Origin of the sequence: Stenotrophomonas oahuensis (genome assembly GCF_031834595.1) — a bacterium.
Lineage (GTDB): Bacteria > Pseudomonadota > Gammaproteobacteria > Xanthomonadales > Xanthomonadaceae > Stenotrophomonas > Stenotrophomonas oahuensis.
On the sequence record NZ_CP115541.1, the window covers coordinates 1,262,564 to 1,318,670 of the forward strand.

Annotated in this window: 49 protein-coding genes and 1 pseudogene (2 of these 50 cut by a window edge); 28 read left to right on the plus strand and 22 right to left on the minus strand. The window is 65.5% G+C overall.

Translation table 11 applies throughout. The features are described 5' to 3' along the window. Both hmgA and hppD read right to left on the minus strand, forming a co-directional pair. Positions 1-806, minus strand: partial view of a homogentisate 1,2-dioxygenase gene (gene hmgA, locus PDM29_RS05525; protein ID WP_311192877.1) — the 5' portion only. The gene continues 496 nt to the left of window position 1, outside the view; 806 of the gene's 1,302 nt are visible here — the first part of the coding sequence; the start codon lies at positions 804-806; the stop codon falls past the left edge of the window. Between the two features lie 13 nt (positions 807-819). Further along, positions 820-1,935 (minus strand): 4-hydroxyphenylpyruvate dioxygenase, encoded by a 1,116-nt coding sequence (gene hppD, locus PDM29_RS05530; RefSeq protein ID WP_311192878.1) that lies wholly within the window; start codon positions 1,933-1,935, stop codon positions 820-822. Between the two features lie 129 nt (positions 1,936-2,064). On the opposite strand from hppD, the gene PDM29_RS05535 reads away from it, so the two are divergent. Then, positions 2,065-2,556, plus strand: a complete 492-nt coding sequence (locus tag PDM29_RS05535) for a MarR family winged helix-turn-helix transcriptional regulator (RefSeq protein WP_125360569.1) — start codon at positions 2,065-2,067, stop codon at positions 2,554-2,556. Between the two features lie 63 nt (positions 2,557-2,619). Here the strand turns inward: PDM29_RS05535 and PDM29_RS05540 are convergent, their stop codons facing one another. After that, on the minus strand, positions 2,620-3,762 hold the full coding sequence (locus PDM29_RS05540) for a hypothetical protein (RefSeq protein ID WP_311192879.1): 1,143 nt from the start codon (positions 3,760-3,762) through the stop codon (positions 2,620-2,622). A 214-nt stretch (positions 3,763-3,976) separates the two neighbouring features. On the opposite strand from PDM29_RS05540, the gene PDM29_RS05545 reads away from it, so the two are divergent. Continuing rightward, positions 3,977-4,381 carry a DUF6795 domain-containing protein gene (locus PDM29_RS05545; RefSeq protein WP_311192880.1) on the plus strand — a complete coding sequence of 135 codons (405 nt, stop codon included), beginning with the start codon at positions 3,977-3,979 and terminating at the stop codon, positions 4,379-4,381. Positions 4,382-4,496: 115 nt separating this feature from the next. Here the strand turns inward: PDM29_RS05545 and PDM29_RS05550 are convergent, their stop codons facing one another. The 3 genes from PDM29_RS05550 to PDM29_RS05560 all read right to left on the minus strand — a co-directional run bounded on the left by PDM29_RS05550 (position 4,497) and on the right by PDM29_RS05560 (position 7,565). After that, complete coding sequence (locus PDM29_RS05550; protein ID WP_311192881.1) at positions 4,497-5,060, minus strand: thioredoxin family protein; 564 nt, start codon at positions 5,058-5,060, stop codon at positions 4,497-4,499. Between the two features lie 8 nt (positions 5,061-5,068). Further along, entirely contained in the window at positions 5,069-6,568 is a 1,500-nt protein-coding gene (locus PDM29_RS05555; RefSeq protein WP_311192882.1) for a peptide MFS transporter, read from the minus strand. Between the two features lie 121 nt (positions 6,569-6,689). Beyond that, a complete protein-coding gene (locus PDM29_RS05560) occupies positions 6,690-7,565 on the minus strand; it encodes a tryptophan 2,3-dioxygenase (protein ID WP_311192883.1) in 876 nt (291 codons plus the stop codon). Positions 7,566-7,868: 303 nt separating this feature from the next. Here PDM29_RS05560 and pdhA point away from each other — a divergent pair, with 303 nt between their 5' ends. Genes pdhA through PDM29_RS05580 form a run of 4 tightly spaced genes read left to right on the plus strand, consistent with a single transcriptional unit; the run spans position 7,869 to position 11,727 of the window. Further along, positions 7,869-8,951 (plus strand): pyruvate dehydrogenase (acetyl-transferring) E1 component subunit alpha, encoded by a 1,083-nt coding sequence (pdhA, locus tag PDM29_RS05565; protein WP_311192884.1) that lies wholly within the window; start codon positions 7,869-7,871, stop codon positions 8,949-8,951. Further along, positions 8,944-10,014, plus strand: a complete 1,071-nt coding sequence (locus PDM29_RS05570) for an alpha-ketoacid dehydrogenase subunit beta (RefSeq protein ID WP_311192885.1) — start codon at positions 8,944-8,946, stop codon at positions 10,012-10,014. The genes pdhA and PDM29_RS05570 overlap by 8 nt, the downstream gene beginning before the upstream one ends. Before the next feature lies 1 nt (position 10,015). Continuing rightward, positions 10,016-10,369, plus strand: a complete 354-nt coding sequence (locus PDM29_RS05575; protein WP_311192886.1) for an SH3 domain-containing protein — start codon at positions 10,016-10,018, stop codon at positions 10,367-10,369. Next, positions 10,366-11,727 (plus strand): dihydrolipoamide acetyltransferase family protein, encoded by a 1,362-nt coding sequence (locus PDM29_RS05580; protein WP_311192887.1) that lies wholly within the window; start codon positions 10,366-10,368, stop codon positions 11,725-11,727. Before PDM29_RS05575 ends, PDM29_RS05580 begins: the two co-directional genes overlap by 4 nt. A gap of 64 nt (positions 11,728-11,791) precedes the next feature. Here PDM29_RS05580 and PDM29_RS05585 read toward each other — a convergent pair whose 3' ends face one another. Next, the gene (locus tag PDM29_RS05585) at positions 11,792-12,424 is read right to left on the minus strand and encodes an NAD-dependent epimerase/dehydratase family protein (RefSeq protein ID WP_311192888.1); all 633 of its coding nucleotides are present in this window, start codon (positions 12,422-12,424) and stop codon (positions 11,792-11,794) included. 102 nt (positions 12,425-12,526) lie between these two features. Between PDM29_RS05585 and PDM29_RS05590 the strand changes: the two genes are divergently transcribed. After that, positions 12,527-14,080, plus strand: coding sequence for a GGDEF domain-containing protein (locus tag PDM29_RS05590; protein WP_311192889.1), 1,554 nt, complete (start codon positions 12,527-12,529; stop codon positions 14,078-14,080). Positions 14,081-14,087: 7 nt separating this feature from the next. On the opposite strand, the gene PDM29_RS05595 is transcribed toward PDM29_RS05590, so the two are convergent. After that, positions 14,088-15,026 carry a DUF808 domain-containing protein gene (locus PDM29_RS05595; protein ID WP_311192890.1) on the minus strand — a complete coding sequence of 313 codons (939 nt, stop codon included), beginning with the start codon at positions 15,024-15,026 and terminating at the stop codon, positions 14,088-14,090. Positions 15,027-15,203: 177 nt separating this feature from the next. Here PDM29_RS05595 and PDM29_RS05600 point away from each other — a divergent pair, with 177 nt between their 5' ends. The 4 genes from PDM29_RS05600 to PDM29_RS05615 all read left to right on the plus strand — a co-directional run bounded on the left by PDM29_RS05600 (position 15,204) and on the right by PDM29_RS05615 (position 24,898). Beyond that, positions 15,204-16,844, plus strand: a complete 1,641-nt coding sequence (locus PDM29_RS05600; protein ID WP_425508745.1) for an ABC1 kinase family protein — start codon at positions 15,204-15,206, stop codon at positions 16,842-16,844. A 158-nt stretch (positions 16,845-17,002) separates the two neighbouring features. Beyond that, entirely contained in the window at positions 17,003-19,108 is a 2,106-nt protein-coding gene (locus PDM29_RS05605) for a phosphoglycerol transferase I (protein ID WP_311192891.1), read from the plus strand. Positions 19,109-19,324: 216 nt separating this feature from the next. Next, positions 19,325-23,767 (plus strand): hypothetical protein, encoded by a 4,443-nt coding sequence (locus PDM29_RS05610; RefSeq protein ID WP_311192892.1) that lies wholly within the window; start codon positions 19,325-19,327, stop codon positions 23,765-23,767. Between the two features lie 45 nt (positions 23,768-23,812). After that, positions 23,813-24,898 (plus strand): hypothetical protein, encoded by a 1,086-nt coding sequence (locus tag PDM29_RS05615; RefSeq protein WP_311192893.1) that lies wholly within the window; start codon positions 23,813-23,815, stop codon positions 24,896-24,898. A gap of 27 nt (positions 24,899-24,925) precedes the next feature. Here PDM29_RS05615 and PDM29_RS05620 read toward each other — a convergent pair whose 3' ends face one another. Continuing rightward, positions 24,926-27,307, minus strand: a complete 2,382-nt coding sequence (locus PDM29_RS05620) for a DUF3772 domain-containing protein (RefSeq protein ID WP_311193726.1) — start codon at positions 27,305-27,307, stop codon at positions 24,926-24,928. A gap of 206 nt (positions 27,308-27,513) precedes the next feature. On the opposite strand from PDM29_RS05620, the gene PDM29_RS05625 reads away from it, so the two are divergent. The 3 genes from PDM29_RS05625 to PDM29_RS05635 all read left to right on the plus strand — a co-directional run bounded on the left by PDM29_RS05625 (position 27,514) and on the right by PDM29_RS05635 (position 29,850). Then, complete coding sequence (locus PDM29_RS05625) at positions 27,514-28,008, plus strand: lipocalin family protein (protein WP_311192894.1); 495 nt, start codon at positions 27,514-27,516, stop codon at positions 28,006-28,008. A 7-nt stretch (positions 28,009-28,015) separates the two neighbouring features. Next, positions 28,016-29,227 carry an NAD(P)/FAD-dependent oxidoreductase gene (locus tag PDM29_RS05630; protein ID WP_311192895.1) on the plus strand — a complete coding sequence of 404 codons (1,212 nt, stop codon included), beginning with the start codon at positions 28,016-28,018 and terminating at the stop codon, positions 29,225-29,227. Positions 29,228-29,349: 122 nt separating this feature from the next. Beyond that, entirely contained in the window at positions 29,350-29,850 is a 501-nt protein-coding gene (locus PDM29_RS05635; RefSeq protein WP_311192896.1) for a hypothetical protein, read from the plus strand. Positions 29,851-29,856: 6 nt separating this feature from the next. Here the strand turns inward: PDM29_RS05635 and PDM29_RS05640 are convergent, their stop codons facing one another. Then, positions 29,857-30,291, minus strand: a complete 435-nt coding sequence (locus PDM29_RS05640) for a PepSY domain-containing protein (RefSeq protein WP_311192897.1) — start codon at positions 30,289-30,291, stop codon at positions 29,857-29,859. Between the two features lie 141 nt (positions 30,292-30,432). Here PDM29_RS05640 and PDM29_RS05645 point away from each other — a divergent pair, with 141 nt between their 5' ends. From PDM29_RS05645 to PDM29_RS05655, 3 genes are read left to right on the plus strand one after another with little or no spacing between them, the layout of a single operon-like run. Beyond that, the gene (locus tag PDM29_RS05645; RefSeq protein ID WP_425508720.1) at positions 30,433-30,729 is read left to right on the plus strand and encodes a PepSY domain-containing protein; all 297 of its coding nucleotides are present in this window, start codon (positions 30,433-30,435) and stop codon (positions 30,727-30,729) included. Further along, a complete protein-coding gene (locus PDM29_RS05650) occupies positions 30,729-31,391 on the plus strand; it encodes a response regulator transcription factor (RefSeq protein WP_311192898.1) in 663 nt (220 codons plus the stop codon). Before PDM29_RS05645 ends, PDM29_RS05650 begins: the two co-directional genes overlap by 1 nt. Beyond that, positions 31,388-32,713 (plus strand): sensor histidine kinase, encoded by a 1,326-nt coding sequence (locus PDM29_RS05655; RefSeq protein WP_311192899.1) that lies wholly within the window; start codon positions 31,388-31,390, stop codon positions 32,711-32,713. The genes PDM29_RS05650 and PDM29_RS05655 overlap by 4 nt, the downstream gene beginning before the upstream one ends. Here the strand turns inward: PDM29_RS05655 and PDM29_RS05660 are convergent, their stop codons facing one another. Next, complete coding sequence (locus PDM29_RS05660; protein WP_311192900.1) at positions 32,714-33,037, minus strand: DUF6122 family protein; 324 nt, start codon at positions 33,035-33,037, stop codon at positions 32,714-32,716. Continuing rightward, positions 33,034-34,923, minus strand: coding sequence for an arginine decarboxylase (gene speA / locus PDM29_RS05665; RefSeq protein ID WP_311192901.1), 1,890 nt, complete (start codon positions 34,921-34,923; stop codon positions 33,034-33,036). The genes PDM29_RS05660 and speA overlap by 4 nt, the downstream gene beginning before the upstream one ends. 179 nt (positions 34,924-35,102) lie before the next feature. Here speA and speE point away from each other — a divergent pair, with 179 nt between their 5' ends. After that, the gene (speE, locus tag PDM29_RS05670; protein WP_125358411.1) at positions 35,103-35,957 is read left to right on the plus strand and encodes a polyamine aminopropyltransferase; all 855 of its coding nucleotides are present in this window, start codon (positions 35,103-35,105) and stop codon (positions 35,955-35,957) included. Between the two features lie 87 nt (positions 35,958-36,044). On the opposite strand, the gene PDM29_RS05675 is transcribed toward speE, so the two are convergent. Beyond that, positions 36,045-36,950 (minus strand): aspartyl/asparaginyl beta-hydroxylase domain-containing protein, encoded by a 906-nt coding sequence (locus tag PDM29_RS05675; RefSeq protein ID WP_311192902.1) that lies wholly within the window; start codon positions 36,948-36,950, stop codon positions 36,045-36,047. Positions 36,951-37,361: 411 nt separating this feature from the next. On the opposite strand from PDM29_RS05675, the gene PDM29_RS05680 reads away from it, so the two are divergent. After that, on the plus strand, positions 37,362-38,012 hold the full coding sequence (locus PDM29_RS05680) for an RIO1 family regulatory kinase/ATPase domain-containing protein (protein ID WP_311192903.1): 651 nt from the start codon (positions 37,362-37,364) through the stop codon (positions 38,010-38,012). Between the two features lie 3 nt (positions 38,013-38,015). Here PDM29_RS05680 and PDM29_RS05685 read toward each other — a convergent pair whose 3' ends face one another. Then, positions 38,016-38,354, minus strand: coding sequence for a P-II family nitrogen regulator (locus tag PDM29_RS05685; protein WP_125358417.1), 339 nt, complete (start codon positions 38,352-38,354; stop codon positions 38,016-38,018). 139 nt (positions 38,355-38,493) lie between these two features. Here PDM29_RS05685 and ubiK point away from each other — a divergent pair, with 139 nt between their 5' ends. Further along, complete coding sequence (gene ubiK / locus PDM29_RS05690) at positions 38,494-38,760, plus strand: ubiquinone biosynthesis accessory factor UbiK (RefSeq protein ID WP_282297869.1); 267 nt, start codon at positions 38,494-38,496, stop codon at positions 38,758-38,760. Positions 38,761-38,841: 81 nt separating this feature from the next. Here ubiK and PDM29_RS05695 read toward each other — a convergent pair whose 3' ends face one another. The 4 genes from PDM29_RS05695 to PDM29_RS05710 form a co-directional block, all read right to left on the minus strand. After that, entirely contained in the window at positions 38,842-39,747 is a 906-nt protein-coding gene (locus PDM29_RS05695) for an Abi family protein (protein ID WP_311192904.1), read from the minus strand. A 188-nt stretch (positions 39,748-39,935) separates the two neighbouring features. Next, positions 39,936-40,805 carry a carbon-nitrogen hydrolase family protein gene (locus PDM29_RS05700; protein ID WP_311192905.1) on the minus strand — a complete coding sequence of 290 codons (870 nt, stop codon included), beginning with the start codon at positions 40,803-40,805 and terminating at the stop codon, positions 39,936-39,938. After that, positions 40,802-41,413: a GNAT family N-acetyltransferase gene (locus PDM29_RS05705; protein WP_311192906.1), complete on the minus strand. Its 612-nt coding sequence runs from the start codon at positions 41,411-41,413 to the stop codon at positions 40,802-40,804. Before PDM29_RS05705 ends, PDM29_RS05700 begins: the two co-directional genes overlap by 4 nt. Position 41,414: 1 nt before the next feature. Continuing rightward, a complete protein-coding gene (locus PDM29_RS05710; protein ID WP_311192907.1) occupies positions 41,415-41,828 on the minus strand; it encodes a ketosteroid isomerase-related protein in 414 nt (137 codons plus the stop codon). A gap of 118 nt (positions 41,829-41,946) precedes the next feature. On the opposite strand from PDM29_RS05710, the gene PDM29_RS05715 reads away from it, so the two are divergent. Both PDM29_RS05715 and PDM29_RS05720 read left to right on the plus strand, forming a co-directional pair. Then, on the plus strand, positions 41,947-43,926 hold the full coding sequence (locus tag PDM29_RS05715) for a PEP/pyruvate-binding domain-containing protein (RefSeq protein WP_311192908.1): 1,980 nt from the start codon (positions 41,947-41,949) through the stop codon (positions 43,924-43,926). Between the two features lie 71 nt (positions 43,927-43,997). Beyond that, a complete protein-coding gene (locus tag PDM29_RS05720) occupies positions 43,998-45,095 on the plus strand; it encodes a hypothetical protein (protein WP_311192909.1) in 1,098 nt (365 codons plus the stop codon). Between the two features lie 91 nt (positions 45,096-45,186). Here the strand turns inward: PDM29_RS05720 and PDM29_RS05725 are convergent, their stop codons facing one another. Next, positions 45,187-45,615, minus strand: a complete 429-nt coding sequence (locus PDM29_RS05725; RefSeq protein WP_311192910.1) for an H-NS histone family protein — start codon at positions 45,613-45,615, stop codon at positions 45,187-45,189. 310 nt (positions 45,616-45,925) lie between these two features. On the opposite strand from PDM29_RS05725, the gene PDM29_RS05730 reads away from it, so the two are divergent. Both PDM29_RS05730 and PDM29_RS05735 read left to right on the plus strand, forming a co-directional pair. Then, positions 45,926-46,297, plus strand: a complete 372-nt coding sequence (locus PDM29_RS05730; protein WP_311192911.1) for a DNA-binding protein — start codon at positions 45,926-45,928, stop codon at positions 46,295-46,297. Then, positions 46,297-46,809 (plus strand): annotated as a pseudogene (locus PDM29_RS05735) (RES family NAD+ phosphorylase); the annotation flags it as partial. The gene PDM29_RS05730 and the pseudogene PDM29_RS05735, both read left to right, overlap by 1 nt. Before the next feature lie 148 nt (positions 46,810-46,957). Here the strand turns inward: PDM29_RS05735 and PDM29_RS05740 are convergent. Then, entirely contained in the window at positions 46,958-47,266 is a 309-nt protein-coding gene (locus tag PDM29_RS05740) for a hypothetical protein (protein ID WP_311193867.1), read from the minus strand. Between the two features lie 582 nt (positions 47,267-47,848). Here PDM29_RS05740 and PDM29_RS05745 point away from each other — a divergent pair. Both PDM29_RS05745 and PDM29_RS05750 read left to right on the plus strand, forming a co-directional pair. After that, positions 47,849-48,331 carry a MarR family winged helix-turn-helix transcriptional regulator gene (locus PDM29_RS05745; protein WP_311192912.1) on the plus strand — a complete coding sequence of 161 codons (483 nt, stop codon included), beginning with the start codon at positions 47,849-47,851 and terminating at the stop codon, positions 48,329-48,331. Positions 48,332-48,356: 25 nt separating this feature from the next. Then, positions 48,357-49,277, plus strand: a complete 921-nt coding sequence (locus PDM29_RS05750) for a CPBP family intramembrane glutamic endopeptidase (RefSeq protein WP_311192913.1) — start codon at positions 48,357-48,359, stop codon at positions 49,275-49,277. A gap of 43 nt (positions 49,278-49,320) precedes the next feature. On the opposite strand, the gene PDM29_RS05755 is transcribed toward PDM29_RS05750, so the two are convergent. After that, a complete protein-coding gene (locus tag PDM29_RS05755; protein ID WP_311192914.1) occupies positions 49,321-52,068 on the minus strand; it encodes a TonB-dependent receptor plug domain-containing protein in 2,748 nt (915 codons plus the stop codon). A 232-nt stretch (positions 52,069-52,300) separates the two neighbouring features. On the opposite strand from PDM29_RS05755, the gene PDM29_RS05760 reads away from it, so the two are divergent. After that, a complete protein-coding gene (locus PDM29_RS05760) occupies positions 52,301-52,990 on the plus strand; it encodes a basic secretory protein-like protein (RefSeq protein ID WP_311192915.1) in 690 nt (229 codons plus the stop codon). 109 nt (positions 52,991-53,099) lie between these two features. Beyond that, a complete protein-coding gene (locus PDM29_RS05765) occupies positions 53,100-54,602 on the plus strand; it encodes a YifB family Mg chelatase-like AAA ATPase (RefSeq protein ID WP_311192916.1) in 1,503 nt (500 codons plus the stop codon). Between the two features lie 18 nt (positions 54,603-54,620). Here the strand turns inward: PDM29_RS05765 and PDM29_RS05770 are convergent, their stop codons facing one another. Next, positions 54,621-56,107, minus strand: partial view of a sensor domain-containing phosphodiesterase gene (locus tag PDM29_RS05770; RefSeq protein ID WP_311192917.1) — the 3' portion only. The gene runs 109 nt beyond the window's last position; the window shows 1,487 of its 1,596 coding nt (coding positions 110-1,596); its start codon lies off the right edge, out of view; the stop codon is at positions 54,621-54,623.

Sequence of the window (56,107 nt, forward strand, 5' to 3'; positions counted from 1 at the left end):
TTGCCGTGCCAGGCGACCACGTCCAGCGGCGAATGATCGATGTCGGCACGCCACAGGTGCCCCTGGAACTTGGCGATCAGCTCGAACGCGCCTTCCACGTCTTCAAACGCCGCGTGCGGGGTCTCGAAATCACGCGGGTTGGCCAGCCCGTTGGAGCCGATCGGCCCCAGGTCGGGCAGCTTCAGCAGCGCACCGAAGTTCTCGCAGATGTAACCCCGCGCCTGCCCGTCGGGCAGCTCCACGCGGAAGCGGACGCCGCGCGGCATCACCGCGATCTGCTGCGGTTCGACCTCGATCACGCCGAACTCGCTGAGCAGGCGCAGGCGACCCAGCTGCGGCACGATGAGCAGTTCGCCATCAGCGTTGTAGAAGTAGCGTCCCTGCATATCCGCCGTGGCGGCATAAAGGTGGATACCCACGCCATGATGCGCGTCCGGCGCACCGTTGCCGCCCATGGTGTACAGCCCATCGACGAAATCGGTCGGCGTGGACGGCAGCGGCAGCGGGTCCCAGCGCAGCTGGTTCGGCGACACCGCGCCGTGCGCGAAGTCGCTGTGCAGGTGCGGCTGCGCGTAGGGGGTGAACTCACCATGGCTGACCGCCGGACGGATGCGGTAGACCCAGCTGCGCCGGTTGCTGCCACGCGGGGCGGTGAACGCGGTGCCGGACAGTTGCTCGGCATACAGTCCCCGCGCCACGCGTTGCGGTGAGTTGCGCCCGACCGGCAGGGTATCCGGCAGGGCTTCGCTCGCGAATTCGTTGCCGAAACCGGTTTGATAGCCGCGTGAAGCGATGGACGGGGACATGATCGGGCTCCGGTTACAGTACGCCGCGCTTGATCTGGTCGCGCTCGATGCTCTCGAACAGCGCGGTGAAGTTGCCTTCGCCGAAGCCTTCGTTGCCCTTGCGCTGGATGATCTCGAAGAAGATTGGACCGATGCAGTTCTGGGTGAAGATCTGCAGCAGCTTGCGCTGCTTCGTCTCCGGGTCGGCATCGATCAGGATCTTGTTCTTCGCCAGACGGGCCACGTCTTCGCCATGATTGGGAACGCGCTGGTCGATCACGTCGAAGTAGGTGTCCGGCGTGTCCAGGAACTCCACGCCCTGCGCGCGCATCGCTTCCACCGTGTCGTAGATGTTCTCGGTGAAGCAGGCGATGTGCTGGATACCCTCGCCTTTGTAGGCATCCAGGTATTCGTTGATCTGGCTCTTCGGGTCGGACGACTCGTTCAGCGGGATGCGCACGATGCCGTCCGGCGCGGTCATCGCCTTGGACACCAGGCCGGTCTTCAGGCCCTTGATGTCGAAGTAGCGGATCTCGCGGAAGTTGAACAGCCGCTCGTAGTAGTCCGACCACTGCTGCATGTTGCCGAAGTACAGGTTGTGGGTCAGGTGGTCGATGAAGGTCAGCCCGAAGCCGACCGGATGCTGATCGACACCTTCGATGGGGGTGTAGTCGGTGTCGAACATGCTGCCGTTGGCACCGTAACGGTCCACCAGGTACAGCATGCAGTCGCCGATGCCCTTGATGACCGGGGCCGGTACCGCCTTGGACTCCGGCTTGAAGTCGATCGCCTCGGCCCCGTTGCCCAGCGCCATCTGGAACACCTGCTCGCCCGGCTTCTGGAAGCGGATGGCGAAACCGCAGGCACACGGACCATGCTTGGCGGCAAAGTCAGCGGCGAACGAGTCCGGGTCCTCATTGACCAGGAAATTCACGTCGCCCTGGCGGTACACGGTGATGGCGCGCTGCTTGTGGCGCAGCACCGCGGTGAATCCCATCTTGCGGAAATAGTCGTGCAGCTCGGCACCACGTCCTGCGGGCGCTGCGAATTCGACGAACTCGAAACCGTCGATTCCCATCGGGTTTTCGAAGGTGGTCACCTGCATGCCCGGGTTGGGGGCGTGAGTGGCGGTGCTGGGCTGGCTGCTCATGACGTGGCTCCAAAACTGGCCCCACCTGAAAAAACCAGATGACGGGCGGAAGGCAGACCCGCGAGAATGCGGAGTCCGGAATGAAGGTTTATAGTTTCATATGAAACCACCATCAAGGTGCACTGCAGCATGAATCCGCCCGATCCCGCCAGCCAGCGCATCCGCGCCTCGCACGCCCTGCTCGACCTGGAGCAGTTCCTGCCTTATCGGCTCAGCGTCCTGTCCAACCGGGTCAGCGGCAACATCGCCAAGCTGTACGGCGACCGCTACGGACTGGCAATCCCGGAATGGCGGGTCATCACCATCCTGGCGTTGTACCCGGGGTCTTCGGCCAGCGAGGTGTCCGACCGCACCGCGATGGACAAGGTGGCGGTCAGCCGCGCCGTGGCCAGACTGCTGGAGCGGGGCTTCATCAAGCGTGAAACCCATGGCGACGACCGCCGTCGTTCGGTGCTGGCGCTTTCGGCCGCCGGGTTCGAGGTCTACGAGACCATCGCGCCGCTGGTGATCGAGATCACCCGCAAGCTGATGTCGGTGCTCAGCGAAGAGGAAGAGCAGTTGTTGGAGAAGCTGATCCTGCGCCTGGCCGGGGATGGCCTGCAGCGCATGGATGAGGGGTGATCAGAGCGTGCCCACCAACGGTGGGCACCTACCGGTAGGTGACGACCGTTGGTCGTCACCCCATCACCTCAGATGCTTCTTCCGCGCATGCACCCACGGCGCGGCCAGTGCCCCGATCGCACCGGCGGCCAGCCCCAGTGACGCCGCCACGGCGGCGGCCTCGACGGCGTTGGGCAGGGCCAGCGCCGCGATCACCAGGATGGCCGACGGCAGGCCGATGAACGTGGCCATGAAGTAGCGCCAGCGCGGCACCCAGGTGCTCACCTGGAGCAGGCTGACCGGGACCCACGCTTCGCCGGACGCGTCTTCGGCCACCTTGGCGGCGGTCTTGACCAGGTCCACTTCCACCGGCCCCTTGCCTTGGCGGACGGCAGCCAGCATCTGCGCTACCTCGTCCACCGGCGGATACGACGACGGCCAGAGGGTCGGCGCAGGAACGCCATACGCGGTCAGCAGCGGCACGCTCAGCCACGGGGCCAACAACGGACGCAGCTTGCGCCGGCCCAATACGCACCAGACCTGCGCAGTGCCATGCGCCACCACGCTGTACAGCGCCAGCTCGCCCGGCTCCGGATAGGGCAGCACGTGCACGCGCGCGGCCATGCTGTCGTAGCCCATCTGGCGCAGGAAGCCGGGGCGGGTGCGTCCCTCGTGTGCCCAGGCCAGACCCAGCGCGGCGACCAGATAGGCCCCGGCCGGATCCTTGGCCCCGGCGCTGGCGCGCTCGTCGCTGGCCAGGAAGAACGCCAGCGACTTGGGTTCGGCCACATCGGCATGTTCCCAGCGGCCGCTGTCGCCGATCACGTGTTTGACCGGCAAGCGCGCCGGCTGGGTGTCGGCCGTGGCGGTGTTGTGCAGATAGGGCAGCACCGACAGCACAAAGGCCTGCAGGTCCACGCCACGGTTGCCGGCACCCTGCCACTCGCCTGGCAGCAAGCCGGCCAAGGCTGGATTGCGGGCCAGCCGGTCCAGCTGCGCCTTCTGCTCCACCAGCTTCTGCACGGCGGCCTTGAGCAGCACGTTGTCCGGCAGTGAAATCAGCGGCAGGCGATAGAGCATGGAGCCCGGCGACGGCGCGTCCGCTTCGCTACCCAGCGCATCGGGCGCGGAGTGGTCGTCCAGCAGCACCTCCGCCGGCGGCAGCGCCACGCCCGCCACGGCGGAAGCGGTGGTATCGGAAACGGTGTCGCTGGTTCCAGGCTGCATGCGATGTCGGCCCTCGAAGGCGTGGCGTCAGGTCCTTGGGGGTAACGGCAGTGCGTGGACGAACTGTAGGTCCGAGCGTTGAAGATGTGACACACCGCGCTCTTTTCATGGCAGTCTGCTGCGTTATCGCAGTGAGCAGGAAGCGCGCGTGTCAAAAAGGATGTCGTGGGTGTGCTGCACCCTGTTGGCTGGACTACTTACCCCAGGATGGGCAATGGCTTTTTCAAAGACGCTGACGCTGTTTTCTGAAGTCGAAGGCACCGTGGTGATGGACGGACAACCGGTCGCCGGCGTGCAGGTCGAACAGGAGCATCACTGGCACTGGAAGGACCAGCGCGGCACCGTCACGGTGACCACCGATGCGCAGGGCCGCTTCCGATTTCCCGCAGTGACCGCCACCTCGTGGACCGCCGGGCTGCTGCCGCATGAGCCGGTGATCGGTCAGCGCATCACCCTGCGCTACCAGGGCAAGACGCATAAGGGCTGGGTGATGAGCAAGCGCAACTACGATGCGCAGGGCGAAGTGCCGGGGCGCGCGTTGCGGTTTGTCTGCGATCTGGGCGACAAGGCGGTGGCGCATCCGGAAACGGAGACGTTCGGAATCTGCCGGCTGGTGTGAGAAACCTGGCCTACCGATGACGTAGAGCCGCGCCGCAGTACGTTTGCGGCAGCCGCGAAGAAGAACGCGTCGCCACGCGTCCATTCAGTGACGTGCCGACGACGTTTTGCCGGGTTTACGGTGCCCAGGCCTGCACGAAGGCGAGGAAGCGTTCGCGGTTGTAGCCCTTGGGCTGGCCCTTGTCCGCTTCCAGTTCGCCGGTGAACTGCGAGTGCAGCAGCTTGCCGTCGGCGTCGAGCACGAACAGGTGCGGATAGCCCTTGATCGCCGGGAACTGCGACAGGAAGGCCGCGTTCTCGTTGTCTTCGCTGTAGTTGACCTTCATCCACACGTACTTGGTATCGACCAGCGTGCGGACGTCTGCATCACCTTCGATGAAGGCGTCCAGCAGGTGACACCAGGAACACCACTCGCCACCCACATCAAGCACGATGCGCTTGCCGCTGCGGCGGGCTTCGGCCTGCGCGACCGCCAGGTCGGTGGCTGGGTCGCGAGCGGGATCAAAACGACTGTTGAGCGCGGCCACGTCGGCGGCCACCGGTGCGCTGGAGACAGCGCCCGGTGGCTGCGCGGAGGCAGCAGGCGATGGCGCAGCAGCCGGGGCCGGCGGCGAAGACGGCGAGCAGGCACACAGCAGCCCGGCCATGATCAACGACGAATACCCCATCTTCATGCGCATCGCAGACCTCACTTGACGCCGTGCATCAGCTTGTTGATCGCCGGGGCCAGCAGGAACAGCACCACGCCCGAACCGATCAATGCCCAGAAACCAAAGGTGTAGCCCTTCAGCGCCGACTCCACGGTCATGCCGCCCTCGCCGCTGACCGCACCGGCAAAGATGCCGGACAGGTTGTTGCCGATGCCGGTGGACAGGAACCAGCCGCCCATGCCGAAGCCGACCAGGCGCACCGGAGCCAGCTTGGTCACCATCGACAGGCCGATCGGCGAAAGGCACAGCTCACCCACCGACTGGATCACGTAGACCATGAACAGGGTCCAGAACGGGATCTTGCCCTCCACCACCATGGTCGACAGGGCCAGCATCAGCAGCGCGAAGGCCGCACCGTTGAACAGCAGGCCCAGGCCGAACTTGCGCGGAATGGACGGATTGGCACTGCCCAGCTTGACCCAGATCCAGGCAATGATCGGAGCCAGGGTGATGATGGCCACCGAGTTCACCGACTGGAACCATGCGGTCGGGAAGGTCCAGCCACCCAGATTGCGGTTGACGATGTTGTCGGCGAGGAAGGTGAAGGAGCTGCCGGCCTGTTCGAAGAACATCCAGAACATCACGTTGAAGGTGAAGATGATCAGCATGGCGATCACGCGGTCACGCTGCACCTTGCCCTCGCGGATGCCTTCCACCAGCAGCAGCACCGCCAGCGCGACAAACAGCACGCCAAGAATCCAGGCCAGCGCGGTGGCGCCGGTGGACAGCAGGAAGTAAGCGACCGGGATGGCGACCAGCGAACCGACGAACACCATCACCACGCGGCCCATGCCCTCGGCACCGGCCGGCGGTGCACCGATACCCTTCAGGCCGGCGCGACCGACGTAGAACCACACCAGGCTCAGCAGCATGCCGATGCCCGAGGCGATGAACACCATCTTGTAGGACGGCATGGCTTCGGTACCAAAGATCTTCTCGGCCAGGAACTGGGTCAGCACCGGGGCGATCATCGCGCCGACGTTGATGCCCATGTAGAAGATGGTGAAGCCCGAATCGCGGCGCTCATCCTTCAGGCCATACAGCTTGCCGACCATGGTCGAGATGTTCGGCTTGAACAGGCCGTTGCCGATGATGATGGTGGCCAGGCCCAGTTCGAAGACTTCCTTGACCGGCATCGCCACCATGAACAGACCGGCGGCCATGATCACCGCGCCGGTCAGGATGGACCGCTGGTAACCCAGCACGCGGTCGGCCACGTAGCCGCCGAAGATCGCCGCGGCATACACCAGCGCCAGGTAGGCACCGTAGGTGCGGCTGGCCGCGCCCTGCCCGGCGGCGTCGCCGTCGAAGAACTGCGCCACGATGTACAGCACCAGGGCCCAGCGGATTCCGTAGAACGCAAAGCGTTCCCAGAACTCGGTCATGAACAGCATCCACAACGGACGCGGATGGCCGAGGGTGGTCTTGAACTCCGGCAACGCCGGTTCGGGAACGGATTTCGCGGCGTCTACGCTCATGCGGGATTCCTGGGTTCGGTGGAAGACATGCACGTCCGATGTGCGAAACAACCCGGGAGAATTCCAGAACTTGGGCGTTCACGTCAAATAAACACTTCCGTGTGTTTGCCTGAATAGGCCTTCACCCCGGCGGCAGCGGATCGTCGTTGCGGATCGTGGTGCGCACCTGGAACAGCTCCGGGAAGAAGGTCAGTTCCAGCGCCTGGCGCAGGAACCCGACCCCGCTGGAGCCGCCGGTGCCGCGCTTGAAGCCAATCACCCGCATCACCGTGCGCATATGGCGGAAGCGCCAGAGCTGGAAGGCGGTTTCCAGGTCCACCAAGTCCTCGCACAGCGAGTACTCACGCCAGTAGCGGTCGGTGTTCTCGTAGATGCGCTCGAACACCGGGTGCAGGGCGTCGTCGGCCACATGCGAGGTCTGCCAGTCGCGGTGCTGGTACACCTCGGGGATGGCATGGCCGAAGCGGGCCAGGTAGCGCAGGAACTCCTCGTACAGGCTGGGCGCGTCCAGCACCTGCTGCAGCTGGGCCTGCCCGGCCGGGTCGTGCGAGAACACCTGCAGCATCTGCGCGTTCTTGTTGCCCAGCAGGAACTCGATGTAGCGGTACTGCAGCGACTGGAAGCCCGAAGAAGGCCCCAGCACGTCGCGGAAGCCCATGTACTCCGAAGGGGTGAGGGTTTCCAGCACCGACCACTGCTCGGTCAGCTGGCGCAGCACCTGTTTGCTGCGCGCCAGCACCTTGCGGCACTGCCAGACCTCGTCGCGCTGCAGGAAGCCGATCGCCGCGCGCAGCTCATGGGCCAGCAGCTTCAGCCACAGCTCGGAGGTCTGGTGCTGGATGATGAACAGCATCTCGTCGTGGTGCGGCGGGTTGGACAGCGGCTGCTGGGCGCTCAGCAACTGGTCCAGGCGCAGATAGCCCCCGTAGGTCAGGCGGCCCTCCAGGTCAGTGTGGATGCCGGCTTCCAGATCGCGTTGGTTCTTGTCGACAGACATGGCGGTGACCGCATGAGGGGGTGCAAGCGTAGCGCAGCGGCCGCCCTACGGTGGCGTGTGGTCGGCCCGTTCAGCGCGGCAGCGGCTGCGACCCATTGCCGCGGACGCCCCGATGAAAGAGCGCTCATGCGCCGTTGCGGCAACTGAATACGTTGATGTTATTGGCCTTTCCGCTCTGACAACGGTATACCCGAAGGCGGCCAGGCGGTTTCCTTGTTGCGCCGCAGGACGGCTTTTTCGTACGCCTTCCTTAACATGGCAATTCATATCATTTGTAACTTCCTGTCGAAGGTGCAGTACGCAATGACGGTTGCCGCTGAGTTCAAGATCGAATACCTGCAGTACCTGGACACGGACGGTAACCTCGTCCGCGATGACCTGCCCGAGGCCTTGCGCGACCCGAAGGCGCTGCTGCCGATGTTCAAGCAGATGCTGTTCGTGCGCGTGTTCGACGGCAAGTCGATCGCGCTGCAGCGCACCGGCAAGCTGGGCACCTACGCGGCCTGCCTGGGCCATGAGGCCGCGCACGTGGGCATTGGTGCTGCGATGCAGAAAGACGACGTGTTCGCACCGTCCTACCGCGAGTACGGCGCGATGTTCATGCGCGGCGTGCGTCCGCGTGACGTGCTGATGTACTGGGGCGGCGACGAGCGCGGCAACGACTACGGCGGCAATGCGGCCAAGGACTTCCCGTTCTGCGTGCCGATCTCCACCCAGTGCCTGCATGCGGCCGGCGCGGCGCTGAAGTTCAAGCTCAACAACGAAAAGCAGATCGCCGTGGCGGTGTGTGGTGACGGCGGCAGCTCCAAGACCGACTTCTACGCCGCGCTCAACTCGGCCGGTGCCTACAAGCTCCCGCTGATTCTGTGCATCGTCAACAACGGCTGGGCCATCTCGGTTCCGCGCTCGGCCCAGACCGGTGCCGAAACCCTGGCCCAGAAGGGCCTGGCCGGCGGCCTGCATTGCCTGCAGGTGGACGGCAACGACCTGATCGCGGTGATGGCCGCCATGCTGCAGGCGCGCGAGCGCGCCCTCGCCGGCGACGGTGGCACCGTACTGGAACTGATGACCTACCGCCTGTCCGACCACACCACCGCCGACGACGCCCGCCGCTACCGCGACGACGCGGAAGTGAAGGACGCCTGGCTGCTGGAGCCGATGCTGCGCCTGCGCAAGTATCTAACCAACGCCGGTGTGTGGAGCGAGGAAGAAGAAGCGGCCTGGACCGCCGAGTGCGGCAAGCGCGTGGACGAAGAAGTGAACCTGTACCTCAACACGCCGGTGCAGCCGGTCGAGGCGATGTTCGATTATCTGTACGCCGACCCGCCGCAGGACCTGCTGGCCCAGCGCGCGCAGGCCATTGCCCTGGAGCAGCGTCATGGATGAGCTCAAGCACGTTTCCGGCACCACCGCGCAGACCCACGCCGCCGACAGCGCCGCCCTTGCGCGCGGAGAACAGACCATGACCAGCACGCCCATCACCCTTATTGAAGCCATCACCCAGGCCCTGGCCTGGGAGCTGGAACACGACAAGTCGGTGCTGGTGCTGGGCGAGGACGTGGGCGTGAACGGCGGCGTTTTCCGCGCCACCGCCGGCCTGCAGCAGCGCTTCGGCGCGGACCGCGTGCTGGACACCCCGCTGGATGAAACCACCATCGCCGGCCTGACCATCGGTCTGGCCGCGCAGGGCATGAAGCCGGTCGCCGAAGCCCAGTTCGACGGCTTCATGTACCCGATGGTCGACCACATCGTCTGCCATGCCGCGCGCCTGCGTTACCGCACCCGTGGCCGCCTGAACTGCCCGATGGTGCTGCGCGTGCCGTGGGGCGGTGGCATCCGCGCGCCGGAACACCACAGCGAGGCCAACGAGGCCATCTTCACCAACGTGCCGGGCCTGCGCGTGGTGCTGCCGTCCTCGCCGCAGCGCGCCTACGGCCTGCTGTTGGCTGCGATCCGCGAACCGGATCCGGTCATCTACATGGAACCCAAGCGCATCTACCGCCAGTACAAGGAAGTGGTGGTCAACGACGGCGAAGCGCTGCCGCTGGATGTCTGCTTCGTGCTGCGCGATGGCACCGACGTGACCCTGGTGACCTGGGGCGCGCAGGTGAAGGAAGCGCTGGAAGCCGCCGACAAGCTGGCCGGCGAAGGCATCAGTGCCGAAGTCATCGACGTGGCCACGCTGCGCCCCCTGGACTTCGCCACCATCGCCGAATCTGTGGCCAAGACCGGCCGCTGCGTGATCGTGCAGGAAGCCCCGAAGACTGCCGGCTTCGGCGCGGAAATCGCTGCGCGCCTGGCCGAGGAATCGCTGTACGACCTGCTGGCTCCGGTCGAGCGCGTCACCGGCTACGACACTCACATTCCGCTGTTCCGCCTGGAAATGAAGTACCTGCCCAGCGTGGACCGCATTGTGAGCGCGGCCAAGCGCGCGGTGGCGGCAGGCTGACATGCGGGCCCGTCTTCTAGGCCCGTACCGCAGCCAGTACCCCAACCCGCTCCGGTTCCGCACCGGCCAGATCGTCGAACTGGGTGTTCGTGACGAGGAATGGCCGGCGTTTGCCTGGGTGCGCACCGATGACGGGCGCGCCGGCTGGGCTCCGGTGGCATGGTTGCAGGTGCTGGATGATGGTCGCGCGGAAGCCCTGCGCGACTACGACGCCCGCGAACTGGACGTTGAAAGCGGTGAACTGGTCAAACTGCATCATGAACACGGCGGCTGGTGGTGGTCCGAACGCGCGAATGGCGCGACGGGCTGGCTGCCGGCCCGCGATCTCGAACTGCTTGAAGAGAACTGCACATGAGTGAGAACAAGAACTTCAACCTGCCCGACCTGGGCGAGGGCCTGCCCGACGCCACCATCGTCGAGTGGTTCGTCAAGGAAGGCGACGTGATCCGGCTCGACGAGCCGCTGGTGTCGATGGAAACCGCCAAGGCCGTGGTCGAAGTGCCCTCGCCGTTCTCGGGCAAGGTGCTGAAGCTGTCCGGCGGCCCCGGCGACATCATTCCCACCGGCAGCGTGCTGGCCCAGTTCGAACTGGACCCGAACCTGCCGCAGCGCGCCGACGGTCAGGACACCGGTCACAGCCACGGCCATGCCGCGCCGGCACCGGCCGCTGCACCGGCTCCGGCTCCGGCCGTTGCCGAAGCGCCCAAGCCGGCCGCCGCCGAGCGCGACGACGCCGGCACCGTGGTGGGTGCTATGCAGAGCTCCAACGCCGTCCACACCGAACAGGCGGTGGCGGTGGGAGGGGTCAAGGCCGTGCCCGCCGTGCGCGCCACCGCGCGCAAGCTGGGCGTGGATCTGAGCCTGGTTCGCGCCACCGGCGCGGACGGCGCGGTAACCATGGCCGACGTCAAACAAGCGGCTGCCGCAGGCAGCGCGAAGATCGGCAGCGCGCCGGCTCCTGCGGCGGCACCGGTTGCCGCGGCTGCACCAGCCCCGGCGCGTCAGGCCGAAGCCCGCACACCGTTGTCCGCCGCCGGCAAGCCGATGCGTACCCAGCCCCCGGGCGTGGTCGCCAAGGGGCAGCCAGAACCGCTCAAGGGCGTGCGCCGCAACATGGCGCGGGTCATGGCCGACGCCCACAGCAAGGTGGTGCCGACCACGCTCAATGACGACGCTGACATCCATGCCTGGCTGCCCGGCAACGATGTCACCGCCCGTCTGGTACGCGCCATCGTGGTCGCCAGCCAGAAGGTACCAGCAATGAACGCCTGGTTCGACGGCGACGCACTGACCCGAACCCTGCATGCCCAGGTCGATATCGGCATTGCCGTGGACACCGACGACGGTCTGTTCGTGCCGGCGCTGCGCAATGCCGACATGCTCGATGCACGCGGCATCCGCGAAGGCGTGAACCGTCTGCGCGAGCAGGTCGAATCGCGCTCGATCGCACCGTCCGAGCTGAGCGGCTACACCATCTCGCTGTCCAACTTCGGCATGTTCGCCGGCCGCTATGCCACTCCGGTGGTCGTGCCGCCGTGCGTGGCCATCGTCGGTGCCGGCCGTGCCCGTCACCAGATGACCCCGGTCATGGGCGGCGTGGAAGCGCACAAGGTCATTCCGTTGTCGGTGACCTTCGACCACCGTGCCGCCACCGGCGGTGAGGCGGCGCGGTTCCTGCGCGCGATGATGGACGACCTGGCCCTGGCCAGCTGAGGCATCGGTGGCCGGACGACCAACGGTCGTCCGCTACCGGCGGCACCGCGCCCCCCTGCGTGGGTCACACCAACCGGTCCGCCTCGATCACCTGCACGCCCGGGGCGGGCTGTAATGCCGCCTCCACCATGGCCGCCGCGATCTTCTCCGCGGGATTGATCCGCCACGACCGCGGCAGCACCGGGGCCAATGCCCCCAGCACCACGCTGGCAGCACGTTCGCCCGCACGGTGCTCCTTGCGGTCGCCGCCAATCAACCCCGGCCGCACCAGCGTCAGCGACGGATATCCCAGCTTCCGCAGGTCCTGCTCCAGCGCGCCCTTGACCCGGTTGTAGAAGAACCGCGACTGCGGATCCGCCCCCTTGGCCGAGTTCAGCACGAAGGCCGCCGCGCCGTGCGCACGGGCCAGACGGGCCACCTGCAGCGGGTACTGGTGATCCACCTGGGCAAAGGCTTCACGACTGCCGGCCTGCTTCAAGGTCGTCCCCAGCGCGCAGATCACCGCATCCACGGCCCACCAGTCGGCCGCTTCCGGCAGCTGGGCGAAGTCCACCACCGGATTGATCAGATGGGTGTCGGCCAGCGCCAGCGACCGACGCGTGGGAGCGACCACGGTCTGGCAGCGGGGATCGTCCAGCAGCAGCTGCAGCACCTGGGTGCCGACCAGGCCGGTGGCACCGACCAGCATCACCTTCATGGGGCGGTCCGTTGTTGTGTAGAGGATGTCTTCAAGCCAGCCGGTCCAGCGCCGATACTGTTCCCACCTACCCTACTCCATCTTCGCCCCAGGACCCGCCGCATGACGGACCATCCCGACGCCCCCTCCAGCCCCGGCACGGCCGTGGGACGGTTGCTGGCGCGCCGCGCCGGGATAACGCCGGTACGGGTCGAGGCCACAGCATCCAGCGCCGTGACCAGCAGCGGCAGCGGCAGTGCCGTCCTGCAGCGCCTGTTTGCCGGGGCGGAGCAGCCCGAGCCGCTGCTGGCCGCTTTTGCCAATGGCATGGCCACCCTGCCGGGTGAACTCGGCGACATGGGCCTGCGCCTGCAGTCGGCGCTGCGCAGCGCCGACTGGGTCAGCTACGGCCGCGCCATGCGCCAGCTGATCGACAAGTACATCCGCACCATTGAGCAGGACAGCGCCGACGGCCCGCCCGACAGCCTGCGTCTGCGCGAACTGCTGCGTCATACCCTGGGTGTCACCGTGGCCAGCCTGCTGCAGAACATGCCCGAGCTGAAGGACGAACCGGTGCAGCTGGCTGCTGAACTGAGGCAGTGGCACCCCGGCATTCCGCTGCAGCCGCTGGAAGTGCGCCTGCGCGAGCTGACCCACCAGATCGGCGTACGCAGCGACGGCTGGCAGGAGCAGCAGGAACTGCTGCTGAGCCTGTTCGACCTGCTGCTGGAGAACATCAGCGAACTGCTCGACGACAGCAGCTGGCTGCAGGGCCAGCTGCACGCCGTGCGCGCCCTGATCGGCGGTCCGCTGGACCGCGACTCGGTGGAACAGGCGCGCAACAATCTGCGCGAGGTCATCTACAAGCAGAGCCTGCTCAAACAGGGCATCGTGGAAAGCAAGGCCGCCATGCGCGGGCTGATGGGCGAGTTCATCGAACAGCTCGATGGCATGGCCGCGCACACCAGCGACTACCACGACCGGATCAGCAGCTACGCGATGGCGTTGAAGGAAGCGCGCAGCATCGCCGACCTCAACCAGCTGCTGCAGGACGTGCTGCGCGACACCGGCAAGGTGCAGGAACAGGCGCTACAGGCGCGCGACCACCTGGGCAATGCACGCCGCGAAGTGGAACAGGCCGAGGCCCGCATTGCCGAGCTCGAGCTTGAACTCAGCGACATGTCCGGACAGATCCGCACCGACCCGCTCACCGGCGCACTCAACCGCCGTGGCTTTGATGAATTGCTGGAAAAGGAGATCGCGCGTGCTGCCCGGCATGCGCATCCACTGGCGATCGCGCTGCTGGACCTGGATGACTTCCACCAGACCAACAGCGAACACGGCCACCCGGGCGGTGACGCGGTGCTGCGCCACCTGGTCACGGTGTGTCAGCTGCTGCTGCGCAATTCGGATGTGGTCAGCCGCATCGGCGGCGATGAATTCGTCATCGTGATGCCGGAAACACCGGCCGCCGACAGCATGTCGACCCTGCTGCGGTTGCAGCGCTCGTTGGCGCAGCGGCCGCTGCATCTGGATGAGCAGCGGGTACCCGTGCATTTCAGTGCCGGGGTAACGCAGTGGCAGGCGGGGGATAGTGCGGAAATCGTGCTGAAGCGCGCGGACGCGGCCCTGTACGCGGCCAAGCGCGTGGGCAAGAACCGCGTACAGGCAGGTTGACCGCGAATCAATGCGCGGCGGCTTTGCCGCGCGCTTTCTGGATGCCGGTGACCGCCAGCAGCACCACTGCGCCCGCAATGACGCCCACGATCAGATTGCCCAGCGCTTCCACCAGCCAGCCCACGCTGGTCTGACCGGCCAGGCCCAGCACGAAGTGATGCAGCGCCGGTACGTTGTGCACCAGGATGCCGCCACCGACCAGGAACATCGCCAGCGTGCCGGCCACCGACAGGAACTTCATCAGCCACGGGGCCGATGCCACCAGCCCGCGGCCGAAGGCGGCCACCGCGCCGCCCTTTCGCGACAGGTACAGGCCGGCGTCATCCAGCTTCACGATGCCCGCCACCAGGCCATAGACGAACACGGTCATGCCCAGCGCGATCACCACCAGTGCGGTCACCTGGTTGATGAACGGCTGCCCGGACACCACGCCCAGCGACAGCACGATGATCTCGGCCGACAGGATGAAGTCGGTGCGGATCGCACCTTTCACCTTGTCCTTCTCCCAGGCCACCATGTCGACCTTCTCATCGGCCAGCGCCTTGGCACGCTCGGCCTTGTGCTGCGCGTCTTCTTCCTTGGAATGCAGGAAGCGGTGCGCCAGCTTTTCCACGCCCTCGTAGCAGAGGAAGGCACCACCGATCATCATCAGCGGCACAACGATCGGGATCGGGAAGCCCTTGGTTTTCAGCCAGGCTTCCAGCGCGCTGATCGCCAGTGCCGCCGGCACCAGGATCGCCTTGTTGACCAGCGAGCCCTTCGCCACCGCCCACACCACCGGCAGTTCGCGATTGGCGCTGACCCCGGTGACCTGCTGGGCATTCAATGCCAGATCGTCGCCGAGCACGCCGGCGGTCTTCTTGGCCGCGACCTTGGTCAGGATCGAGACGTCGTCGAGCAGCGTCGCAATATCGTCGAGCAGGGCAAACAGGCTGGCACCGGCCATGGCAATCCAAGGTTCATTCAGGTGCGCCGATTCTGACCGATCCGGGCACGTTCGTGGAAGATGCCCGGATTCACTGCTCCACCACCTGCTGGCGGCGACACTGCGGGCTCCCCCGTCGCGGAGCCCTGCTTGAGCACCCTGCCCACCCCACCCGAATCGCCGTCGCTGGTCAAAGGCATGAACCGTCGCAGCCAGATCCTGCGCCTGCTGCTGCGCTACCGGCATTCCGGGGTGTTCTCGGGCATGAACCTGGATGCCCGTGCGGTCCACGAGGTGCCGCCGGAAGGCAACCCCGAACAATTCGTCACCGACCTGGAGTCACTGGGCCCCACCTTCGTCAAACTCGGCCAGATGCTCTCCACCCGCCCGGACATGGTGCCGGTGGAGTTCGCCACCGCGCTCGAACGGATGCAGGAGAAAGTCGCACCGATTCCGGTCGAACGCATCTACGCCATCATCGAACAGGAGCTGGGCGCGTCGGTGTCCAAGCTGTTTGCCCGCTTCGACCCCGCCCCGCTGGGCTGCGCGTCCATCGCCCAGGTGCATCGCGCGCAGCTGCACGACGGGCGCGAAGTCGCGGTCAAAGTACAGAAGCCGGAAGTGGCCGCACAGCTGCGCTCGGACCTGGAAGTACTGCGCAGCTTCGCGCTGGCTGCCGATCACCTGACCCAGGTCGGTCGCCGCGTGCGCCTGCGTGACTGGCTCAATGAATTTGCCAAGACGCTGATGCAGGAACTGGACTACCAGGCCGAAGCAGAAAACCTGCAGCGCTTCGGCCAGCACCTGCGCCCATTCAAGCGGCTGTGGGTGCCGCAGCCGATCTGGGACTACTGCAGCCACCGCGTGCTGACCATGGAGCTGGCCCAGGGCGTGCGCGTGGACATGATTCCGGATGTGCGCCGTACCGAGGAGCCGATGGCCCCCCTCGCCGCCGCGCTGATCCGCGGCTATCTGGACCAGATCTTCGTGCACGGTGAGATCCACGCCGACCCGCACCCCGGCAATCTCCGCGTCACGCCGCAGGGGCGACTGGCGATCTTTGACCTCGGCATGGTCGCGCACATGCCGCCGCGCCTGCGCGAGCGCCTGCTGAAGGTGTTGTTCGCTGCCGTGGATGGGCGTGGCGAGGAAGTGGCCGATGAGATCATCGGCATGAGCACGCGGCTGGAAGCGTTCGATGAAGAGCGCTACCTGCGCGAGACCGGCCAGCTGATCGCACGCTATGCAGCCAACAACAGCTTCTCCGAAGGCCGCGTGGTGCTCGACCTGGTCCGCATTGCCACCGCCAGTGGCCTGCGCACGCCGCCCGAACTCAGCCTGCTCGGCAAGGCGCTGCTCAATCTGGAAACCGTGTGCCGGCTGTTGGCACCGGATCTGGACACGCGCCGCATCGTCGAGAAACAGTTGCAGCACGTGATGCGTGCGCGCCTGCGCAAGTCCTTGTCAGCTGCCAATCTCGCCAGCGAGGCCATGGAAGTGCAGCAGCTGCTGCGCGACGGCCCACGCAAGATGTCGGACATTCTGGCGCTGCTGGCCGAGAACCGCCTGCAGATGAAGGTGACCGGGCTGGAAGAATCGCGCCTGATGGAGAACCTGCAGAAGATCGCCAACCGGGTCTCCGCAGGCATCGTGACAGCCGCATTGATTCTGGCGGCCGCACTGATGATGAAGGTCAACACCGGCTGGCATCTGTTCGGCTACCCGGCCATCGCGATGATGCTGATGATGATCGGCGTGGTGCTCGGGCTTGGCATCATTCTCAGCGCGTTGATCTTTGATCGGCGTGCGCGTTCAAAGGAAGAACGCGGCCATCGGTGAACGCGGATTCATGCGTTCACGCCGGTTTTACACCTGCGCGAGCGAAGCGTAGTAAGCGCTGAATAGGTCGCTTCAACAAACATTTCAGTCAGGTTCGCGCAGGCATGATCCGGTCATCAGCCTGTCATGCAGGCGTGCTTGGAAGCGAAACACCGCCTATGACCTGGATCCTGTTGCTGTCGCTGCTGCTGCTCACCGTACTGTTGCTGGCCTCGCGTCGCTGGGTGTGGTGGAAGGTGTCACTGATGTCGGTGCTGCTGCTGGCATTGAGTGCGTGGTGGCTGATCAACAAGCTGTCCGGTGATGGCCTGAATGCGGCCACCCTGTATCACCTGGGTGCCGACATGGAAGGCGCAGGCGTTGCTGACTTCAAGGGTTATATCGCCGGCTTCATCGCACTGGCCCTGGCCTCGCTGCTGCTGCCCCTGCTGCTGGTGCGCCGCCGCAAGTGGAAGGAATCGCGCCATGGCGGTGCCGTGTTCGCCGGCTTTGCGGCAATGTGGCTGGTCGCCATCGCAGTCAGCCCGCTGTATCGCGATGGCCATCGTCTGTACCAGCAGACCCGTCCGGTCGATTACACCGTCATCGCGCCGGAGTACCATGTGCCGCAGCAGCCGTTGCGCAAGCCGCGCAACATCGTCTGGATCTACGGCGAAAGCCTGGAGCGCACCTATCTGGACGAAGCCACGTTCCCGGGGCTGATGCCCAATCTCAACCGTCTGGCCGCGCAGTCGCTGGACGTGCGTGGTCTGGCCCAGGCCGAGGGCGGTGGCTGGACCATCGCCGGGCTGGTGTCGTCGATGTGCGGCGTGCCGCTGACCACGGCGCAGGGCGATGAAAACAGCATGGACCGCATGGGCAGCTTCCTGCCGGAAGCGGTGTGCCTGGGTGACTATCTGAAGCAGCAGGGCTACACCAACCATTATCTGGGCGGTGCCAACGGGCTGTTTGCCGGCAAGGGCCAGTTCCTGGCCACGCATGGGTTCGATGAAGTGCATGACCTGGCCTGGTTCAAGCAGCAGAAGATCGCCCGCTCGCACTTCTCGACCTGGGGCGTGCACGACGACGTGCTGCTGGACAAGGCCTATGACCGCTTCATGCAGCTGTCCAAGGCCGGTCAGCCGTTCATGCTGACCACGCTGACCATGGACACGCATCATCCGGCAGGCCACCTGCCGGTGGCCTGCAAGCGCACCCGCTACCAGAGTGACTACGGCAACATTGGCCTGCTCAATGCGCTCAAGTGCACCGACGGACTGATCTCAAAGCTGGTCGACCGCATCCAGGCCAGTCCGTATGGCGAGGACACCCTGATCGTCATCGCGTCGGATCACCTGGCCATGCCGAATGATCTCAGCCATGTGCTGGCCAAGCAGAAACGCGAGAACCTGCTGCTGTTCCTGGGCAAGGACATCGAACCGCGCCAGCTGGCCACCACCGCTGGGTCCACGCTGGACTCCGGTGCCACGCTGCTGAGCCTGGTCGACCCGGACATCAAGGCCATCGGCTTCGGTCGTTCGCTGCTCGACCCGCAGCGTGCCGACAGCGCCAGCGTTGCCGCACTGCGTGAGGGCGGCAAGGACTTCCCGCGTTACCTCGCGTTCTCACGTTCGCTGTGGCTGGGTGACACCACCCGCCAGCTGCGCATCGATGACGAAAACCAGGTGGTGGTCGGCCTGCAGCACGTGCAGCCGCCGGTACTGCTGGAGTATGACAAGCAGTGGGACCTGAAATCGGTGTATCTGGAGAACACCTCCAAACAGTTCGAGCAAGCCGATCCCGCCAATACGCTGGCTTACGTGGACCGCTGCACTGCCTTCGAGGACGGCTCGGCTGATGGCGACTGGTGCGCCATGCTGGTCCACCGCGACAAGGGCATCAAGCTGTACCGCGATGATCAGCTGCGCCAGGGCTTTGCGGTGGATGCCCCGCTGGATGCCTTCAACGGGCCGGTGCCCAGCATCCGCCAGGCGCACATGATCACCGAGAAGGGCCGTCGCACCCGGGCCGGCCAGTACATCCTGCAGCTGGTCGCCAAGCAGGCCCCGAACCGCGGGTTCTGGATCGAAGCGGTGTCGTCCAAGCGCAAGGTGGTGGTAGCCCAGCAGTGGGTGGAGCCGGACGCGGAGGGTCGTATCACGGTGCCGTTCGGCCTGGACCATGAGGTGGACGATCTGGAGATCCGCGCGTGGCTGAATCATGCCGAGAAGCTCGCCGTGGATACCTTCGCGCTGGTGCCCTCGCGTCGCGGCGGGCGCGGATGACGTTTCCGCCGCTGGACGCGGCAATGCAGACAACGACACTGATCAGGCGATTCCTGCAGGAGTGTCGTCCTGATTTCGTCTTGCCTGACCGAGGGCTGCGGCGTACGTCCGCCCCCAGCCGCGGAAACCACCGCCGCGACTTCCGCCAAGCCTCGTACACTCCGCAACGCGCCTGCGCCGCGCGACGCTGACACCCCGCCAGGAGAACTGCATCCGGTGCTGGATCGCGTCCTGCGCCGGTGTCCACTCACGCCGGCGGAGGTGGCCTGCATCGAGCACGCGTTGCCTCCACTGATGGAGGGGTCTTCGCCCGCCACCCTGACGCCGCTGTTCCTCGCAGCGCTCCAACATCGTCCTGCCGCACAGCGCGCGCAGGTTCAAGCCGTGCTGCAGGATCTGCCACGGGACGACCTTGCCTGGTCAATGGAGTGCCGACGCGTGCTGGAGGCGCTGCTGGACGGGCTGCACCGTCTTCAGGGCCAGCGTGCGCTCGGTGCAGCGCTGTATGCCGTCAGCAACCGGCTGCTGGGCGTGCAGGGCACGCAGGCCGTGCAATGGGCACGGCAGATGCAGGCACTGGTGAGTCTGCTGGATCAGCCCGCGTGGGGACCATGGCTGCGTTGGCTGAGTGAGCTGCCGCTGCCTTCGCTGCGGGAAGGTGTCTGGCTTGAGCCGCTGATCGCGGCCCTGCCGGCCGGCCTGCACGCCCCCCTGGGTGGCGTTGAGCAGGCTCACGACGCACTGGGCAGGACATTGGCGCTGTCCACCTCATCGCTGCGGCTGGCCCTGCTGGGTACCGTGTGGGTGTTGTGGCGGTGTCGGCCAGATCCCGCCGCTGCCCCGGCGACGAGTATCGGACGCCGCATCGCCCAGCTGCCGGCCCGAGTGGACGATCTGGACACCGCAGGGCGGGCCGCGCGAAGGCTGTTTGCTGCTCCCTCGGGGGCAGCCTCGCCGCTCCTGCCCGTTGCCACGGCGGCGGCGGCGTCGATCTGGAGTTCGTCGCAGCAGGGCGGCCGCAGCGCCGGCGTGCTGGCCGGGGCAGGCTGCGCCCTGGCCAGCCTGCCTTCGGCACGGGCCGAGCCGCAGGCTGCAGGTGATGGAGACGACGCGGTGGCCGTGATCGACGCGCTCTGGTCGGTGTGGGACGTCTCGCGCGGCAATGCCAGCATCGATCTGGCGGAGACCAAATGCATCGCCCCGGCGACTGCGCGGAACCACGACGGTCGGCAGGCCGTCCGCGCCGCGCTGGTGTCGCTGTACCACCAGGACGACTTTCTGGGCCGTCTTTACCTTGAACGGGTACCGCCGGGGAGCCTTCGGCTGCGCAACGGCACCCTGACCGGTGCGCGCGTGCAATCACGCACACCGGTCCAGCTTCACCCCCCGCCGGACCCTGCCACACCCCCCGCCTGGTCAGCCGCCACCCGGACGCTGCTCGGGCAACTGCAACAGGCGGTGGACAATGTCGGCGGCTGCCATGACACCGCTGGCCGGCGCCTGGATTGCGCGTTGCAGGTCCAACTTGGTACGCCCCTGCCGACGTCTCACGTGACCACTCATGCCGTGTCCGGGCTCATCGGGCGCGTCGAACAGCACCTGCGTGCGGATGCCGCGCTCACAGCAAAGCATGAGCATGCCACCCTGGCCTGGCTGCTCGGCGAGGTGCAGGCCGCCAAAGCACTGCCGGTACGAGGACTGGAACCCGCCTGGAACAGCCTGCGCCCGGACCCGCGCTCGCACCTGGGCAGCAGTCTCGCTCTGGCGCGGCGGGTGCTGCGCATGCTCTCGGACCACCCCGCGTTGATCGCGCGGTGTGCGGAACGTCAAGCCGACCCGCTGCGTCTGGTGGTGCCGCTGGAGGGCGACGTAAGCGCCGACGCGCTCATATCGGGCCACGCAGTTCACGTGTTCGCGCTCGATGCGCCCCCCCCCGGGTTGGCGGTCCTGGTCGGGATGCTGCGCGGCCTCACCGCCATGCTGCGGGCTCCGGTGCGTGCCAGCGGCCATCTGCGGGTGCCGGAAATGCTGGCGTACTACGGCATTCCCTTTCCGGACGTTCCGCAGGACGACGTACCCTTCGACCGCTGTCTGGCTGCGTTGACGAGGCGGAAGAATGAGGTCTTCGCGGCCAGCCCGCCTGACCCTGCGGCCCCCGCACCGCCTCTTGTGCCCCGCCCGATGCAGCAGGTCGTGGCGGACCAGCTGTGGCACCAGTTCGATCGGCTGCCAGCCAATGCCAGCGTGGTCCTTTCGGAGACCGGGTTGAGTGGTCGTCCAACGGCACCGGTGCAGGTCGCGTGGCAGGATGCCCGCGAACAGCTGCTGGCGTTGTTCGAAGGCGAACCGCTGTGGCGGGTGATGCGGGCTGCGAACGTGTCGTTCCATAGCCTCCGGGTCAGCCCGGACGGCGTGATCGCAGGCGATCGCATCGATGGCCGCATGCTGCATCTGAACGTCACCTCGGTTCACGCGGCGGGCCCGGCGCTGGCGGCACTGCAGCACCTTGCCACGCGTCTGGGGTGCGTGACACCCGCCGCACAGGCACCGCTCTCCAGCGTGCTGCTGTGGCACGGCGTCACGCCGGTCCCCGCCCGCACAGCCTGTCAGGCGGTCCGCGTGACCACACCTGCGGAGCGGCTGCGGTTGCTGCACGCGCTCTACGTGCGATGGTCGCCGCCACCGGGTGGCAGCTCCGATCACCAGCGCGACACAGCAGACCTGGGTGATCTGCAACAATCACTTTCCACTCTGCAGCTGGATGCGAACGGCCACTACCGGCCTTCACTGGGCACGGCGGCGGCCGCGGTCACTTATGGTGCGCTCGGGCCGTTCGCACTGCTGCTGGAGCATCCCGACGTGCAGGTCGCGCTGGACGCGATCGGGTCGTTCCCGCACCTGCTGTCGGTGGACGCCGCCGGACTGCTGGTGGCCCATCTGCACAACGGCGAGACCCATGCGCTGGCGCTGCAGCAGAACCAGACCGCCGCCGGTGCGCTCGCCCCCCTCGTGACGCTGCTGGCCGGCCAGGCCACGCAGCTGGGCGGCCGCGTTCGTTCGGATGGTCGCGTCAACCTCGCCGCACTGCTGTCCGCACACGGTGGTTGCGGCGCGCAGGACGGCGGCGATTCCGACGCAATGCAGCGCTGCACCGAGCGTATCCACGGCGAACTTCGACTGGGCATGCGTCCGCATCTGGTACACGCGCGCGACCTGCTTGACGACGCGGACATGCACACGCTGAGGGCGACCATCGCCACGTTCCTGGCCGGCCACGCGCCGGAAGACACGACCCTGCTCCACTACCTCGGCATGCCACTGGTGAGCGCTGGCCGGTTCAGGTGGACCGAGCTGCATCGCGCGCGTGCTTTCCTGGCCGACATCGCGGAGTCGCCGCAGGCGCGTCCGCTCCAGAAGGCACTGCTGACGGCGTTGGGCTGGCATGGAAGCACTGACCCCGCAACGACCTCACCGACGTTACGTGCCAGCCTGACGAGCGCTGCCCTCGTGGCCGACCTGGGGCCGCCGTCGAACCGTGAGGCGCGCATCGTGCTGGGCTATCGTCTGCACAAGCAGGCCAACGTCGGTCGCACGTTCGCCGCCATCCGGACTGACCTGGAAGCTTACCTGTGCAGTCTTGGTCGCCTGCCTTTCGACCTGTGTCCGATGGCAGCCGCGCTGGTGCTGCACGAAGAAGCTCCCGAGCTGCTGGCTCCGGATGTCCCACCGACGCTCATGTTTGGCAGCGCCATCAGCGCCGTGAACTATGTCAGCGGCGTCCATCTGGCTGAGCGCATCCGGCGCGGCCTCTCGCAGCAGATGACTTTCAACGAGCTGGTCTCGCTGTCAGCCGAGCTGTGCGGGCACCCCGATGTGCCCATCAACGTCCGCACCATGGCGTTGGACGCGCGCGGCCTAGCGACGCTGGACTGGCAGTACTTCCGTGCGCAGGATACATCCCTCGCGGGCAATGTGACCCACGCGGCACGCATCCGCGCGGCGATGGAGGCCTTCGACGCACGCGTGGCCCGGGTCGAGTCGGCGATCACCGGTCTGCTTGCGCCCCTTCCCTATCGCATGCCGCGCGTCGAGGCCGAGATCCGGCGCGTTTTTCCCGCGTTTCCCGGCGTGTTCGCCGGGCTGGCGTGGAACGACACGCAACTGCGCCTGTGCAACGACCAGGAATGGCTGCGCTACAGCTTTCCGTTCTTCGAGCTGGTCGCCGCAGGTGTCCTGCGCAACGCACCGCGTGCGTGGTATCTCTGCCCGGTACCGGAACCCGTCGTCGCCCGTGCGCAGGAGCAACAGCGGATCGAGGCGCTTCGACAGGCCGACTTCGCGACGATGCAGGCGCGGTTTCCGCGCCTCGGCGACATCAACGCCGCATTCCAGGCGGCATTCGACGACTACTTCGCGAAGGCGTGCGAGGGCTACGGCGACCTGATTGAAGAGGCGCTCTACGCGCGCCCTGCCGCGGAACGCGCTGCGATCGCCGGTGGCGAGGTCGAGCTGTTCACCGTGCGCACCTTCGAGCCGGACCTTGAAGCCGGCCAGGAAACCGCTGCAGACACTGATCCCTACCGCGGCCGGTTCGGGTTGATCTACTGCGTGGGGCGCAACCACAGCGGGGGATGCTTCCAGCTGTTCCCGCTGCTGTGACGGATCGAACCTCTGCGGCTTGATGGCGCACTCCACCTCGGCGGTGTGCTGGAGAAGCGGAAGGTGCGCCTGAGGCACGGCGGCCATACGACCATCCAGGTAAGACGCGGCCGCTTCGAAAACCTGGACTGGGACGCATTCGCCAACTACCGCGTACCGGCTGCAGGGAAACGTTCGAAAGTGATCATCGAGCGGCTGTCCTCCAACAGATCCCGGGCGGGCACGGTGATTGATCCGGAACGCTCGCCATTTCATGCGCTGGTGGAACCCATCCAGCAGGACTTCTTCTGGCTCGACCCGGAGGCTTTCTTCCACGAGGGCCGTGGCCCTTCGTCGTTCGAGGCGCATCTCAAGGCGCCGCCATTGTGGCTGAGAACGGTCGACTTCATCGTCCCCTTCGTCGAGAACCTGCGACGACTCGGCTCCACCGACCGCAACGAACTGGCGATGGCGGTCTTCGGCCTCTATCTGGAAGGCGTGCTGACCCTGGGTCCGGTCGTGGGCGGTGTGGCCAAGGTGGTCATACGACCGGGCATGAAAGCGCTGCCACGTTTCGCAGCGCTGTCCAGCGTACTGGGCCGCAACACCCTCGACGCGCTGAATCCGCTCGCCGGCAGCCTGGCGATTGCCCGCATGGGCATCGGGGTGGCCCAGCGCGGCATCCAGGGCGGACTGCGGTTCGCGTGGGGCCGCGCGCGCCACGGGTCACTGCATGGCGCGGAGTGGCACTGGGCGATGCGCGAGGGCATGGCCGTCCTGCAGGATGGAGCGGCTCCGGTGGGCAGCTCGATGCAGGTGGGCATGCGCACCGTGCAGGGGGTTCATGACGTGCTGGTCGCCTCGCATGTGACCGGCGACGGGAGAACGGCGGCGCACCTGTTCGACCCCGCCACGCTGACGCCCTACGGGCCGTTGCTGCAGGAACGGCTGGATTCCGGTGCAGCCGGCGTGTTGTTCAAGGTGAGCGAGGGTTTGCGCCCTCCGCGCCCTTCACCGCAGAAGGTGTTGAAGCCGATCAAGCAGGGGACCAAGGCGTCGCAGGAGGAATCAGGCGAGCGTCCTGGGGTTCTGGCACCGCCTGATCTGGACAGGCAGCTGCGCAATCATGGAATGCAGGTTGTGGACGGGTAGAACAAAGGCAGCCGGGCAAGCCCGGCGCTACGGTTCTGCGGGATCGCGGACAAGATGGATGTCGGTGGGCGAAGACAGCGCGACGCCAGCCTCTGCCAACCGCTGCAGCAGGGTGAAATACAGGTCGCTGCGGACCCCATACACCGCACGCGGGCCGGAGGTGTAGGCGAAGCTGTTGATCGAGATCTGGCCGTTGTTGATCGAGTCGATGAACACCGACGGGGCCGGCTCATCCAGCACCGCCACGTGTTCGGCGTAGGTGTCCAGCAGGATCTGCCGCAGCGCCACAACGTCGGTGTTCAAGGGCACGGTGAACTGGATCTGGATGCGGCCCTGTGCACTGCCCAGGGTCATGTTGCGGATGGTCTTGGTGATCAGCTCGGAGTTGGGCACGATCAGGGTGGAGCGGTCGCCCACCTGGATCTCGGTCGAACGCACGTTGATGCGGCGGATATCGCCTTCCTGGTCGCCCAGCTTGACCCAGTCGCCGATCTTCACCGGACGCTCGGCCAGCAGGATCAGGCCGGAGACGAAGTTCTGGGTGATCGCCTGCAGGCCGAAGCCGATACCCACTGACAGCGCACTGACCACCAGCGCCAGCTTCTCGAAGCCGATGCCCAGTGCGGTGAGCCCCCACAGCACTGCGGCGATGATGCCCAGGTAGCGGGTGACGGTGCTGATCGAATTGCGCGCACCGGCATCCAGTTCGGTCTTGGGCAGGTAGGTATCGGACAGCCAGCGCTGGAACGCCTGCATCACCGCCCACACCAGCACGAACGCCAGCACTGCATTGACCACGTCGCGCGGACGCAGGGTGGTGTTGCCAATGGTGATGCCCTTGGACAGCGTGTCCAGCCCACCCAGCAGCGCATTGGTGTTGCCAAACGCCGCGGTCAGCATCAGCACCGCCAGCAGCACCACGCCAATGCGCAGCAGCGCCGACAGCAGCACCCCGCCCTGTTCCAGCCGTGCCGCGCTGAGCCCGGTGGTCAGCACCACGGTCTGGCCGATGCGCCCACCTGGCGACAACAGCCAGATCGCCAGGTCGTTGACGAACTTCAGCAGTACTGACGTGGCCATCAGCACCATTGCGCCCCAGATCAGCTGTTGGCCGACGAACATGGCGAAGTTGAGATACCCGAGCAGGCTGGCGATGACCGCTGCGGTCACCACCAGATTGCCGGCCACGCGGGCTAGTACGATCCAGCCGCTGCGGCGGGTACTGGTCTTGGGCTTGGTGGGCTGGTCGCCCTGCGCCTCGAGCTTGGCCTGCGCTTCCTCCGCCTGTCGGCGGTGCATGCGCGCGAGCGAGACCAGTATGGCCACGATCAAGGCCATGTAGGTCAGCGCCATCAGCCCGTCCACGGCCACCGTGGTGACCTGTCCGGTGCGCGCGGCCTTGTTCAGTGCCACCAGCATGATGCTCACCCAGGTCAGCGCCGCCGCGCACCAGGCGTATTTGCGCAGCCGCCAGGCCAGATCGTCGTCCAGGGTCATCAACCGCCATGACGGGCGCTTGGGCATCAGCACGGCCGCGCTGACGGCCGCCATGAACGCGGCGACGAAGGTCGCCACCTGGAAATTGAACGCGGTGGTCTCAAGGCGCGGTGGAATCGCGCCTATGGCCTCCAGTGAGCCGATCAGCACCACTGCAGCGAAGCCCGGCAGCAGCGTGCCGACCGTCATCAGCCACACCGCCAGCCCGGAGCGGCGCAGGCGCCCGTCCGGGGCACGCTCGGAGGCCGCCAGCTTCCGCCCGAGCGCGCGCAGCCACAGCCGCAGCGGGAAAAACATCAGCAAGGCCAGCACCGCACCGGTCAGCGGCGTGCTCCAGCCGTGCTTGGCCACGGCATCGCGCAACGCGCTTTCGCCCTGTCGATACAGAATGACCAGCCGCTGCAGATCGGTGGGCACGTCGGTGGCGAACTGCCGCCACAGTGACGGCGACAACGGCGAACTGACCTTGCGCACCAGCTCTTCGCTCAGCTGGCTGGCACGCATCTTCTCGATGTCGGCGCTGAGTTGCTTGGCATCCACCGACAGCAGCTTGGCGCGGGCGATGGCTCCGGCGACGTCGGCGCGCTCCTTGTTCAAGCCCTTGCGCTGCTGCGCCAGCTCGCGCGCCTCCACCTCGCCGTCGGCAACCGCGCCCAGCTGCGATATACGGAAGTCCAGCTGTTCCAGCCGCGGCTGCAGCGCGGCCTGCGCAGCATCGGCCTCACGCTGCACCTCCAGCGCACGGTCGGACAGGGTCTTGAGGGTATCGCGGGTTTCGGCGTCGTCCAGCGCGGTACGGATCGCCTTCAGGTCCTTGTCGGCCTGCGCCAGCTGGGTGACCGGGTCGGCGGCCGCGTCGTCGCTGGCCTGCGCCCAGGCACCGGTGGCCATGCCCAGCCACGCGCACATCATCAACGCGGCCAGCGAACGGATCAGATTGAAACGGAGACGGGAAGACAAACCGGGGGCACCTGCAGGTTGCGCGGATCACCACGCGTGCGCGGACTATAAACCGCTTCAGGTTCAGACCGGGTGTGTGCGCGCCACGTGGGTCCGGCTTCACTCCGCCATGGCATTGGCCCCGGCATGGTGGCGTCCACCTTGCCACAGCGCCTGCGATGACCACCTACGCCGACCTGAAGACCGTCCCCGACCTGAACCTGCCCCGCTATCTGGGCACCTGGTATGAAATTGCCCGGCTGCCGATGAAGCATGAGCCGGAGGACTGTACCGACGTGTCCGCGCACTACAGCCTGAAGGAAAACGGCAACGTCGCCGTGCTCAATCGCTGCCGGCTCGGGGACGACATTGAAGAAGCCGAGGGCGAGGCCTGCCCGGTGGACAACGACAGCGCGCGCCTGCAGGTGAGCTTCCTGCCGGCCGGGCTGCGTTGGCTGCCGTTCGGCAAGGGCGACTACTGGGTGATCCAGGTCGCCCCGGATTACAGCGTGGCCCTGGTCGGCAGCCCCGACCGCCGCTTCCTGTGGCTGCTGGCGCGCGAACCGCACCTGGATGCCACCACCCGTGAACACTACCTGGCGCAGGCCCGGCAGCAGGACTTTGACCTGGGCCCGCTGATCCTCACCCCACACACCGGCCATCCGACGGCCTGAGCCGCGCATGGACCTGAAAAGCGGTTATCCATACTGGGCCATCCGCAACGGGCTGATGCACGCCTTCCCGCCGTTGCAGCAGGATCGACACTGTGACGTGCTGGTGGTGGGCGGCGGGATCAGTGGTGCGCTGATCGCCAACGAACTCTGCGCGCACGGTCATGACGTGGTGTTGATTGAACAGCGCGACATCGGCTGGGGCAGCACCGCCGCCAGCACTGCGCTGCTGCAGTACGAGATCGATACCCACCTGATCGACCTGGCCGATCAGTACGGCGAGTCTGCCGCGGTACTGGCCTACCGCGCCTGCGCCGAGGCGATTCCGGCGCTGCGCGCCGTCGCCGCCGGCTTCCGCGGCGTGGACTGCCATCCGATGCACAGCCTGTACTACGCCAGCAAGCGCCGCCATGGGTCGGTGCTGGAAGCCGAATGTGCACTGCGCCGCAAACACGGGTTCGACGTGACCTGGCTGGACCGTGCCAAGCTGCAGGCGCAGTACGGCATTGATGCACCCGGCGCGATCCTGAGCGCGCTGGCGGCCCGCGTGGACCCGTACCAGCTCACCTACCGCCTGCTGATGCGGCTGGCCAAGGCCGGCTGCGCGGTACATGACCGCACCACGCTGCATACCCTGCAGACCACCGCGCGCGGGGTAAATGCCATCACCACCGAGGGAACGCAGATCCGTGCCCGGCATGTGGTGCTGGCCACGGGTTACGCTGGCCAGCACTGGTTGAAGCCGCGCGTGGCCCGCAACCGCAGCAGCTATGCCTTCATCACCGACCCGGTCGACCCGGACCAGCTCGGCGCGCTGTCCAATACGATGGTGTGGGAGTCGGCGCGGCCGTATCTGTACCTGCGCAGTACCGGCGACCACCGCCTGCTGGTGGGCGGCGAAGATGATGCGGTGGATGTGCCAGCCCGGCGCGATGCCCGGGTGCAGGGCAAGGCCCGCACGCTGCTGAAGCAGGTCAACCAGCTGTTCCCGGACCTGCCGCTGCAGCCGGCCTTTTCGTGGGGCGGCACGTTTGCCGAAACCGCCGACGGCCTGCCGTTCTTCGGCCCGCACCCGCAATGGGGGCCACGGGTGCTGTTCGCCATGGCCTACGGCGGCAACGGCATCACGTATTCCATGGTCGGGGCGGGGCTGCTGCGTGCGCGGATCGAGCGCCGCCGGCACCCGCTGCAGGCGCTGTTTGGCTTCGAGAGGCTGCGGTAGGTACCCACCGTTGGTGGGTACACGGCCAGGGCACACGACAAATCCGGCCCATGACAGGCATCATTCAAGCAGCGCCTGCTAGCGTCAGCCTGTCGGCCGCCCTGCCTGCCCCGGAGCCTCCCATGATCCGCCCGCTTTCGCTGCTGCTGTGCCTGCTTGCCCCCGGGGTTGCCCTGGCGCAGTCCGCCGCCGGTGCCACCGGCCCGCAGTCGGCCACCGACCTCAACCTGGCCGTGCCGCAGGAACCGCTGCAGTACCTCAATGACCCCACCCTGCGCGGCGACCCGCCCGGCACCTTCTACGGCGACAAGAGCGGTCGCCGCGTCGCGCGCGGGCCGGCCGGCAACGGCATTGCCGAGGTCACCGATGACAAGCTGCGGGTCAACGGCAGCTTCACGACCGGCATTGGTTATTCGGAGAACTTCGGCAATACGCACTTCAACGCCGCCGAACTGAACCTCAACAAGAATTACACCAACGACGAAGGCAAGACCCGGAACATGAATCTCAACATCCGGGTCAGCGAGGGCAAGGGGCCTGGTTTCTATGGCCCTTATGGCTACGGCGATTACGGCTATGGCGGGGGCGGCTACTGGGGCGGCCCGGGTCCTGTTGGCTGGTAAGCCGGCTCAGTCCCACCAGCCGTCGCGACGGCTGCTCAACACGCGGCCGTCGTAGCCGCTCATGCGCACGTCCACGCGCTGGTTGTTCTTGTTGTACGCATCCAGCGACCAGGTGGCCCCGTCGCGGTCCACTTCCGTGATACGGGTGTAGCCGGCCTTGGCCGCCAGATCGAGGATCCTGCCGGCATCCAGCACCGCACGGCCGTTGGCCGAATCGAAGATCTCACCCTTGGCCGGGTCGATCAGCACGTCATCGCGGCTGCCGTCGGCACGGGTGACTTCGGCTTCCCACATGCCGTCATCGCGTTCCAGCTCGTGCACCTGGGTGTAGCCGGCGGCACGCAGCTTGGCCTGCACTTCGGCTGCGCCCAGTTCGGCGGCGAAGGCCGGGGCGGCGGTCATGGTGGCGGCCAGTGCGGCGGCAATCATCAGGGTCTTCATGAGGGGGTTCCTTGTGGCAACCGGACCATTCCGGCACCGCCAGTCTGGCAAGCGTCCTTAAGCACCTCATGAGCAGCATTGTTAGGGTTTGTTTAATCGCCCCGCGTATACCGTAGGCCTTGCTCCCACGTGTGCGCCCCCATGTCGCCCTACGCCCTTGTGCTGCCCCTGCTGCTCAGTGCCACCCAGGACCCCATGCGGGTGCTGGACGGCAACGCGCGCGAACAGCAGGCGGTGCGCCAGGCCGTGCAGCAGGGCCGCTATGTCCCGCTGGAGACGGTGGTGCGCGATGCACTCAAGCGCTACCCCGGCAAGCTGCTCGAGGTGGAGCTGGACGATGACACCTATGAGATCGAGATTCTCGCCCCCAACGGCAAGGTGATGGAGCTGGACTATGATGCGCGCAACGGCCGCCTGCTGAAGATGGAAGAGGACTGATGCGCCTGCTGCTTGCCGAGGACGACACGGTACTCGCAGATCGCCTGCGCACGCTGCTGGAAGAAGCCGGCTACGTGGTGCTGCACAGTACCGACGGCAGCGACGCCGAGTACCAGGGGCAAGTGGAGGACGTGGCTGCCGCAGTGGTCGACCTTGGCCTGCCGGGCCTGGACGGTCTGAGTGTGATTGAACGCTGGCGCCAGGCCGGCCGCACCTTTCCGGTGCTGGTGCTGACCGCCCGCAGCCGCTGGCACGACAAACTGGCCGGCTTCGATGCCGGTGCGGATGATTTCCTGACCAAACCGTTCCAGCCTGAAGAGCTGCTGCTGCGTCTGCGTGCGCTGATCCGCCGCAGTGCCGGCCACGCCAGCCCGCGTCTAAGCTGTGGTCCGCTGCAGCTGGACGTCAACGCGGCGCGTTTTGAACTGGATGGAGTGCCATTGGCGCTGAGCCCGCAGGAATACCGCATTCTGAGCTACTTCATGCATCACCCGGACGTTGTGATCAGCCGCTCGCGACTGGGCGAGCATGTCTACGAGGCTGGCTTCGATCCGGACTCCAACACCCTGGACGTGCTGATCGGGCGCATCCGCCGCAAGCTGGGCAGCGAGCTCATCCATACCCATCGCGGGCAGGGTTTCCGCCTGTCAGCACAGCCATGAAGGCACGTTCACTGCGCAGCCGTCTGCTGCTGGCCGGCGGGCTGGGCATGGTGCTGGTGTCCGCGCTGGCCACCTGGTGGCTGGGCGCGTTGTTTGAAAGTTCGGCACGCACCGCGTTGGACGCCCGCCTGGGGAACGATCTGGTATCGGTGCTGTCGCTGGCGGAAGTGGATGCCAACGGCCAGGTGCAGTTCCGTCGCGAGCTGGTCAATGAGGACTACCGCCGGGTGTTCTCAGGTGCTTACTGGCAGGTGCGAACGCCGAAGGGACAGGCGCTGGCACAGTCGCGATCGCTGTGGGACGGCACGTTGCCTGTACCGCAGGCGCTGCAGACCGGTCCGGCGCGTGCCTTCGACAGCCTGGGCCCCCTCGACCAGCCGCTGCGCGTGGTGGCCCAGCAGGTGACCCTTCCACGTGCGGGCACGCCGCTGCAGGTGCTGGTTGCCGCTGATCGCAGCGCGCTGGACGACCAGGTCAGCAGCTTCCGTCAGCGCACTGCGTTGGCGCTGATCGTGCTGGTGGCGCTGTGGTTTGCGGTGCTGGTCAGCCAGGTGCATTACGGGCTGCGACCGCTGGCCGAGCTGCGCCGCATTGCCGCGCAGGTCCGCAACGGCGAGAACGTGCGGTTTCCGCAGCAGGGGCTGGTCAAGGAAGTGGCCCCGCTGGCGGATGAACTCAACGCCCTGCTCGACCATCACGGACGCATGGTGCAGCGCGCGCGACGTAGCGCGGCCGATCTGGCGCATGCCCTGAAGACCCCGTTGACCGTGCTGGCCACCGAAGCGGAGAGCGACGGCAGCGACTGGCGCCAGACGCTGCGCGGTGAAACCGCACGCATGCAGGCCAGCATTGACCGGTATCTGGCTGTCGGCGTGGCCGCTGATCACCAGCAGCGCACGCCGGTAGGCCCGGTACTGGACGCGTTGTGCCGGCTGATGCAGCGCGTGCATGGCGACCGCGACGTGCATTTTGTCTGCGACGTCAATGCACAGGGGCTGTTTGCCGGTGCGCGCGAGGACCTGGAAGAAATGCTGGGCAACCTGCTCGACAACGCGGGCAAGTGGGCGGCGCACAGCGTCGAGGTGAAGGTGCGCCATGAGGGCAACCGGATGCGCTTTGAGGTGCGCGATGATGGTGCGGGTTTGCCCGAAGAGGATCTTGAGCGCGTGCTCGGCCGCGGTGTGCGGCTGGATGAGCGTGCGTCGGGTAGTGGCCTGGGGTTGGCGATCGTGGCCGATATTGCCGAGAGCTATGGCGGTACGCTGACGTTGCGTAATGGTGCGCCCGGATTGGTAGCGACATTGGTGTTGCCGGCGGGGTGATCAACGCCCCGCGTGCATCCACCAACAATCGATGGCATCCAACGTGATGTGGATCATCAATCCAATCCCGAACAATCGCGTCTTCTTCGGCACGCACAGCCCCGCGTACACGGCAATCGCCGGTGCGGTATGCAGGGGATGGAAGCCGATGCTGCAGCGATTCGGTGCGTAGATCGGGTCGGCCAGCAGGTGGTCCAGGTCGATGATCCAGCCCAGCAGCAGCAACGACCACGCCGACAGGAAGCGCTTGCGCCAGAACATCCACGCCAGCAGTGCAGGCACTGCGGCGTGGAGAAACAGATGGAAGATCGCGCGTGCGGTCACACCAACGGTTCGTCGGACAAATACGTATAACCGGTCAACCCGGCCTCCAGCGCCTCGGACAGCTCCTGCGCACGCGCCGGCTCCAGCTTCGCCGCCGCCACACGTTCGGCGTAGGCCGCACGCAGGTCGTCCAGACGGTAGCCCACGTAATCCAGCATCACGTCGGTGGTGTCGCCACGACGCTGCTGGGTGATCGCATAGCCATCCGCATCGGCCACCACTTCCACTGCGTCGGTATCGCCGAACAGGTTGTGGATGTCGCCCAGGATTTCCTGGTACGCGCCGACCATGAAGAACCCGATGCGGTAGCTTTCGCCCGGCTTCATCGCGTGCAGCGGCAGCGAGGTGTCCAGGCTCTCATTTTCCACATAGGTCTTGACCATGCCGTCGGAGTCGCAGGTCATGTCGGCGATGATGCCGCGGCGGTCAGGCACTTCGTTCAGGCGCTCGATCGGCACGATCGGGAACACCTGATCGATCGCCCAGGCATCGGGAATCGACTCGAACACGCTGAAGTTGACAAAGTACTTGTCGACCAGGCGTTCGTTGAGTTCGTCCAGCGCCGGGCGGTGGCTCTTTTCGTCGTAGCTCAGGCGCGCACGCACGCCATGCGCGATGGCATAGAACAGGTCGTCGATACGCGCACGCTGCGGCAGGTCGATCTGGCCCAGCGCGTAGCTGGCCAAGCCTTCGGCATGGAAGTGCTGGGCTTCCTGGAACAGTTCCACCGCCGGGCGCTGGTCCAGTTCCTCGTGGATTTCGCGCAGGTGGCGGATCGCCGCCGGCTCGTCGTCATGCGCATCCGGCACGCGGCCTTCCTGCGCCTGCTCCACTTCAGAGACGTTGGCAATCAGCACCGCGTGGTGCGCGGTCATCGCGCGGCCGCACTCGGTGACAATGCGCGGCGGGGTCAGGCCGTGCTCTTCGCAGGCATTGGCCAGCGGCTGCACGATGTTGCTGGCGTAAGCATTCAGGCCGTAGTTGATCGAGCAGAAGCTGCGCGAACGGGTGCCTTCGTAGTCCACGCCCAGACCGCCGCCGACGTCGACGTGGGTGATCTTCGCGCCCAGGCGCGACAGTTCCACGAAGTACCGGGTGGCTTCGCGCATGCCGTTGGCAATGTCACGCACGTTGGAGATCTGCGAGCCCATGTGGAAGTGCAGCAGGCTCAGGCAGTCGGCGTACTCGGTGTCGCGCAGCGACTTCCACAGGTCCAGCAGCTGGCGCGGCGACAGCCCGAACTTGGCCTTGTCGCCGCCGCTGTTCTGCCACTTGCCTGCGCCCAGCGAGGCCAGGCGCATGCGCACGCCCAGGCCCGGCTTCACGTCCAGCGCCTTGGACTCCTCCAGCACCAGCTTCAGCTCGGAGGGCTTCTCGATGACGATGAAGGTCTGCAGGCCGAGCTTGCGGCCGATCAGGGCCAGGCGGATGTACTCGCGGTCCTTGTAGCCGTTGCAGACAATCAGCCCGCCCGGGCGCGACAACGCCAGCACGGCCATCAGCTCGGGCTTGCTGCCCGCTTCCAGGCCGAAGCCCTCGCCATGATGGCTGGCCAGGGTGCCGGCCACGCCGCGGTGCTGGTTGACCTTGATCGGGTACACGGCGGTGTAGCCGCCGGCGTAGTCCCAGTCGGCCTGGGCCTGGCCAAACGCCGCCTGCAGCTTGCCCAGGCGCTGGCCGAGGATGTCCGGGAAGCGCACCAGCAGCGGCAGCTTGGCCCCGGCCGCACGGGCCGAATCCACAATCGTGGGCAAGGACACCACCGGGCCGTCCTGCCCCGTCGGTCTCACCACCATATGCCCCGCCGGATCCACGTCGAAGTAGCCATCCGCCCAATGCGGAATCGAGTAGGTCTTACGGGCTTGGTCGAGGGACCAATCGGTCATTGCAGTGGGCCTGGTTGGTAAAAAAGGGGGTGCATGATAACGCCTATATGCCGACAGCTCCGTTATCATGCGCGCCCGCGCCCGTGTCCAGGCTTGAACCTGAACGGGGCGGACCCCGTCCGGACGCGCCTTGTGCCGCCATCCCGGCTCCAACACCCTCCGAACAGGACCGTTACTCCATGACTGACAACAGCAACTGGTACATCGAGCATTTCGAGCGCACCGGCTCGGCCATTGGCTACCGCATCACCGGCAAGCTGGACGAGGTGCAGTCGCCGTTCCAGAAGATCGAGATCTTCCAGACCACCGACTGGGGCAACCTGATGACCATCGACGGGGCCATCATGCTGACCAGCAAGGACAATTTCTTCTACCACGAGATGATCAGCCACCCGGTGCTGTTCACCCACGCCGCGCCCAAGCGCGTGGTGATCATTGGCGGCGGTGACTGCGGCACCCTGCGCGAAGTACTGAAGCACAAGGGCGTGGAAAGTGTGACCCAGTGCGACATTGACGAGCAGGTCACCCGCATGGCCGAGAAGCACTTCCCGGAACTGTGCGATTCCAACAGCGACCCGCGCGCCGAGCTGATGTTCGATGACGGCGTGGCCTACATGGCCAACTGCCCGGCCGGCAGCGTGGACGTGGTGATCGTGGACTCCACCGACCCGGTCGGCCCGGGTGAAGGCCTGTTCAACAAGGCCTTCTACGAAAGCTGCTTCAAGGCGCTGAAGGACGACGGCATCCTGGTCCAGCAGTCCGAATCGCCGCTGATGCAGCTGGCGCTGATCAACGAAATGCGCACCGAAATGGGCAAGGCCGGCTTCCAGTCGTTCAAGACCCTGCCGTTCCCGCAGCCCTGTTACCCGACCGGCTGGTGGAGCGTGACCCTGGCGCGCAAGGGTCAGAGCAGCTTTGACTTCCGCCAGGCCGACTCGGCCTCCAAGAGCTTCGACACCCTGTACTACACCGCCGCGCTGCACACCGGCGTGCTGGTGACCCCGCCGTTCGTGCAGGCCGCGTTGAAGGGTTGATTCAGAAGATATCGGGGTGCCGACCAACGGTCGGCACCTACCGGGTCTGCGGTAGGTATCGACCGTTGGTCGATACCCTCCGGGCCGTTACAGCGCCCAGATCCCCGCAATCACCGCGAGCACCAGGCCCCACTTGATCGCGTGGTAGGCAAACGCGCTCTTTGCGCGCAGCGCCTTGGCCTTCAGCCGCACCTTGTACAGCCCGCCAAATGCCTTGTTCACCCCACCGGTGGGATCGCCCGGCAGGTTCGGCGAGGCACCGCCGGCCAGCAGCGTGGCCGCGACCGCGCGGTTGAACAGCCCCGGCAGCCCGAAACGCAGCGGCCGCGCGATGTCGCAGAACAGGATCACCCGGTCTTGCTGGGTCTCGTTGTGCGCGTGGTGGATGTAGGTTTCGTCGAACATCATCCACTCGCCGTCACGCCAGCTTTTGCGGATGCCGTCCACTTCGATGTAACAACCATCGTCGTTTGGCGTGGCCAGCCCCAGGTGCAGACGCAGCGAGCCGGCAAAGGGGTCGCGGTGCGGACGCAGCTCGCTGCCCGGCGGCAGCTGCGCGAACATCGCTGCGCGCACCTCGGGAATCGACTCCAGCAGCGCCGTGGTCTGCGGGCACAGCGCCTTGGCCGACGGGTGCGAGGGGCCGTACCAGCGCAGGTAGAAGCGCTTCCAGCCACGGCGGAAGAACGAGTTGAAGCCCGCGTCGTTGTAGGTGCTGGAGGCGGCGATCTTGTCCGCATCGCGCAGCGCCAGCGCCTCGTCGCGGATCATCTTCCAGTTCGCGCGCAGCGGCTCCAGCTGCGGGAACTCCTTGCCCGGGTCCAGGAACGGCGTGGTCGGCACCTTGGAGAACAGGTACATCACCACGTTGATGGGAGCCATGAAGCTGGAATGGTCCAGCAGCTGGCGCGACCAGCGCGCCCGGACCTTGCCGCGGTAGTGCACGTACAGCACGCACGCCACGAACAGGGCCACCACAATTATCTTGATCATCGAACGTCCACCGGCGGCTGCCGGAAAGCATCAGTGAAGGGGAGTGCGCACGCGGTGCTGGCAGGCCTTGGGGAGCGGCGGGCCACGCGTGCCGTATTCAAGATCGTTATGGTCCGCATGCCTTCGCGTCCGGTCAAGCCAGTCGTGTACAGGTAGCGGACATTCACCGCGCGGCCTGTCTCACATCAATGTCAACCATTTGATTTTGAAAGGTATTTCGCCGGCGGCGGGACGCCTGTCCGTAGCGTGCGCGACAAACTGTTCCACCTCTGGGTCCGACATTTCTCCGACAAGGGCTGGATTGCTGTACTTCCGGGTACTAAAATTAACGAAAGTTTGACATCACCCCCATTCAGCTGCACCGGTACGCCTGACGCTTCGCGCCGACCACCGGGTCGCCCAAAGAACGTCATGAATACTCCTGCTCCCTCGTGTGTCGATGACACCGCCCCGGCCCTGTTGCTCAAGCGTGGCGAACGCCTGCTGGAACCGGACGTCTACCGCACCTGCCTGAACGGCCAGCCGGCCGTGGTCAAGGACTACACCCGCTACAAGGGCACCCCGCTGTCGCTGGTGGCGCGCCTGCTGGTGCGCCGTGAGGCCAGCATGCTCAAGCGCCTCAGCGGCTGGAAGCACGCCCCGGCCCTGCTCGGTACGATCGGCGGCCTGGCCCTGGGTATGGAGTTCATTCCGGGCCAGACCCTGAGCGCGGCCACCTCGGTGGGCGTGGAGGTGTTCGAGCAGCTGCAGTTCGCGCTGAGCCGCCTGCATGCCGCCGGCATCACCCACAACGACCTGCACGGCACCAACGTGATGGTGAATGGCGGCGTGCCGGTACTGGTGGACTTCACCTCGGCCTGGCGCAGCCCGCGCTGGCTGCCGGTGCACCCGGTGTCGCGCCAGCTGCGCCGCAGCGACATGAAGAACCTGCTGAAGATGCGCCAGCGCCTGACCGGCGAGCGCCCGACCGAAAGCCAGGCGGCGCTGGTCGCCGACCCGCGCTGGGTAGCGGGCGTGCGGGTGGCCTGGAAGCGTTTCTACAGGTGGTTCAAGGGCGTTTGACGGTTACAACGCGTCCGCGTCCAACTCGCCGGTGCGGATCCGCACCACGCTGCCCAGGTCGTACACGAACACCTTGCCGTCGCCGATCTTGCCGGTGCCGGCCGCCTTGACGATGGCTTCCACCACCTCGTCGACCTGGGTGTCGGTGACCGCCACCTCGATCTTCACCTTGGGCAGGAAGTCGACCACGTATTCCGCGCCCCGGTACAGCTCGGTATGCCCCTTCTGGCGACCGAAACCCTTGACCTCGGTCACCGTGATTCCGGTAACCCCACGCTCGGCCAGCGCCTCGCGCACGTCGTCGAGCTTGAACGGCTTGACCACCGCCATGACCATCTTCATTCGTTGGCTCCTGTATTCGCGGCAGCGAGGATACCGCCTGTCGGCCGATGAAGGCGATGCTGCCACCGTATTCCGGCCACCCCCTCGGGGATTATCCTAGGCGTGAACCTGGCCAGCCCCCACCGAAGCGGAGTCCCCCATGATTGACCTCAACCAGATCGACGACCTGGCCCGCCGCCTGAGCGACATGGTGCCGCCGGGGCTGCGCGAGCAGCGTGAGGAACTGCAGGCCACCTTCAAGAGCGCCCTGCAGGCCGGCCTGGCCAAGCTGGACCTGGTCACCCGTGAAGAATTCGACGTACAGCGCGCGGTGCTGCTGCGCACCCGCGAGAAACTGGAAGCGCTGGAGAAGACCGTGGCCGCGCTGGAAGCCGGCGGCAACGCACCGGAGCGCCCGGCTCCGTAACGCCCAGGTTCTAAAATCGGCCGTAGAGCCACGCCCTGCGTGGCTGCGTGATGCGGATCTGCCCGTGATCTGGCAACCCCTTCATGACCGCCACAACCGGTGAGCATCCCAATCGGGTCCGGCTCCGAGCCCGCGAACCCGTTCCTCGTTGATCAGGCTTTGCTTCAGAAGAGTATCCACGCGATCTCTCCAGTCCAGTGCATCTCCGGCGGTCCCTTGAAGCAGCTTGCGCAACAGAAGGAGCAGGAAGAACAGCCGACCGGTCTGAAACGGTGCCTCCGGCTCGGACCATCCTGACGCTCGCGGCCGAATCGCAGCAACACCGAATTCCTTGTTCCACAGGCGGCCATGATGGGCGACGACGTTTCTGGCGACGCTCGTGACATGCAACCAGTTCTGAAGCACGGGCGCAGCGATTCCAAACTCCCTGCTTATGGCCTTCTGCTCTGATCCTCGCATTGCGCCGTACAAACGCGATAGGGAACCCAGAGACATGACTTCAGTCGCCATCCAGATAGGAACTCGTGGAAAGGCTGGCTGAGAGTACTTCTTCTGATAGTGAAGAATGAAGACTTCTTTAGAGCGCTCTACTTCTTTGAACACACCTTCGAGCCAAGCCTGGTGTTGGTCGCTTGAGCAGCCCAGGTTGTTCTCGGCCAGGTACCCGAACGCACCGTGTGCATGCGAGAAGTGATAAGCGACCGATGTTCGCACGGCGATCTCTACATGACTGATCGCTTCCATTACTACATCTCGCAGAGCACAATCAAACTGGTACAACTGGAGCGCGTCCTCAAACGTTGCGCCTTTTCGAAAGCTGTCACTCCCTGCGTTTCGCTGAGGATAAAGGTACCCCATGAGTCGGTAATAACCTACGCGTTGAAGATATCGCTCAGCGGTGCCAACGTCGCAAATGGCCAAACCGCGCTCCTGCAATTGCCTCAGTTGTTCCTGGATCGAGAGCGGCGGCTTGCGGTAATGAGTCATCCAGACACCCCACGTTGCGGGCAAAAAAAACCCGCCAATTTGAGCATGGCGCGATGTTTCGCGTCAGAGGCGTGGCGGGTGTGTTGGGGCTAGTCTAAAGAGCGGGTCGATTACCTGCAAGTAACCCACAACCAGCGATTCATGCAGCAGTGCTCGGCGTGCCGAGGTCGACTTTTCACATATATGAATCAACCGCAGCCCGAACCAACTGCGACCCGCTGCTTTCCCCAGTCCCCATCCACCGTCACCTGCGCATCGTCCAGGCACCGGGTCAGCGCCTCGAAATCCAGATCCGCCATCGCCCACAGCTGATCGCCGACGGTGCTGGCCAGCACGCCATCGGCCGGGAAGCCACGATCCATTGGCGCGTATAGCACCGCCTCACCGGTGTTGACGTCCAATGCCGGACTCCAAGCCGCCTCTCCGGCGGTCACCGCCTTGGCGATAAACATGCGGTTCTCCAGCGCGCGAGCCATGCAGCCCACGGCCACGCGAGTGGAGCCGGCGTCGGTGTCTGTGCAGCTGGGGACCAGCAGCAGCCGCGCACCGGCTTCGCGCTGGGCGCGCACGCTGAGCGGGAACTCGCTGTCGTAGCAGACGGCAATGCCGGTGCTTACGCCACCCAAGTCGAACACCTGCAATGCATCGCCGGGTTCGATCACGCCCAGCTGCTTTTCGAAGCCGGTCAGCTGCATCTTGTCCTGGTAGCCACGCTGACCATCCGGCGAAAACCACCACGCACGATTGCGATATCGCCCTTTGCCGACCTGTAACAGGAAGGTACCGGCCTGGATGATCATGTTCAGGCTGCGCGACAGATCGGCATACAGCGCCAGCCAGTCATCGTGAAACGCCTGAATACCGCGCAGCGATGCCGGCAGGCTCTTGGACACCTCCGGACCCAACACTGAGGCCAGCTCCAGCGAGAGATATTCGGGCAGCACCGCCAGCTGCGCGCCAGCGGCGGCAGCCTCACCCAGCACAGTGCGCTGACGCTCGGCGAACGCCGCCCACGAAGCCGGAGCCTGGATCGGATACTTCGCAACCGCCACTTTCATTGGGATGTCTCCAGTTCGCGCAGCCAGAAGGTCAGCGCGTGATCGCTTTGCGCCGTCGCGCCGACTTCTTTCCACGCCAGCGTCGCGCGCAGGTTCGGGTGCTCACGATAGCCACGACCATTCCAGAACGCATGGTTGCTGTGGTATTCCGCCGGGCAACGCGGATCGCCAGCCGCTCGAACCACCGAAGCGAACGCGCTGGTGCGTATCCCGCGCAGACTACGCGCATGCGCTTCCCGTTCGTCAAAGAAGCGGTGGCCCAGTCCGCGCCCGCGATAAGCCGGCAACAGCACCGATTCGCCACAGTAAAAGATCTGGTCTTCAGCCAGATTCGCCTGCTGGAAAGGCTCGCGAATGGCTGCCTCCGCCTCTACCAGCGGCATGCCGGTGGAGGCACCCACGGGCACACCCGCATCGTCCAGCGCTAGCACCAACACGCCGCCCGAAGCATGGCTCAACGCTTCAAGATACTCGCGCTCATAGGCCATATCGCCGTCGTACAGATACGGGAAATCTCGGAATACCGCGATGCGCAGGCGCGCAACATGTTCCAGCCACGGCAGCATGTCCGCGCCGGTAACCCGCACCACTTGGATGACCGGATCCATCTCAGGCAGCCGGTGCGATCTGCGCGATCCAGTCGGCGAGATTGTAGTAATTGGTCACCCGCGCAATGCGGCCGTCGCGCACCTCGAAGAACGCACCACCCGGCAGCACATAGCGCTGGCCAGTCGCCTCCGGCAGGCCGTCGTCGGTCGCCTTGTACTGGCCATGCACCACATAGCTGGCCGCCACGTGCACGCCGTCGGCGTTGGACATCACCACGATGTCCTTCAGCTGCTCGGCATAGTTGCGGTCCATGCGCTGCAGGAAGGTGCGGAAGGCCTCACGCCCGATCTCGCGCTCACCCTGGTTGAGATCATGGGCCACGTCATCGGTCAGCAGGGCCAACATGCCCTCGCGGTCGCCGGCATTGAACGCCTGGTAGTAGCGCTCAACCAGCGCTTGTGCCTCAAGGCTCATGAAAGTCTCCTGGTGGGGGCTGCAACGCGCAGCAGACCCGAAGTATCGGAAATCTTCCCATGCACGTACACCCCGCACTCCTCTATCATCCTGACTCCCTCCTACCCGCACCGGCATCATGGACCGATCCCGTTCGCGTATCGCCCGCTCACCGCGTTCGCTCTGGCGGCTGGCCGTACTTTCTCTGCTGCTCGGCTCGGTCGCGAGCGCCACCGCCCAGACCGCGCGAAAGCCGTCCCCTTATGAAGTTCGCCCGGGTACTGAAGCCGCATCCCCCACGGCCAACACCAGCCCGGACTTCCTGCCACGGATAGAGACCCGCGCCCAATTCCTGCAGCTGGCACGCGTCTACAACGCCGGCACCGCGCTGGAACTGCCGCACCTGATCTTCGTGATCGACCGGCGCAACGGCAACCGCATCTACTACGTCAACACGCCGCGGCATGCGCTGCATGAGCAGTTCGTGCGCCAACAGGGGCTGGTGCGCAGCCTGGACAAGGCCACGCTCAACGCCCAGTACCGCGACCCGGACCGACGCTTCCTGTTCGGCACGCTGGCTTGGCAGCAGGATCTACCGGGATACACCTACGAGTTCTGGGAGGGCGACCAGCTTACCTCCGCACTCCTGCGTGAGACCGACGCAGCGGTGCGGGCTTCGTTCGCCGAGCCGGTGCGCTTCAAGACCAACTCCACACAGCATGATGCGCTGGCACGATCCACCGGGCTGGCGTTCGTCACCCAGGAAACCTTGCTGCGCGAACAGCGCTTCCTGCCCCTGAACACAGGCAGCACCGAGGGTCGGCTGCGCATCGTGCGCACGCAGGCGCAGCTGGACGCGCTTTCACCGCGCGACATTCCGGTGCTGGACGAGGTTCCCATCGCCCTGGCACCGGTGGCCGGCCTGGTGACGCAGCGTCCTTCCACCCTGCTTTCGCATGTGAATCTGCTCACCAAGGGCTGGGGCATTCCCAACGTGTACGTGCGCGATGCCCAGCAGACGCTGCGTCAGTACGATGGACGCTGGGTGTCGCTGCAGGTCACGGCCAACGACTATCGGGTGACCCCGCTCAAGCGCCCAGCCCGCACGCCCTCCAGCAGCACGCCCCGCCCGACGGTACGCAACCTGCCCCGCCCCGACCTCAGCGTGACCGCGCTCAAGCCACTGGTGTCGCTACGCGCCCGAGACAGCAGGCAATGCGGAGTGAAAGCGGCAAACCTGGGCACGCTGAAAGCGGTACTGCCACCGGCTGCCAGCGTGCCCGATGGCTTCTGCATCCCGTTCGCGCATTACCAGGCAATGTCCGAACGTCTCGGCATTGCCGCACGTCTGCAGGCACTGCAGCGCCGCCCAGGTTTCGACACCGACCCCAATGTGCGTCGCGAAGCGCTCACAGCCCTGCGTGCGGATATCGCCAACGCCGCGCCCGACCCGGCCTTCGTGCGCGATCTGGACCGGCAGTGGCAAAGCCAGCTGAAAGGCGCTGCCGTGTTCGTACGCAGTTCGTCCAACTCTGAAGACCTGCCCGGCTTCAGCGGGGCGGGTCTGTACACCACCGTGCCGAATGTGACGCGCACGGAGGCGGCTGCGAAGGCGGTACAGACGGTGTGGGCGTCGGTCTACAACTTCGAAGCCTACGAAGCACGGGCCGCCGCAGGCCTGCCACAGGATGCAGTGTCGATGGCGGTGCTGGTGCAGCGCGCCGCGCCCTCGGACAGCTCGGGGGTAATGATCACCCGCGACCCGTTCGATGCCAACCGCAAGCACGTCACTTACATCTCGGCCAAGCGTGGCCTGGGCATCCGCGTGGTCGAAGGCAAACGCCAGGCAGAGCAGGTGATGTACTCGAACTGGTCAAAGGCGGTGCAAGTGTTGAGCCGCTCCGCCGAGGACACCCAGCTGGTCGCCCAGGCGGGCGGCGGCGTGCGCGAGGTGCCGATCATCGGCTCACGCCAGGTGCTGACCGACGCGCTGATTGCGCGCCTGGCCAAACTGGGCGTCGCCACCAAGCAGGCGCTCGGTGGTGTGGACCAGGACATCGAATGGGCCGTGGTCGGCGACGACATCCTCATCCTCCAGTCCCGCCCTTACACCCCGTAGAGCCACGCCCTGCGTGGCTGCACCACCCGAATAGAATGCCAACACCCTCGCCAAACAAGGAAGCGTACGAAATGTCTTCACGGATGACGCATCTGAAATCTCACCGGCCGCAAGGTCGAGTAGCCCTGCTGCTGTGCAGCCTGATGCTGGGCAGCCTCACCCACGCCGAGGCCAGCCCCAGCGTGCAGATGCACCGCGTCGGTGGCGGTACGCTCAGCGCTGACGGCTGGACCGAAGCTGCATCCACCCTGGGCAACTTCTCGGTCCGCCTGCCCTGCCTGTTCAATGACTTCAGGATGACGCCCGCGAGCGGCGAAGTGGTCATGGCCGACGGCGTGGGCTGCCCTGCCGGTGCCATCCGCCTCAGCGCGGTGCGTGCGCACTATCGCGATGAAGCCACGGCAAGCAAGTACTTCGAGAACATTGCCACCGCCGAAAAGGAACCGGGCGCGCAGATCGAGCGTTCCACGCAGGACGGGCATGCCACAGTGACATTGCGCAACGAAACCGACGCAATGTGCGCGCAGGCGCGCACGGTGCGGGCCGGTGCCAGCAACATCTTGCTGATCGTGGAGGGACCAAGATCGCAGTGCGACGACATCAAGGCCAGCGCAACGCCCTTCCTGGCATCGCTGAAGCTGGGCATCGGGGAGGTGGCAGCAGTGCCCGTCCCCACTTCATTGCCAGAGTGTCCCTTGCAGCTGGAACTGGCCGACGGACCGGTGCAGTCTGCCTTCAATGCGCTGCCGCACGATGCGATCGATCAGACGGAGGAGCAGAAGTGCCAGCCCGCTACGGTCATGACAGTCACGATCCGGCGGCAAGGCATCTGCCGGATTGGCGATACCACCATGTCGATGGCCTCGCTGGTGACCCGTAAGGACACCGGCGCACCGATAGAACTGACGTTCGGGACCTGGTATGGTCCGGACAAGGACGCGGCGCTGAAGGCGTTTCTTGAAAGCCAGCATGCCCGCCAGCCGATTTCCGTTTACGCGCGCCCTACTTCGATAACGCACGACGTCACCACCGTGGTCAGGCAGCCGGGCGGCACCCTTCTGTCGCTGATCCGCCCCTCGCCAGGATCACAAGGCACTACCTTCAGTACGGTGACCCAGCTCGCCCCCGCCAATCTGGAGCTGGTCCGCAACCTGGACACCTGCCACTGAAAGACGCCCGGTACAGCCACGCCCTGCGTGGCTGCGCCATGCCGAATCGGCCGATCGCTGGACGGGCATGGCCCGTCCCTACGTGGTGCGCTCAGGCCTGCTTGAACACCGTGCGTTTACCAATCGGAGCAGCCTTACGCGCCGTCGGCTTGGCCAGCCCCGGAATCAGATAATCCGCCACGCTGCGACCGCGCGCGGTTTTCTCCAGCAACCAGCGCGGCGTGCTGCCACGACCGGACCAGGTATTGCGCTTGTTGTCCGGATCACGGTACTTCACCGGCGCTTTTCCAAGCTTCGTGCGCTTGACGCGTTTGACGCTTTTGGTCGCAACAGGCGCTGCACCCGTGCCAGTACCGAGCAGTTCTTCGATGCTGTAGCCGGAGGCTTTGGCGATGGCCAGCAGCTTCCGGCGCACCTCGCCAACCGGCGGACGCTTCTCCAGAAGCGCTTTGCGCTTCTGGGCGGCCTTCATGAGGGACGTGAGTTCGCGTGAATTGAGCTTTTCGAGGTCAATAGTCATTCATGGAGAGTCGTGCGAAAGCGAAGTAAGTGTCAAGCGTGACCAACGTCATTACGCAATAACGCCCCACTGTCGAGTCGGGAAAATGCCTGATACGTCATTGCTGCACATACTGATACAGAACTGATCATTCGTTATGCATGCTGGTTCTCAGATCGCATGTTGAAACCTCCACATGAACCCCACCCCGGTGCATCCAGCGACCACTTCCGCAGTGTGCCCTCCTGTCTCCCTTGCTCCGAGGGCCACCTCAGGCCGCATGACACTGTGCGCAGAATGTGCGTATATTGTGCGAAACGGAGGTTCCATCATGTCTCCACAACTGATCGACCAGTTTGTTGAATCGCTGCGTGAGCCGGGTACCAGTGATCTGTCGCCGGCTTTGATGGCCGCCACGCTTGGCGTGGCGCAGCACGATCTTGCCACCGTAATCGGCGTTCATCGGAACACGCTCCGCTTGCACCCGGAGTCCTTTCGGGTACAGGAATCTCTTCGTGGCCTGGTAAGCGTCGTCGCGGCGGCGGCGCAGATACAGCCCGACGTGACGAAGGCGCTGTTCCTGGTAAAGAACACCCCCGTCGAGATGTTCGGCCATCGCACGTTGTTGCAGGTGGTGCGCGACGGGCGAACGGATGAAGCGCTCGCGTACCTGCGCTCGATATCTGCGGGGTTTGTGGGTTGATCCTCGCACCGGCGCAGCTGGATGTGGCGCTGTATCGTGCCTTCATGCCGCGCTGGGCCGCCGAACCCTTGAGCGGTGCAGGTGCCGCGCTGGCGGGTGGCCGTTTCAATCGAATTGCACAACCGGCGCTCTACCTTTCATTCGAGCTGACAACAGCGGTAAGCGAGTACCAGCAGACGTCTGCGTTTGCACCACCCCTTACGCTCGTCACGTACAGGGCAAGCCTTCCTCCATTGGTGGACTTGCGTCGCCTGCACGAAGGGGGCTGGGATCCTCTGTGGCTGGACTGGTCGTGCGACTGGCGCCAACTGTCGATCATCGCGCGTGTTGAACCGCCATCGTGGGTGCTGGCGGACCTGGCGCGGGAGCTTGGGCACGCCGGCATCATTTTCCCAAGCCAAGCATCGCCAGGTGGCGTGAATGTGGTGCTGTTCGCCGACGTAATCCCCTTGGATCAGCTACTCACGGTCGTAGACCCCGACGGCGTGCTCCCCCGTGATGGCCGGAGCTGGGCCGCGCTCTTATGGACGTGCACAAGGACGCGTTCCCGCAGGGTGGACTTTCGGGCGACCATGGTCTTCTCCAGTTGCCCCTGCCCGCACGGTGCACGGACTGCCGTCCGTTCGTTCGTGCGAGCAGGGCGACTGCGCTGGGGTCAGCTCAGTCTCGTTCGGAACCAGGGCTTGCTCCGACCGGCCGGCGCACGCGCTGCACCTCGTTCTCCTCGCGGCACGTTGGCGATTTCTCGCCGATGCATAGCGAGTCCGCCACATGGTCTGATGCGTTGAGGATCGCGCGACGCCACTGCGCCCGCTCAACGGCCGTGGTGTCGTGGCCGATTTCCACGATGCGTCTCATGAACAACCGGATGGCTTCGGCCGGCGCGTATGGTGTGCGCTTCAGCACGCCTTTGAAGTCAGAGCGCAGCTCGTCTTCCACACGCGTGCGTACCCAGGCGGGCTTTTTCATCGGCGTGCCCTCCAACGCTGGCAGACCAGTGCAGCTTCAAGTTCTTCTTCGGGTACGTACGACCTTCGTGTTTGCATGGCAAACCTCCTGCAGAGTGCGACCCCTGCCGGAATGGCGAGGGGTCGGGAGGTTAGAACCGCAAACCTAGAACACAAACGGCGGGCATATTTCCCCCTTGCGGGGGTGTTGTATTAGCCACCCTCCCGACGCAGGACGTACGTTCCGACGCAGGACAACGGTAGTTCAAGGTTTGGAGATTCTACGCTCCGGGGCCTACCCTGCAGGAATCGAACAACAACTGACATAGCCAATTGCGCCACAAGCGTGGCGATTTACTGGCGCGCGATCAAATGGCGCGACGCAATCGGCGCGGCAAATACTCGCAACGCCTGTGGCAGTAGACGGAAGCACACCCAGGTAGCGCTGCGGTCACGAGCGGATGGATGTTTCGTTGTGTGACCTGCGTGCGCTTTTTGCCAGTCCACCATGTACTGGCCGATTGCGGCATCTGGCCCATCTGCGACACACACCCCCTACTTCCGGCACATGGCGAACATGTAACAGCGCTTATACATTTCAGCCATGGACGCCCCCTCCCCTACCCTCGGCACCTTGGTCCGGCACCTGCTCGAGCAGCTGGATGGCGACCTTGAAGCCGTCTACGCGGCCTCGGGGCTGGAGTGGCGACCGCGCTACACCCCGGTGCTGCGTGTGCTCATGCGGCTGGGTCCGGCCTCCATCAAGGTGCTGGCGCAGGAGATCGGCATCACCCACTCCGCGGCCAGCCAGACCGTGACGCAGATGGCCAAGCAGCGCCTCGTCGCGCTGAAGCCGGGTGCAGATGCGCGCGAGCGCATCGTGGTGCTCAGCGCCAAGACCCGCCGCATGGTGCCTGCCCTGCAGCGCCAATGGGCCGCAACCAATGCAGCAGCCGCGCAACTCGACGCGGAGTTGTCTGTGCCGCTTTCCGCCGTTCTGGCCGAAGCCATTGCCGCACTGAATCAACGGCCGTTCGCGGCCCGCATCGCCGCGGCGGCTGCCACCTCCGGTAGCACCGCCCCTTAGCCGCAGTACCCACCAGGGATCGCATATGAACGCAGTGACGCAGTCCAGTGCAGTGCCCGTTCCCACCCGTCCTACATGGCAGCCGATTGCACTTGGCGAGCACGGCGTGCTGAAGCCTGGCAAGCTGCGCTGGTTGCGCGCCTGTGCCTGGGCTATCCCCCTGTTCTTCCTGGTCGCCATCCCGGCGGGTGCGATCACGCAGTTGCTTGGCGGTTTCTGGCCGAAGACTAACGAGCCGATGCAGTTTGTCGCCGGCCTGCTCGGTGCTCTGGCGTCGCTCGGAATCTATGCACTGGCCGTGCGGTTGGCCGAGAAGCGAAAAGCGTCGGAGATTGCATTACGCCCCATGCTCCCACAGCTCTGCTTCGGCCTGCTGACTGGCGTGGCGATGTTCTCCGCCGTCATGGGCATCATGGCGGTGTTCGGCCTCTACGACATTCAGCCAACTGGCCCGGCATCCGCGTGGATCCCTCTGCGCAAAGCGATTCAGGCGGGCGTGGTGGAAGAGCTGATGATGCGGGCGGTGCTGCTGCGCCTGTTGTGGCGGGCGTTCGGCCCTTGGGTGGCATTCGCGGTGTCGTCCGCCGTGTTCGGCCTCAGCCACCTGGGCAATCCGAATGCGACGGTGTTCGCCGCCATCTGTATTGCCCTGGAAGCCGGCGTGATGTTGGGCGCGTTCTACGCCCTGACCGGCCGCGTCTGGGTGTCGATCGGTGTGCACATGGCCTGGAACTTCACCCAAGGCTATGTGTTTGGCACGGCCGTGTCGGGCACGGAGCTTGGGCCGGCCATTGCACGGAGCCTGCCCAATGCGACGGTACCCGAGTGGCTCACCGGTGGTGCCTTCGGCCCGGAGGCATCGCTGCCCGGGCTGGTGGTCTGCCTTGCCGTGGGGCTTGCGGTGGTGTGGCTCGCATGGCGTCGCGGCCAGTTCGCCAGGCAGTGATGGAGTTCGGGGTGGCCTGCTCCGCGGCCACCCCGATCCTGCTCTACTGGAAGTCCAGCGACAGCTCGACGAACATCGAACGTCCGAAGGCGTTGTACACACCCTGATCGTAGTAAGGCCAGTTGCCGTTGGTATAGTCCCTTGGCGGGCGCTCGTTTGTCAGGTTATTGGCGGTCAGCAGCACGCTCGCCAGCTTGTTGATGCGGTAGTTGACCGTCGCGTTCCAGGTGGTCCACGGCCCGATGTTGCGTTCCTCTCCCGCGGAATTCCAGGTGCGGGCGTTGCGCACGCCGAACACGTTGGTACTGAAGGCACCGATGTTCCAGCTCGCACCCAGCGTGGCGCGGTAGTGCAGCTCATTGGAGTTGGCACAACACAGCATGTCCAGCACCGGGTCGCCTTCCTGCTGCTGAAGTTCGTGCTTCAGCGGACGGTAGTAGCCGGCATTCACCCCGAACTCGCCCGCGCGCCCGGCGCTCCAGCGATAGTCACCCGATGCCTGGATGCCGGTCTGGCGCTGCTTGGCCAGGTTGATCGGATACGAGAACACCTTTTCGACGCCGTTAGGATTGAGCGGATCGGTGCCCGGCAGGCGCTGCACCTGGGCCAGGATCTGCTGGCAGGTGGGCGAATTGATGTCAAAGGCCACATCGCCGTTCTCGGAGCGCCCCAAGCGGCAGTTGGCCTCGGTGGTGAGGATGCTGTCGGTGCCGAGAATGGACACCTCGTTCTCGATCTTCACCGAGTTGTAGTCGACCGAGAGATTCAGGGCGTTGTCCAGCGCGGACCAGACGAAGCCATAGGTGAAGGTCTCGGCGGTGATGTCCTTCAGGTCGCGGTTGCCGGTGCTGGAGGACAGCACCTGCAGCGAGGACTGCGGGCAGTCATCGTAGTTCTCCGAAGTGTATCCAGCCTGACGGCACAGGAAGGTGTCCACGTTGGTGGTGTATCCGCTGCTTTCGCGCGAATACAGGTAGAACATGTCCGGCGACCGGAACGCGGTTGCGTAGCTGCCCCGCAGCAGCAGCGACTCCACCGGGCGGTACTCCAGGCCCAGCTTCCAGGTCGCCTTGCCGTTGCCGCCACCACCCTGCAGCGAATACTTGTCATAGCGCCCGGACAGATTGGCGCTGAACGTGTCGAAGATCGGCACCTGCAGTTCGGCACCGACGGCGTACAGATCGCGCTGACCTTCTGCCGACGTACCGGCCGTCGATCCTCGGAACAGCACGCCGGCATTCGGATCGGCCGACTGGTTGAAGAACTTCTCGCGCGTGCCCTGGAGGATCATCGCAAAGCCGACATCACCTGCGGGCAGACCGAACAGCGACGTGTTGGTCACCAGCGCGGTCACGCCCGTGCGGGAGGCCGAGGACTCGGCGCGATTGGTGCCGCTGAACTGGTCGTACAGCTGCCGCGTCAACGGCTGGTACAGCAGATCCAGGTTGGGCGCGTAGGCGTCGTAGCCGTTCACCTTGCCCAGCTGCGGGCCCAGGTAATAGTCATCAATGCCGCCGGTAGCCAGGAAGTCGGTTGATTTGCGTGTGACATCAGTGCTGGACCGATTCACGTACACGTCGTAGTCGAAGCCGGTGTCGCCCAGCCCGCCGCGTGCGCCGGCGGTGATGTTCAGCGAGCGCGTGTAGACCCGCTGGTCCTTCGCGTCCATGCCCACTTCTTCGGGCGCGTAGATGCGCTGCCACTGCTCGTAGTTTCCGCTGGTCTGGTTGTAGAAGGTCTTGTTCCAGAACGGGCTGCCACCGGAGTACGTCGGTCGGCTGAAGCTGAAGAGGATGTCCGAGTACAGCTCGGTGGTTTCGCTGAGGTGGTAGCGCAGGAACGTGGTGGCGTTTACGTCCTCGCTCTTGTTGTAGAGGGTGGCCGTGCCGACATTGTCCGGGCTGCCGCAGTAGTAGCCGGTGCCCGCCGCGTTGCGGTGCGCGTAGCTGGTGCTGCCACCGAACAGATAGGAAAGCGGCGCGCAGGTGGCTTGGCCGGGATCAATATAGCCATTCGGGGACATCTGCATGCGCAGGAAGGTGCGCGAGGGATCCTGCGGGCCGGTCGGGCTGTCGTTGACGCTGTCGATGTAGCTGCGGTCGGACGCGAAGATCGGCTTCTGCTTGGTGTACTCCAGCCCGTAGCTGAGATCCAGGTTGCCGAAGGAATGGCCACTGCTGAAGATGAAGCGCTGGCTGGAACCGCCGCCATCGCTGTAGCCGCCGGCGCGGTAGCGGAAGTGTGTGCCCTCCACCTTGTCCTTCAACACAATGTTGATGACGCCTGCGACAGCGGACGAGCCGTACACCGATGACTGCCCACCGGTGAGGACATCAATTCGCTCGACCATGCCCAGCGGGATGTTGGCGATGTCCACGATGCTGGTATTGCCGTTGTAGGCCAGCGGATAGCTGTTAAGCGGACGCCCGTTGAGCAGGGTCAGCGTGTAGCTGGGATCCAGCCCGAACAGACTGATCGTTTTCGCACCCGGGGTGTAGAAGCCGGTGCCCTGGGAATCCTGCACGGAGCCATTGGACGTTGGCAGCGAACGCAGCGCATCGAAGACCGTGGTGAAGCCCTGCGCTTCGATCTCCTCGGCGGTGATGGTGGTCACCGGCGAAGGCCCTTCGACCTGCGCGCGGGGGATCAGCGAGCCGGTCACGTTCACCGTATCGAGCTTACGTGTGGCCGGAGCCGCACTTTCTTCATCGGGCGGCGATGACTGCGCCTGTGCGAGCAGCGGTTGGAGCAGTACGGATGACACCAGCAACGACAGCAACGTGCGCTTCATCTTGCAGATCTCCAGTACAAGGTCTCCCGGCGCGATATGGCGCAGGAGACGGGGTGCGGGGGTTCCATGAGGCGTGGGGGTGGGGCTTTTCTAGATCGATCTAAATCGATTGTCAATAATTTGAGATGTAACCATTTCCAAGCGCTTGGATCGAACGAAATGGCACTTGCGGCGGCCTACGGCCTTGTTGCAGGATCAGCGCGGTTGCCCATCACGTCCTGGAGTGCCGCCCATGCGTCTGCGCCGTTGCCTGATCGTCCCCGTGGTTGCTGCTGCCCTCGCCTTCCCCAGCGCATACGCGGCCGACATTCAACAGACCCGCGACGGCGTCACACTGACCTACCAGGACCAGAGCGGCTCGACCGCTGCAGATGTGCGTGACCGGATCATCGCCACCTTCTTCGCCACTTACCCGCGCCAACGACACGACTTCCATCCCTCGGCACCGTCCAGCGTGCGCATCGTGATGGACCCGTCCTATGACGGCGTCGCCTATGTAGGCGAAAAAGAGAAGTCGGCCACCATCACGATCAATCCGCGCTGGCTGGTGAAACACCCCAATGACACGGACCTGGTGACCCACGAAGGCATGCATATCGTGCAGGGCTATCCCGGCTACGCCAGCGAGCAGGCACCTTCGTGGCTGGTGGAGGGCATCGCCGACTATGCCCGCGACCAGTACGGAGTGGCCAACGCCGCCGGAGGCTGGGCACTGCCCACGCAGATCAAGCCGGAGCACAAGGTGGACAGCGGCTACCGGGTCACCGGTGCGTTCCTGAAATGGGGCGAGGCCGCGCATCCGGGGCTGGTGAAGGCGCTTGATTCGGCATTGCGCAGCGGAAGCTATACGCCGGCGCTGTGGAAGGAGCACACCGGTGAGGATCTGTCGGCGCTTTGGAAGGATTACGCTGGCCGGCAGTAGCGCGCCTGCAAAGCAGAAATCTCTGACATGGCGTGTGTGCCCGTGCTGATAGGCATGGGCGTGCGGTCCTCCCAGACTTTCGGGCTCCTGCCACAAACCGGAGCCCCGCATGAGCCTTGCGCTGGTGCACAGCCGCGCCCGCATCGGCATTAATGCGCCGGCGGTACGTATTGAAGTGATGTTGAGCGGCGGCCTGCCGCATACCACGCTGGTGGGCCTTCCCGCCGCTGCCGTTCGCGAATCATGCGATCGCGTCCGAGCCGCATTGCTGTGTGCGCAGTTCGAATATCCGAACCAGCGCATCCTGATCAATCTGGCCCCCGCCGACCTGCCCAAGGAGGGCGGCCGCTTTGACCTCGCCATTGCGCTGGGCATTCTTGGGGCCAGTGGGCAGATCGACCCGCTGCTGCTGAATCGCTATGAGTTTCTGGGCGAGCTGGCGCTGACCGGTGAACTGCGCGGGGTGGATGGCGTGCTGCCGGCGGCGCTGGCTGCGGCCGAAGACGGGCGCTGTCTCATTGTTGCTGCCGCCAATGGTGCGGAAGCGGGGCTGGCCCAGGACACGGATGTGCGGGTTGGGCGCACCTTGCTGGAGGTGTGTGCGTCCCTGCAGGCGCATGATCTACCCCGGGCCGTTCCCGACGAGACCATCGCCGCGCAGGTGCCCGACCTCAGCGACGTCCGCGGCCAGCCTCTGGCGCGCCGTGCACTGGAGGTCGCCGCCGCCGGTGGCCATCACCTGTTGCTGCTGGGCAGCCCGGGCTGTGGCAAGACCCTGCTGGCCTCGCGGCTACCAGGCATCCTGCCAGACGCAACCGAGGCAGAGGCGCTGCAGACTGCCGTGATTACCTCCTGCAGCGGCAACGGCATTGATACGGCGCGTTGGCGACAACGGCCGTTCCGCGCACCGCACCATACCGCCAGCGCGGTGTCGCTGGTGGGCGGCGGAAGCTACCCACGCCCGGGGGAAATATCGCTCGCACACAACGGCGTGCTGTTTCTGGACGAGCTGCCGGAATGGAGCCGGCACACCCTGGAAGTGCTGCGTGAGCCGCTGGAGTCCGGCCACGTCAATGTCGCCCGCGCGGCGCGCACCGATGCCTTCCCCGCGCGCTTCCAGCTGGTGGCCGCAATGAACCCGTGCCCGTGTGGTTGGGCCGGCGACCGCAGCGGGCGCTGCTGCTGTACCCCGGAGAGCATCCGCCGCTATCGCGCGCGCATCTCCGGCCCACTGCTGGATCGCATCGACCTGCACGTGCAGGTGCCGCGACTGGAGCCTGCGGAACTGCGCAGCGATGCACCGCTGGGCGAAGACAGCCGCAGTGTCCGCGCACGTGTGGTGGCAACACGCGACATCCAGCTACGGCGTGCGGGCAAGCCCAACGCCCTGCTGGTTCCCACTGAACTGGACAAGCACTGCCGTCTAGCAGAGGACGACCAGTATCTGCTCGAGGCCGCAGTCGAGCAGCTGCAACTCTCCGCCCGCTCCATGCACCGCATCCTGCGTGTCGCACGCACCGTCGCGGACCTGGCCGGTTGCGACAACATCGAAACCACGCATCTCGCCGAGGCCATCGGCTACCGGCAAGTCGATCGGGGGATTCGGTCGTGAGCTCGAACTTCTTGAGTGTCAGGCCTCCACGCCCAACCGTTCCTCCAGCTCCACCTCGCGCGTGATATCGGTGAAGAACCCGTACCACCTGCGCGCGTGCCCGGTTTCCTTCAGATCGCCCCGACTCAACACCCAGCGCCGGCTGCCATCGGGCCATTCCAGCCGGAAGCGGGTCTGGAATGTGGTCGCCGCCGGGTCTCGTCCGACCCATTCGCTGCGCACCCGCTCGCGGTCCGGCGGGTCCATGCGGGCGTACCAGCTGTCGATGCGCTCGCGCACGCTCATCGCGGCCAGCTCCGGTGGGTGCGGCGTCATGTAGCTCAGTTCACCCGATTCCTCCGCCACCCAGAACACGGTCGGGGTACCTGGTGCGGCGTACACGTCTTCCTGTTCGCGCGCACGCAGCGCCGCTTCGTAGCGCTTGGTATCGGTGACATCAATGCAGACCACCGAAACACCCAGCACCACGCCGCCGGCATCGCTGACCCGCTCGTGGTTGAGCAGGAAGGTTTCGGCGGTGTGCGGCATCACCACTTCGCTCAGATCGCCCTGGTCGTCACAGAAGCCCCGCAGGATCAGTTCCAACGCGCGCCCCCCGATCTCCACCGGCAGCACGTCGGTCACCTTCTGTCCAATCACCTCGTAGCGCGGCACGTGGATCATGTTGCAGAACTTGGCGTTGGCAGCCGCAAAGCGCAGGTCGGGGTCGATGAAGGCCAGGCCCACCGGCGAGCGCTCGTACAGGATCTCCAGCTGGTACTGGCGCTGGTAGGGTGTGAGGTGGGTGCTGGACGGGGCCGCCTGGCGTGGCTCGAACCGGGCCAGCCAGCCGGCAGCGGTAGCCGCGTCCATGGCGGGTGCCAGCCACCAGCCTTGATAGGTATCGCAGCCGATGCTGGCCAGAAACTCCAGTTGGAAGCGGGTCTCCACACTTTCCGCGACCACCTTGGCACCCAGGCTCTTCCCCAGGCCGACAATGGCCGACACGATCTTGCGGCTGGCCTCATCCTGCTCCAGGGCACGGATGAAACTACCATCGATCTTGATTTTGTCGAACTGGAAGCGATGCAGACGCACCAGGCTGGAATAACCGGTGCCGAAGTCATCCAGCATGGTTTTGATGCCCAGTTCGCGCAGATGGGCAATGCCCAGCTCGGCGGCGCGCTCGTCCTCCACCACCTCGACCTCGGTCATCTCCACCCGTATCCGCCGCAGCGGGAATCCGGTGGCTTTGAGCGTGGCAATGATGTGGTCCACCGTGGCTGATTCCTGCAGCATGGTGGGCGGCATGTTGAAGGCCAGGTAGAAGTCGCCAGGCCATTCACGGGCAGCGCGGCAGGCCTGTTCCACCAGGTTGATGGTGAGGCTGGCGATCAGCCCGGCGCTCACCGCAACGGGGATGAAGGCATCGGGCAGCAACAGGCGGCCGTCGCTGGCGCGCCAGCGGGCCAACACTTCGAAGCCGCGCAGGTTGCCGGACTGCACGTCCACGATGGGCTGGAAGA

Excerpts from the sequence above, each read along its gene's own strand:
- PDM29_RS05725 (WP_311192910.1), bottom strand. The coding sequence starts at position 45,615 with ATGACTATTGACCTCGAAAAGCTCAATTCACGCGAACTCACGTCCCTC.
- PDM29_RS05645 (WP_425508720.1), top strand. The coding sequence starts at position 30,433 with ATGTCGCCCTACGCCCTTGTGCTGCCCCTGCTGCTCAGTGCCACCCAG.
- speA (WP_311192901.1), bottom strand. The coding sequence starts at position 34,923 with ATGACCGATTGGTCCCTCGACCAAGCCCGTAAGACCTACTCGATTCCG.
- PDM29_RS05600 (WP_425508745.1), top strand. The coding sequence starts at position 15,204 with ATGAACCGTCGCAGCCAGATCCTGCGCCTGCTGCTGCGCTACCGGCAT.
- PDM29_RS05590 (WP_311192889.1), top strand. The coding sequence starts at position 12,527 with ATGACGGACCATCCCGACGCCCCCTCCAGCCCCGGCACGGCCGTGGGA.
- PDM29_RS05555 (WP_311192882.1), bottom strand. The coding sequence starts at position 6,568 with ATGAGCGTAGACGCCGCGAAATCCGTTCCCGAACCGGCGTTGCCGGAG.
- PDM29_RS05580 (WP_311192887.1), top strand. The coding sequence starts at position 10,366 with ATGAGTGAGAACAAGAACTTCAACCTGCCCGACCTGGGCGAGGGCCTG.
- PDM29_RS05650 (WP_311192898.1), top strand. The coding sequence starts at position 30,729 with ATGCGCCTGCTGCTTGCCGAGGACGACACGGTACTCGCAGATCGCCTG.
- PDM29_RS05705 (WP_311192906.1), bottom strand. The coding sequence starts at position 41,413 with ATGGATCCGGTCATCCAAGTGGTGCGGGTTACCGGCGCGGACATGCTG.
- PDM29_RS05545 (WP_311192880.1), top strand. The coding sequence starts at position 3,977 with ATGGCTTTTTCAAAGACGCTGACGCTGTTTTCTGAAGTCGAAGGCACC.
- PDM29_RS05635 (WP_311192896.1), top strand. The coding sequence starts at position 29,350 with ATGATCCGCCCGCTTTCGCTGCTGCTGTGCCTGCTTGCCCCCGGGGTT.
- PDM29_RS05750 (WP_311192913.1), top strand. The coding sequence starts at position 48,357 with ATGAACGCAGTGACGCAGTCCAGTGCAGTGCCCGTTCCCACCCGTCCT.
- pdhA (WP_311192884.1), top strand. The coding sequence starts at position 7,869 with ATGACGGTTGCCGCTGAGTTCAAGATCGAATACCTGCAGTACCTGGAC.
- PDM29_RS05755 (WP_311192914.1), bottom strand. The coding sequence starts at position 52,068 with ATGAAGCGCACGTTGCTGTCGTTGCTGGTGTCATCCGTACTGCTCCAA.
- PDM29_RS05560 (WP_311192883.1), bottom strand. The coding sequence starts at position 7,565 with ATGTCTGTCGACAAGAACCAACGCGATCTGGAAGCCGGCATCCACACT.
- speE (WP_125358411.1), top strand. The coding sequence starts at position 35,103 with ATGACTGACAACAGCAACTGGTACATCGAGCATTTCGAGCGCACCGGC.
- PDM29_RS05700 (WP_311192905.1), bottom strand. The coding sequence starts at position 40,805 with ATGAAAGTGGCGGTTGCGAAGTATCCGATCCAGGCTCCGGCTTCGTGG.
- PDM29_RS05675 (WP_311192902.1), bottom strand. The coding sequence starts at position 36,950 with ATGATCAAGATAATTGTGGTGGCCCTGTTCGTGGCGTGCGTGCTGTAC.
- PDM29_RS05745 (WP_311192912.1), top strand. The coding sequence starts at position 47,849 with ATGGACGCCCCCTCCCCTACCCTCGGCACCTTGGTCCGGCACCTGCTC.
- PDM29_RS05605 (WP_311192891.1), top strand. The coding sequence starts at position 17,003 with ATGACCTGGATCCTGTTGCTGTCGCTGCTGCTGCTCACCGTACTGTTG.
- PDM29_RS05685 (WP_125358417.1), bottom strand. The coding sequence starts at position 38,354 with ATGAAGATGGTCATGGCGGTGGTCAAGCCGTTCAAGCTCGACGACGTG.
- PDM29_RS05740 (WP_311193867.1), bottom strand. The coding sequence starts at position 47,266 with ATGAAAAAGCCCGCCTGGGTACGCACGCGTGTGGAAGACGAGCTGCGC.
- PDM29_RS05595 (WP_311192890.1), bottom strand. The coding sequence starts at position 15,026 with ATGGCCGGTGCCAGCCTGTTTGCCCTGCTCGACGATATTGCGACGCTG.
- PDM29_RS05655 (WP_311192899.1), top strand. The coding sequence starts at position 31,388 with ATGAAGGCACGTTCACTGCGCAGCCGTCTGCTGCTGGCCGGCGGGCTG.
- ubiK (WP_282297869.1), top strand. The coding sequence starts at position 38,494 with ATGATTGACCTCAACCAGATCGACGACCTGGCCCGCCGCCTGAGCGAC.
- PDM29_RS05710 (WP_311192907.1), bottom strand. The coding sequence starts at position 41,828 with ATGAGCCTTGAGGCACAAGCGCTGGTTGAGCGCTACTACCAGGCGTTC.
- PDM29_RS05585 (WP_311192888.1), bottom strand. The coding sequence starts at position 12,424 with ATGAAGGTGATGCTGGTCGGTGCCACCGGCCTGGTCGGCACCCAGGTG.
- PDM29_RS05680 (WP_311192903.1), top strand. The coding sequence starts at position 37,362 with ATGAATACTCCTGCTCCCTCGTGTGTCGATGACACCGCCCCGGCCCTG.
- hppD (WP_311192878.1), bottom strand. The coding sequence starts at position 1,935 with ATGAGCAGCCAGCCCAGCACCGCCACTCACGCCCCCAACCCGGGCATG.
- PDM29_RS05730 (WP_311192911.1), top strand. The coding sequence starts at position 45,926 with ATGTCTCCACAACTGATCGACCAGTTTGTTGAATCGCTGCGTGAGCCG.
- PDM29_RS05575 (WP_311192886.1), top strand. The coding sequence starts at position 10,016 with ATGCGGGCCCGTCTTCTAGGCCCGTACCGCAGCCAGTACCCCAACCCG.
- PDM29_RS05695 (WP_311192904.1), bottom strand. The coding sequence starts at position 39,747 with ATGACTCATTACCGCAAGCCGCCGCTCTCGATCCAGGAACAACTGAGG.
- PDM29_RS05640 (WP_311192897.1), bottom strand. The coding sequence starts at position 30,291 with ATGAAGACCCTGATGATTGCCGCCGCACTGGCCGCCACCATGACCGCC.
- PDM29_RS05540 (WP_311192879.1), bottom strand. The coding sequence starts at position 3,762 with ATGCAGCCTGGAACCAGCGACACCGTTTCCGATACCACCGCTTCCGCC.
- PDM29_RS05715 (WP_311192908.1), top strand. The coding sequence starts at position 41,947 with ATGGACCGATCCCGTTCGCGTATCGCCCGCTCACCGCGTTCGCTCTGG.
- PDM29_RS05550 (WP_311192881.1), bottom strand. The coding sequence starts at position 5,060 with ATGCGCATGAAGATGGGGTATTCGTCGTTGATCATGGCCGGGCTGCTG.
- PDM29_RS05630 (WP_311192895.1), top strand. The coding sequence starts at position 28,016 with ATGGACCTGAAAAGCGGTTATCCATACTGGGCCATCCGCAACGGGCTG.
- PDM29_RS05625 (WP_311192894.1), top strand. The coding sequence starts at position 27,514 with ATGACCACCTACGCCGACCTGAAGACCGTCCCCGACCTGAACCTGCCC.
- PDM29_RS05535 (WP_125360569.1), top strand. The coding sequence starts at position 2,065 with ATGAATCCGCCCGATCCCGCCAGCCAGCGCATCCGCGCCTCGCACGCC.
- PDM29_RS05760 (WP_311192915.1), top strand. The coding sequence starts at position 52,301 with ATGCGTCTGCGCCGTTGCCTGATCGTCCCCGTGGTTGCTGCTGCCCTC.
- PDM29_RS05720 (WP_311192909.1), top strand. The coding sequence starts at position 43,998 with ATGTCTTCACGGATGACGCATCTGAAATCTCACCGGCCGCAAGGTCGA.
- PDM29_RS05620 (WP_311193726.1), bottom strand. The coding sequence starts at position 27,307 with ATGATGTGCGCGTGGCTGGGCATGGCCACCGGTGCCTGGGCGCAGGCC.
- PDM29_RS05765 (WP_311192916.1), top strand. The coding sequence starts at position 53,100 with ATGAGCCTTGCGCTGGTGCACAGCCGCGCCCGCATCGGCATTAATGCG.
- PDM29_RS05570 (WP_311192885.1), top strand. The coding sequence starts at position 8,944 with ATGGATGAGCTCAAGCACGTTTCCGGCACCACCGCGCAGACCCACGCC.